The following is a 55,568-nucleotide window of genomic DNA, read 5'->3' on the forward strand; positions in this document are numbered from 1 at the left end:
GTGCGGGCGGCGGGGGTACGGAGGAACACGGGCGGACTCCGAACGACGCGGGGGGACGGGTGTCGGGGTGATCGTCGGGGAGGTGAACTCTACGTCTTGTTCGGTGCCGGGGACATGACCATGATGAACGAATGCAATCGAAGCTCGTCACTGTGGGTAAGGTCTCGGCTCGTGTCGCGCTGGCGCTGGTGGTGACCCTGGCGGTGTCGCTGCTGCTGCCGGTCGCCCCGGCGTCCGCGCACGGCCAGTTGGCGACGTCCACGCCGCTGAAGGGCACCGTCGTCCGCGAGCCGCTGGGCCAGTTGGCGTTGTACTTCACCGAGAAGCCGGCCTCCAACGCGCACTTCACCATCAGCGGGCCGGACGGGTCGCGGGTGGACAATGGCTGGTCCCACGGCGAGCCGAAGCGGCTGGACAAGCCGGTCACCGAGTACTTCATGGTCAACGGCGTGTTCGAGCCACGGCTCTACCACACCGGCTTCCCGGCCCTGGTCACCGTCGCGCACTGGCCGGCGAAGGGCCGCTACACCGCCAGCTACCTCTCGGTCGCCTCCGACGGTGAGGCGGTGCGGGGCGAGGTGACCTTCGACTACCAGGGTGCGGCAACGGCTGCCCCGGCCGGCTGGTCGGCACCCACGGCGGGGCCGGACCCGGCGCTCGTCGCCCAGGCCGAGAGCGAGGGAGCTGCCAGCCCTGGTGCCACCGGCAGCGCCATCTACCCTACCGACGCACCGGCGAGCCCACCGGCCGGCGCCACCGAGGAGCAACGCGGCGGCGGGTTCCCGGCCTGGCTGATCCCGGCCCTGATCGTCGTCGTGGTCTCGGCGATCGTGCTGGTGGCAGCCCGTCGTCGGCCCGACGGTCCGACGGGGCGTGGACGGAGGTAGACGCCCGCGCTATCCGGGCATTATCCGCGTACCGTCACGAACTTTCGCACGGACATAGGAAACTTTTGATGTATCGAGGCGAAGCCATGGACACTCCAATCGAAACGCCTTAATGTCTCGACCCATCAACCCGGTGTTTCCGCATTGTCACTCGTCGGCGTCGAGGACGTTACGGAGCCGGGCCCGACGGTCACCCTCACCGCTGATCCGCGCCGGCCGTCGGACACTCCACTGCCTCCTGGAGGAACGATGGGCACACGCCTGCTACGCCGGATCCACCATCCCGTCCTGGGTGCGCTGGCACTCGTCCTCGCCGCCGGCCTCTGGGCCGTCCCCGCCACCGCCGCCCCCGCGCAGGAGCCGGGCGTCACGCTGCGCGTCTTCGACGTGCAGGTGCCGCTCTCCGAGCTGTGCACCCTCAAGCCCGCCCAGACCCCCAACGTGGACAAGCTGATGTCCACAATCAACTGGACCTCGGCGGCCGACTTCGGCTTCGAGGACAACTTCGTCTCGCAGGTGCTCGGCAACATCACCACCACCCAGGCCGGCAGCTACACCTTCCGGCTCAGCAGTGACGACGGATCCAAGCTGACGATCGACAACGCCGTGGTGATCAACCATGACGGTCTGCACGGCGCGACCCCGCCCAAGGAGGGCACGGTCACCCTCACCGCCGGTCTGCACCCGCTGCGCATCGACCACTTCGAGCGCGGCGGCGGGCAGCAGATCACCCTGGAGTGGAGGACGCCCGGCTCGTCGACCTTCGCGGTCGTACCGAACTCGGCGCTGAGCACGGACGCCGGTGTGGTCCGGGTGACCGCGCCCGGGCGCAAGGAGTGCGAGGGGGTCTCCGACACCCCCGGTGACGGCCTGCCGCTGACCGGTGTGCACCCCGGCTACACGCTTACCAACCTGCGGCCCAGCGGCTTCCAGCCGAAGGTCACCGGCATGGACTGGCTTGCCGACGGCCGACTGGTCGTCAGCACCTGGGGTGGCAGCGACCAGTCCGGCACCTCGCAGGACGGTGAGGTCTGGATCCTCGGCAACACCGGCGGGTCGACCAGCCCGGGCACCGTGACCACCAAGAAGATCGCCGGCGGTTTGAAGGAGCCGATGGGGCTCAAGGTCGTCGACGGGGTCGTCTACGTGACCGAGAAGCAGCGGTTGACCCGGCTGGTCAACACCGGCGGCGACGAGGTGGCCGAGCGGCTGGAGACCGTGGCCACCTGGCCGTACGGCGGCAACTTCCACGAGTTCGCGTTCGGCCTGCTCTACGCCGACGGGTTCTTCTACCTGAACCTGTCGGTGTCGATCAACTCCGGCGGCGCCACCACCAACCCGCAGCCCGCCACCAACCGGGGCACCACCCTCAAGGTCAACAAGGACACCGGCGCGGTCAGCTACGTCGCCGGCGGACTGCGGACGCCGCACGGCATCGGCTGGGGCCCGGAGGGCGGCATCTTCGTCACCGACAACCAGGGCGGCTGGCTGCCCTCGTCCAAGCTGGTGCACGTCAAGCAGGGCCGGTTCTTCAACCACTACACGAACCCGGCCGGTCCGTTCGACACCGCCACGGTCACCCCGCCGGTGCTGTGGATGCCGCAGAACGAGATCGCCAACTCCCCCAGCACACCGATGTACCTGACCAGCGGGCGCTACGCCGGCCAGTTCGTCATCGGCGACGTGACGTACGGCGGTCTGCAACGGGCGAATGTGGAGAAGGTCAACGGCGAGTACCAGGGCGCCCTGTTCCGGCTCACCCAGGGCCTGGAGGCGGGCGTCTCCGAGGTAAACGTCGGCCCGGACGGCGCGATCTACGTCGGCGGGCTCGGCGCCGGCGGCAACTGGGGTCAGAGCGGCAAGCTGTCGTACGGCCTGCAGAAGCTCACCCCGAACACCGCCACCACCTTCGAGATGCTCGCGATGCGCGCCACCACGACGGGCTTCGAGGTGGAGTACACCCAGCCGGTGTCGACGGCGACCGCCGCCGAGCTGGCCGCGCGCTACAAGCTCAAGCAGTGGCGGTACGTGGCCACCTCGGCCTACGGCGGTCCGAAGATCGACGAGGAGACCCTGACCGTCACCTCGGCCACCCTCTCCGCGGACGGCAAGAAGGTCAGTCTCACGGTGCCCGGTCGCAAGGCCGGCCGGGTGGTGCACCTGCGCTCCCCGCGCCCGTTCACCTCGACCAGCGGCCAGTCACTGTGGAGCACCGAGGCGTGGTACACGCTGAACTCCATCCCGGGCAGCCCGCCACCGCCCGTCGGCGGCACCATCACCGGCGTCGGCGGCAAGTGCCTGGACGTCGACAACGCGGGCACCGCCGACGGCACGAAGATCCAGCTCTGGACCTGCAACAACACCGCGGCCCAGTCGTGGATGCGGGTCGGCGACACGTACCGGGTGTTGGGCAAGTGCCTGGACGTGGACAACGCCGGTACCGCGAACGGCACGAAGATCCAGCTCTGGACCTGCAACGGCACCGGCGCACAGGTCTGGCAACCACAGAGCGACGGGTCGATCCGCAACCCGCAGTCCGGCAAGATCATGGAGGCCGCCGGCGGTAACACCGGCGACGGCACCCAGATCCAGCTCGGCACGTACGCGGGCGGCGCCCACCAGAAGTGGGTGGTCAGTAGCGGGGTAACCGGCTGACCCAGGACGACGGGGCGTGGTCTGACCGGCGGGTCAGGCCGCGCCCCGACGCGTTCGCCGCGCGAGGAGCGACACTCAGCGGAACAGCACCGGCCGGTTCCCCCGGGCGCCGACGAGGTGGCCCCGGACGTTGATGTCCTCGATCGAGTCGGTCTCCCACACGCCCCGGGTGGTCAGGTCGGTCATCAACCCGTTGCGCCAGAGGAACGGGTGCCACGCGGCGGTGGTGGTGCTCCGGCCCACCACCTCACCCCGGTCGTTGATCGCGGTGGCGCGGCTCCAGTCGCCACCGAGCGTGCCGAGGTCGGTCAGTGTCCCGTTCTGCCAGCGGAACGCCCGGCCGTTCGCCGCGCCCACCACCTGGCCCCGGTTGTTGACCCCGAGGGCCTCGCTGCCGATCTGCGTGAACACCCCGTCGCGCAGCCGGCCACCGACGCAGGTGCACGGGTAGTCCTGTGGCGGCACGTTGAACCCGCCCACCACGTCGCCGGCGTTGTTGAAGTCGGTGGTGAACTCGTAGAAGTACTCCCGACCCAGGTCGGTGAAGACCCCGTCGCGCCACAGGAAGCGGTGCGGCATGTCTCCGGCCGGTTCGCTGGTGCCGAGCACCTGCCGCCGGTCGTTGACGCCGATTGCCACACTGTTCTCCCCGCCCAGGGTGCCCAGGTCGTGGAGCTGACCGTCGCGCCAGAGCACAGCGCGGGTCAGGTAGTCCGAACCGAACGAGGTGATCGCCACGTCACCGAACTCGTTGACGTCCACGGCGCTGGAATCCGTGTCACCCGGTAGCACGCCCAGGTCGGTGATGACACCGTGGCGCCACCGCACGGCGTGCCGGGCGCCGCTGGCGACCGTGCTCCAGCCGACGATGTCGCCGCGATCGTTCATCGCCGTCGCAGCGCCGTCACCTCCGCTCAGGGTGCCGAGGTCGACGACCCGATAGCTGTGCGGGGACGCGACGGCGGGAGCGGGAGCGAGGGTGATCATCGCGACGACGGTCGTCGCTGCGGTCAGCAGGGGACGCGGGGACACCATGGACGCCAAGGGGGACGCTCCTCTGATCGGAGCGGCGACGACCCGGCGGACGGGCGCGGGGAAACCGCCACTGCGCGTTCGATCGGTAACGCACAGTAGATCCGGTGTCGTGGCGGTGCGCCAGGGACCGAACGGTCACCGACGCAGGAGGCGCGCGTCGGTCAGGGACCGTGCGGCAGCGGCTGCGCCAGTGCCCGCAGGTCCGCCGGGAGCTGGGCCAGGGCGTCCTCGAACTCCCGGTGCCCGACCACCCGGTGCATCGTCTGGAGCACCGCCCGGGTGCCCCGCTCGGCGGCCGGACGGTCGATCCCGGCGCGGTCGGCCACCCGGCTCAGGAACTCGTCGTAGCCGAACGTCTCCGGCGGCTCGGCGGCCTTGACCAGCAGTGGGCTCAGCTCGTCGGCCAGGTGGGGGGCCAACGCGCCCGCCTCCCCGCCGCTGAGCCGCTCGGTGAGGGTCCGCAGGACCGCCTCGGTGAGCGGGCGCGCCTGCTCCGGCGAGAGACCCGCCCGTGCCGCAACCTTGTCGACGAACGCCAGTTCGGCCATGCCCCCGCCCTTCGCCTTCGGAAACGCGTGGCTACCCGGGCCCACCGGCAGCAAACCCGGCAGCGGGAGCGGGATGCGTTCTGCCGGTTGCTCCGCGCGGTGCGGTTCACGTCTCGTACGGTGAGGTCGGACCGGGAACCCGACGGCTGCCGACGGCGGCCCGTGCCGCAGGAGGAGCAGATGGCCCTCGACCTGCCCGAGGTGATCGACAGGTACTTCCGGGCCGTCAACGACCGGGACCTGGACACCTTCGTCGCCTGCTTCGCGGACACCGCGAGCGTCGCCGACGAGGACCGGCTGTACGACGGGCGGGCCTCGATCCGCGCCTGGCGACAGAAGACGATGGACGCCTACTCGTACACCGCCGAGCCGGTCCGGGTCGACGCCCAGGCGGGCGACTCGTACCTGGCTCTCACCCGGCTGACCGGCGACTTCCCCGGCAGCCCGGTCGAGTTGCGGTACCGATTCACGCTGCGCGACGGGCTGATCGGCGCTCTGGACATCCGTCCCTGACGGCGAACGGTCCACCGACACGAAGGGAACACCGTGCCGCGAGTCTGGCTCATCACCGGCTGTTCGCGTGGTCTCGGCCGCGCCCTCGCCGAGGCGGTCCTGGCCGACGGCGACCACCTGGTGGCCACCGCCCGCAACCCGGCACAGCTCGCCGACCTGGTCGACAGGCACGGTGACCAGATCCGCGCGGTGGCCCTCGACGTCAACGACCCCTCCGCCGCCCGCGCCGCCGTCCGCACCGCCGTGGACACGTTCGGCCGGCTGGACATCCTGGTCAACAACGCCGGGTACGCCGACGTCGCCGCGATCGAGGACATGTCGGAGGACGACTTCCGGGCGCAGATCGAGGCGAACTTCTTCGGCGTGGTCAACCTGTCCCGGGCCGCCCTGCCCGTGATGCGCGAGCAGGAGCGCGGGCACATCGTGCAGATCTCCAGTGTCGGCAGTCGGGTCGCGAGCACGGGTCTGGGCGCGTACCAGGCCGCCAAGTGGGCGGTCAGCGGCTTCTCCGCGGTGCTCGCCCGGGAGGTCGAGGCGTTCGGGATCCGGATCACCAACGTCGAGCCGGGCGGGCTGCGCACCGACTGGGCCGGCTCGTCGATGAGCGCCCTGCCGGTCAGCGAACCGTACCGGCTGGTCATCGACCCGGCCGTGCAGCGGCTGCGCCAGGCCAACGGCACCCAGCCGGGCGACCCGGTCCGCGCCGCCCAGGCGATCATCCGAATCACCCGGGTCGACGACCCGCCGCTGCGGTTGCTGCTCGGCGCCGACGCCGTGGCCGCCGCCCACGCGGCCGCCGAGGCCCTCGCCGCGTCCGACGCGCGGTGGCGGGAGTTGAGCGAGTCCATCGCCTTCGACGCGGCCCCCTGACGCGACTGCCCCACCGGACCGGCGAGGCCGGTCATACCGGCCCGCAGGTGATCAACCGCCGAACGGACGAGACGGTCAAGGGGTCAGTGGGTGACATGATGTGGCGACAACAGCTACGAGAAGGGTTCCCGCTGCCCGATGGCGCACTTCGAGGCTCGTCCGCCCACGACACCCGCGTGGATCGCGGTGCCGCTGGCCGGGCAGCCGCACCGGGTGGGCTGATGCCGGGCGAGCGACGGGAGGCCGTGGCCGAGCAGATCGTCCCCACCCACACCGCGGACACCATGTCGTATCAGGTCGCGACCGACGTACGAGCGCTGCGCGCGTTCGTCAACGCCGGGGCGCTGGCCCGCGGCCTGTCGCCCGAGCGGGTGGAGCTGTTGACGCTCGCGGTCAGCGAGCTGGCCAGCAACACGTTGCAGCACACCACCGGCGGCGGCTGGGTCCGGCTCTGGGCCGAGCCGGGCCAGCTTTTCTGCGACGTGGTCGACCACGGGCCGACGCGGACGCTCGGCCGGAGCATGCCGGCCACCGACTCGGTCCGGGGTCGCGGGCTGGCGATCGTGGAGCAGATCTGTGACGAGGTCGCCGTGCTCAGCCTCCCCGGCGAGACCGTCGTACGGATTCGTCTGAGTCTGTGAGGGTCGGCGGCGATCCCCGCTGGGCCCGGGTCGGGTGGGCTGCCACAATTCGGACGGCCCGGCTCGATCGAGACCGGGTAGGACCCGACCGGGAGGACGGCACGATGCCGGACAGCGCACGCGAGGCCGAGCTGCTCGACGCCGAGCGCACCCTGCAGGCCGCCCAACGGGCCGGCGACGTCGCCGCCCTCGACCAGTTGCTCGTCGACCAGCTGATCGCCGTCGGCCCGGACGGGCGTACGTACACCAAGCAGGATGACCTGGCCGCCTACCGGGACCGTCGCTCGGTCGTCGAGGAGCTGGTGGAGGAGGAGTTGGACCTGCTCGTCGTCGGCAAAACCGGGGTGACGTTCTTCGTGGGCCGGGTGTCCGGCGTCTTCGACGGTGCGGCGGCCACGGCCCGGCTGCGCTACACCAGGACGTGGGTCCACGACGACCCGCACGGCTGGCGGGTCCTGGCCGCGCACATCAGCGCGGTCTGACCGAGCTGGCGTCCTCAGGTCACGGTGGCGTCGAGCGGGCCGATGCGCAGGGTGCCGTCGGTGAGGGGCGTGCAGCGGATGCCGCCGGTGGTCCGCAGCGCCTTCCACGCCCCCGGGCCGACGGTGACGTCCATCCAGGCGCACGGCCGGGCCGCCCGGTTGACCCGCAGGCTGACCGGGCCGTCGCCGGAGTCCAGGACCAGGACTCTGCCGATCAGCTCGTCCACGGCGATCCCGGTGGTGAGGATGTTCCGCCGCACCTCGGTCAGGCCGATGCCGACCGGCAGCGACTCCTGGGCGATGACCGTGACGCTGGCGTCGCGGTGTGCCTGTTGACCGAAGTACCTGTCGCCGACGATGCCGAGGCCGGCCCGGATCCGGACGGCGCCGACCAGCTCGCCGGATGGGGCCGGTGCGGGGCCGTCGGCGGGCCGACCCAGGAAGCGGTGCACGGGCGAGGCCAGCAACTCGACGATCTCCGGCATGGCAGGAATTCTACGAAGCGTACCGGCTCCCCGAGGCCTGTCGGCGGACGACGCGGCGCGTCCCCTGTTGCCAGGGTAGACCGAACTGTTCTATAACAGTGGCATGAGTTCTATAACAGTGCGGTCGGCGGTCGTGTCCGGGCGGTACGGCAGCTACGGCGGGCGGTACGTGCCGGAGTCCCTCATCCCCGCCTGCGAGGCCGTCGCCGAGGCCTTCTCCGAGGCGTGGGCCGACCCCGGGTTCCGCGGCAGCCTCGCCGCGCTGCTGTCGGCGCACGTGGGACGGCCGACGCCCCTGACGCCGGCCCTGCGACTGTCGGCCGAACTCGGCGTGACGGTGCTGCTCAAACGGGAGGACCTGACGCACACCGGCTCGCACAAGATCAATAATGTGCTCGGGCAGGCGTTGCTGGCCCGGCGCATGGGGCGCACCCGCCTGATCGCCGAGACCGGGGCGGGAATGCACGGCGTCGCGACGGCGACGGCCGGTGCCCTGCTGGGTCTGCCGGTGACGGTGTTCATGGGCGAACGCGACGTGGAACGCCAGGCGCACAACGTCTTCCGCATGCGGCTGCTGGGCGCCGAGGTCGTTCCGGTGACAAGCGGGAGCCGAACGCTGAAGGACGCCACGAGCGAGGCCATGCGCCACTGGGTGACGGACGTCGACGAGGCGTACTACTGCGTGGGCTCGGTCATCGGACCGCACCCCTATCCCCTGATGGTCCGCGAGTTCCAGCGCGTCATCGGTGACGAGGCCCGGCGGCAGTGCGCGGCCGACCTGCCCACCGCCACCCCCGACTACGTGGTCGCCTGCGTCGGCGGCGGCAGCAACGCGGCGGGCACGTTCGCCGGGTTCGTCGAGACATCGGCGAAGCTCGTCGGGGTGGAGGCCGAGGGCGGCTCCGGCGCGTCGAACGGCGAGATCGGGGTGCTGCACGGCTTCCAGTCGCTGTTCCTCCAGGACGAGCACGGGCAGATCAAGGAGGCGCACTCGATCGCGGCCGGGCTGGACTACCCGGGCGTCGGGCCCGAGCACGCGTACCTGCGCGATCTGGGACGCGCCCGGTACGTCACCGTCTCCGACGGGGAGGCGGTGGCGGCCGCGATCCGGCTGGCGCGGGCGGAGGGCGTGCTGCCCGCCATCGAGTCGGCCCACGCGGTCGCCTGGGTCGTCCGCGCCGCCGGCACGCCGGAGCTGCCGAGCGGGTCGACGGTGCTCGTCACCCTGTCCGGGCGCGGCGACAAGGACGTGACCACGCTGATCGCGGAGGCGGATCTCGGATGAAGCTGCTGATGCCCTACATCACCGGCGGGATCGTGCCGGGCTGGACGGAGTACCTGAACGCCTTCGAGGACGCCGGAGCCGACCTGGTCGAGGTCGGACTTCCGTTCTCCGACCCCACGGTGGACGGTCGCACCATCCAGGCGGCCTCGGACGCGGCGCTCGCCCGGGGCACGACGCCCGCGTCGGTCCTGGACGACCTCGCCGCAGCGCGGGTCGGCATCCCCCTGGTCGCCAGCACGTACGCCAACATCGCGCTGCGGCCGGGTTTCGGCGACGCGTTGACGGCGGCCGGAGTGACCGGCCTGATCGTGCCCGACCTGCCCCTCGACGAGCTGGCCGGGCTGAACGTGCCGGGTGTCCAGGTGAGTCTGCTCGCCTCCCCCGCCACGCCGGACGACCGGCTCGCCGAGATCGGCCGGCGCAGCCGGAACTTCGTGTACGCCGTCTCGATCATGGGCACGACCGGCGAACGCGATCGGCTCGCACCGTCCGCCGTCACGCTCGCCGCTCGGCTCAAGCAGGTCACCGACCTCCCCGTACTGCTGGGCTTCGGCATCTCCACCCCGGAACAGGCGGCCGAGGCGGCGGAGGTCGCCGACGGAGTCATCGTCGGGGCGGCAGTCATGCGGCGCATCCTCGACGGGGCCAGCCCCGCCGAGGTCGGCGCGTTCGTGGCGTCGCTGCGGGCCGCGCTGCCCCTGGTGGCCCCCGTGCGATGATCGGCGGTGGCCGTCGATGACGGGAGCGGACAGTCGACGCGTCGGGAGGCGGACCAGTGGCACGCTATCGGGCCATCGCCGCCGACCTCGCCGCCAAGATCCGCGACGGTCACTACGCGCCAGGCGAGGCACTGCCCGCGCAACGCGAGCTGAGCACGGCGTACGGCGTCACCCTGATGACACTGCGCCAGGCCCTGCGCGAGCTGAGCGTCGAAGGGCTGATCGTCCAGCAGCCCGGCAAGGGCACCTTCGTCACACCGTCGCACGCGGCGTACCAGTTGGGGTCGTTGCGGAGCTTCGGCGACGACCTGCGCGAGCAGGGCCACGAGGTCCGCACGACGGTCATCTCCCGCGCGCAGCGCCGCCTGCCCTCGCGCGTCGCGGCCCGGCTGCGGGTCGCCGAGGCCGAGACGGGCCTGCGCCTCGAGCGGGTCCGCGCGTTCGCCGGCCGCCGCGCCATCCACCAGGTCTCCTGGGTACGCGAGCCGCACGCGAACCGCCTGCACGACGTGGACTTCACCAGCACCTCGTTGTACGCGGCCCTGGCCGACCTCGGGGTGGTGGTGGCCCGGGCGGCGGAGACGATCCGGCCGGAGGTGTTGAGCGCGGACGTGGCCCGGCACCTGGACGAGGCCGAGGGTGCCCCGGTGCTGGTCAGCGACCGGATCACCTACGCGCCGGACGGGACGGCCCTGGTGACCGACCGGGCGACGATGCTGGGCAGCATGATGCAGATCACCGCCGACCGGGCCGCCACCGGGCTGTCCCTCCAATACGGCGCGGTCTAGACCGCCAGGGCCGCCCGGACGTCCCGTTCCGCCGTGACACCCCCGTCCCCGTGCGAGGTGACCCGGCCGGACTCCAACACGTGGTAACGGTCTGCCACCCGCAGCGCGAAGCCCAGGTGCTGCTCGACGAGGAGCACACTGAACCCGGACTGCCGGGCCAGCTCGGCGATCCGCTCCTGGATCTCCGCGACCACCGACGGCTGGATGCCCTCGGTCGGTTCGTCGAGCATCAGCAGCCGCGGCCGGGTGATCAGGGCGCGGGCGATGGCGAGTTGCTGGCGCTGGCCGCCGGAGAGCAGCCCGGCCCGACGCCGCAGCAGCGGCCGCAACGCCGGGAACAGGTCCAGCACCTCGGCCGTGGCCACCGCCCCGTCGCGCCGGCCGTCGGCGACCAGCCGCAGATTCTCTGCGGCGGTCAGGTGCGGGAAGCACTGCTGGCCCTGCGGGACGTACGCCATCCCCCGCGCCACCCGCTCGTGCGGCCCGGCGCGGGTGACGTCCTCGCCGTCCAGCTCGACGGTGCCGGCGCTCGGGCGCAGCAGCCCGGCGGCGACCCGCAGCAGGGTGCTCTTGCCGGCACCGTTGTGCCCGAGGACGGCGGCCACCCCGTCGGGCGGGACGGCGAGGTCGACCCCGTGCAGCACCCGAGAACGCCCGTACCCGGCGTGCACCCCACGCAGCGTCAGCATCATGCCTCCCGGCCGGTACGGGCCGACCCGGCGTCGACCGGGTGGCCAAGGTAGACCTCCTGCACGCGTGGGTCCGCCTGGACCTGCGCCACAGTGCCCTCACTGAGCACCCGACCGGCGTGCAGCACGGTGACGCTGCGCGCGAACCGACGGAGGAAGTCCATGTCGTGCTCGATCACCACCACCGTGCGGTCCCGGCTGACCGCCTCCAACAGCTCGCCGGTGGCGTCGCGTTCCTCGTGGCTCATCCCGGCGACCGGCTCGTCCAGCAGCAGCAGCCGCGCGTCCTGCACCAGCAGCATGCCGATCTCCAGCCACTGTTTCTGACCGTGCGCGAGCGTCCCGGCGAGGTGTGCGGCGCGGTCGGCCAGCCCGATCGTCTCCAGGGCGGCGGCCACCTCGTCGGGGACGCCCCGGCGGCGGCGGGCCAGGGTCGCCAGGCTGCGCCGGGCACCCGCCGCGATGTCGAGGTTCTGCAACACCGACAGCTCCTCGAAGATCGTCGAGGTCTGGAACGTCCGTCCGATGCCGAGCCGGCTGATCTTGTGCACCGGCCGGCCGAGCAGCTCGTCGTCGCCGAAGCGGACCGAGCCGGCGGCCCGGACCAGCCCCGTGATCGCGTCGACGAGGGTGGTCTTGCCGGCCCCGTTCGGCCCGATCAGGAACCGGATGTCGCCGGCCGGCACCTCCAACGAAACGCCGTCGACGGCGGTGAAACCGTCGAAGCTGACCCGGACGTCCCGGACGGACAACCCGTCCAACCGCTCGCCACTCATCGCGCCGGCACCTCCGCCCGTTCGGCCCGTCGTCGGCCCAGCGGCGACCACTGCCGTCGGCGCACCACCGCGGCGCCGTCGCGGCGGCGGGCCAGCGCCCACAGCGACGCCAGGCCGCCGGGGAGGAACGCCACCACGACCACGAAGAGCAACCCCTGCAGGTACGTCCAGGTGCCCGGGAACCGCTCCGACAGGGCGGTACGCGCCCAGGCCACCGCCACCGCGCCGAGCACCGGCCCGAGCAGTGTCGCCCGACCACCCACCGCGACCCCGATGACGAACTCGATCGACGGGACGATCCCGATCAGCGCGGGCGAGATGATGCCCACCGCCGGCACGAACAGCGCCCCGGCCAGCCCGGCCATGCCCGCCGCGACCACGTACGCCACCAGCTTGACCGACGCCGGGTCGTAGCCCAGGAAGCGCACCCGTTCCTCACCGTCGCGGACCGCCACCAGCAACTCGCCGTAGCGGCTGTGGATGAGCTGACGGGTCAGCGCGAGCAACGCCAGCAGGGTGCCGGCGATGATGAAGTAGACCATCCGCTGGTTGACCGGGTCGTCCAGGTCGTAGCCGAAGAAGCCCTTGATGTCGGTCAGCCCGTTGGTGCCGCCGGTGGTGCCCTGCTGGCCGATCAGCAGGATCACCATCGCCGCGGCGAGCGCCTGACTGAGGATGGCGAAGTACGCGCCGCGCACCCGGCGGCGGAAGACAAGCGACCCGAGCCCGAAGGCGACAGCCATCGGCAGCAGCACCGTGGCCGGCAGCGCGAACCACGGGCTGGCGAACGGTCGCCACCACAGCGGCAGTTCGTCGAGTTGCCCGTACAGCTGCATGAAGTCCGGCATCCCGCCCGGGCCCGCGTCGGCGAGCTTGAGGTGCATGGCCATCGCGTAGCCGCCGAGGCCGAAGAAGACGCCCTGCCCGAGGGTGAGCATCCCGCCCCGGCCCCAGGCGATGCCGATGCCGATCGCGACCATGGCGACGCAGAGGTACTTGGCGAGCAACGCCAGCCGGAAGTCCGAGAGCACCAGCGGGGCGACGGCGAACAGCAGCGCCGCGCCGAAGGCGAAGCCGGCCAGGGCCCGCAGCCGTGAGCGGCCGTCCCGGCGGCCCGGTGGTACGACCCCGGCCGGGGCCGGTCGCACGGCGGTGCTGGGTGTTTCGGGGGTGTCGGGCGGGGCGGGGGTGACAGCGGTCATGCGAGGCTCCTGGTCCGCAGGGTGAACAGGCCCTGTGGCCGCCACTGGAGGAACGCGACGATCGCCACGAACACGATCACCTTGGCGACGCTGAGGGTGGTCAGGTACTCCCCGGTGGCCTGGAGCACGCCGAGGGCGAAGGCGACGATCACGCTGCCCTTGAGCTGGCCGATCCCGCCGACCACGACGACCAGGAAGGCGTCGATGATCAGGTTGGTGCCCATGGTCGGGCCGATCGGACCGAGCAGGGTGAGGGCCACCCCGGCGAGCCCGGCCAGGCCGGAGCCGAGGAAGAAGGTCGTCCGGTCGACCCGGGAGGTGGCGATGCCGGACACGGCGGCGAGGTCGCGGTTCTGCACCACCGCGCGGATCCGACGCCCGAGCGGGGTGAGCCGCAGCGCCAGGGTGAGCGCCGCGACGGCGGTCAACGCCAGCGCCAGGATGAACAGCCGGTTGTTGGCGATGGTCAGCCCGCCGGGCAACGCCACGTTGCCGGTGAGCAGCTCGGGCGCGCGGGTCTGCACGTTCGGGCTGCCGAAGATGTCCCGGGCCAGTTGCTGCAACATCAGTGACACCCCCCAGGTGACCAGCAGGGTGTCCAGTGGCCGGGCGTAGAGCCGGCGGATGAGCAGCACCTCCAGCAGGACGCCCATGGTGCCGGCGACCACGAACGCCACCGGCAGCGCGACCAGCAGCGACGCGCCGGCGCCGGTGATGCTCTGCTGGAGCACGTAGGTGGTGTACGCACCGGCCATGATGAACTCACCGTGCGCCATGTTGATCACGTTCATCTGGCCGAAGGTCAGCGCGAGGCCGAGCGCGATGAGCAGCAGCACCGCGCCGATGCTGATGCCGGTGAAGAGTTGACCGAAGAGAACTGTCACGGTGGGTACTCCGAACTGCTGGTCGGGTGGCCCGGACGGGGCGCGCGACGCGCCCCGCCCGGGCCGGCGTCGTCAGCTCAGGCCGCTCGCCCACGGGTAGGTCTTGAGGTACGGGTCCGGAGCGACCGGCTTGCCGGAGTTCCACACCTCGCTGATCAGGCCGTCCGCGCCGATCTTGCCGATCCGGGCGGTCTTGGCGATGTGCTGGGTCTTGCCGTCGACGGTGACCAGACCCTCCGGCGCGTCGAAGGTGATGCCGTCCGAGGCGGCGCGGACCTTCTCCACGTCGAAGGCGCCGGCCTTCTCGACCATCGCCTTCCACAGGTGCACGCTGACGTACGCGGCCTCCATCGGATCGCTCGTCGGCTTGTCCGCGCCGTACTTCGCCTTGTACGCGGCCACGAACTTCGAGTTCGCCGCGCCGGGGGTGGTCTGGTAGTAGTTCCAGGCCGTCAGTTGGCCCTCCAGGTACTGGGTGCCGATGCCCTTGACCTCCTCCTCGGCGATCGACACCGACACCACAGGCATCGTGGTGGCGGTCAGGCCCGCCGACTTGTATTCCTTGAAGAAGGCCACGTTGCTGTCGCCGTTGAGGGTGTTGAACACCGCCGCCGCGCCGGACGACTTGACCTTGTTGACGATGGTGCCGAACTCGGTGGAGCCCAACGGCGCGTAATCCTCACCGAGCACGGTCATCCCGTTCGCCGCCGCGTACGCCTTGATGATTTTGTTCGCGGTGCGGGGAAAGACGTAGTCGCTGCCGACCAGATAGACCGACTTCGCGCCCTGCGACTTGAGGTAGTCAAGCCCGGGAACGATCTGCTGGTTGGTCGTCGCTCCGGTGTAGAAGATGTAGGGCGACTGCTCGAGACCCTCGTACTGCACCGGGTAGAACAGCAACGCCTTGTTCTTCTCGAACACCGGCTTGACCGCCTTACGGCTGGCCGAGGTCCAGCATCCGAAGACGGCTGCCACCCGGTCCTCGGAGATGAGCTTCTCGGCCTTCTCCGCGAAGGTGGGCCAGTCCGAGGCGCCGTCCTCACCGACCGGCTGGATCTTCTTGCCGAGCACACCGCCGGCCGCGTTGATCTCGTCGACGGCGAGCATGATGGAGTCGCGGACGGTGACCTCGCTGATCGCCATGGTCCCGGAGAGCGAGTTGAGCAGGCCCACCTTGACGGTGTCGCCGGAGACGTCGGCGGTGACGCCGGTCGCGCCGCCCTCGTCGGTGGTCTTGCTGCCGCACGCGGTCATCGCGGCCGCGGCGACCAGGGTCATGGCACCCGCCAGGATGCGGCGGCCCCGGAATAGTGACATCTACTCTCCCTGCGGTGCACTCAAAGGGCGTAAGGGCGGTCGGTGCGGTCCGATGGAGCTGACGTGGGCGATGCCAGGGTCGACGGGTGGACGCCGCGCAGGGCACCGGCTCGGGTATGGGCACGGAAAGCGTCGACCGGCATGATTGCGCGGGTGTTTCCCAGTCCTTAATTGACTGTTTCCGATGATCCCGCCGAGAACCCACGAAAAATCGGCCGACACCGTTGGGAGGAAACGGTGTCGGCCGTTCGGAAAGACGCGGGATAAGTGTCACCACAATGGTCGACGGGCGAAACCGTCGACGGTGGACACGAATTGGTGTGCACTGACCCCTCGGCCAGATGCTTCACGCAGGAAGTATCTTAGGACGGGATCGGGTGGCGCTGTCAAGGGGCCGTTGAGCCGACCGCCAGTGCCCGCCTCAGAGCTCGGCGAGGACCGTGAAGTCGAGCCCGGCAGCCTCGGCCAGGTAGATGCGTTGGCGTACGTGCCGCTGCCGCAGCCGCAACCGCCCCCGCGGCCCGTGGTAGGCGACCGTGTCGGCGGCCGTCTCGATGGCCCGCACGTCGAGGGTGCGGGCCTGCCCGATCAGCGCGGCGAGCAGCATGACGCCCTCGTAGCAGGACTCCCCCAGGCTGCCCAGCGGCGGCGCCTCCACCCCGAAACGCCTGGCGAACTCGCCGTGGAAGTCGAGATTCTCCTGCGTCACCAGCCCGGCGAAGAAGCCCGCCGTGCTGTACAACCCCCGGGTCGCGCCGGCACCGCTGGCCAGCAGCATGTTCTCGTCCATCAGCGTGCTCAGCCGCAGGCAGCGCTGGTCCAACCCGGACCTGGCGAACGCGCGGTTGAACCGCACCGCGTCGGCGCCGACAAGCAGCATCAGCACCGCGTCCGCGTCACTGTGCTCGATGCGGCGCAACACCTCGGTGAAGTCGTGCGCGTCCAACGGCAGGAAGTGCCGGCCCACCACCTGCCCACCGCCGCGCAACGCGTACCGCTGGGCCGCCCGCGACGTGCGGCGCGGCCACACGTAGTCGTTGCCCACCACGAACCAGCGGCGTACCCCCTGCTCGGCCGCGAGCAGCCGCATCGCGGGCCACAGCTGGGCGTCCGGCGTCTCGCTGGTCAGGAAGACCCCTTCGGTGCGTTCACCACCCTCGTAGAGTGCGGTGTAGACGTACGGCACCCGGTGCGCGACGCGGGGCGCCAACGCCTGGCGCACCGACGAGATGTGCCACCCCGTCACCCCCTGCACGGCCCCCATCGACACCAACGCCTCGACCTCGGCGGCGACCTCGGCCGGCGGCGCGCCACCGTCGACCGGCACCAACCGCAGCTCCCGGCCGAGCACACCGCCGCACCGATTGACCTCCTCCACCGCGAGCTGCGCGCAGAGCTCGCAGGTGGGGCCGAACATGCCGGCCGGCCCGCGCATCGGGTAGACCAGCGCGATGCTGACCACGGCGCTGTCGACGGTCAGCCACGGCGGTGCCGGCGCGGACATGAGCACATGATTGTCCGGCCCACGACGGAAGACCAGCCCTCACCACTGGCCGGGACGACTCGCTACCATGACAGGGCCGCCGGCCCAGGGAGTCTCATGTCAAACGTGCCCGGGGCGTCAGCCGACCTGCTGCGCTCGCTCACCCGCGCCGAACGGCTGCTCTCCCGCCGGCTGGGCGCCGTCCTGGCCGACGACGAGCTGAGCATCGAGGCGTGGCGGGTGCTGTGCCTGCTCGCCGACGGCCAGGGTCACCCGATGAGCGAGGTGTCCGCCGAGGCGTCGCTGCCACCGGGCACCCTCACCAAGCTGGTCGACCACCTCGTCGACCGCAACCTCGTCTTCCGCCGGATCGACCCGATCGACAGACGACGGATCCGGGCCTACCTGACCACTCGCGGCCGCCGCGAGCACGCCCGCCTGGACGAGCGGGTCCGGGCCAGCCTCGCCGAGTTGGGCGTGGAGCAGGCGGCCGACCTGGTCAGCCAGCTCGGCGGCCTGATCGGCCGCCTCGACCCGGCCCGGCCACGGGAACACGCTCACTGACCACCTCCTGGGCAAGCCGCCGCCTCACCCTGCTCCCGACGCGACAAGGATCGCGAACCGGGCCGGCCCCGAGCGCAACCCAGCCACACGCGGCACCCGACCGCTTGCGCCGCCCAGCCACGTGTGCCCACCCGGCCGCCAACGCCACCCGGCCGCCAACGCCACCCGGCCGCGAACGACCTTCGCCCGAGAGCGTGATGTCTGTGAGTCATCGTGATGACTCACAGACATCACGCTCTCCGCGGTGTGCGCCTCCAGAACGGCCCCGGGGGCCGGGCGGACCAACAGGGCTTCCTAGCCGGTGAGGTAGGCGCGCAGGGTCTGCGCGTCGGGGGCGGTAGCGGTCCACAGGGTCGCCGGACCGCCGGCCAACGGCAGCCGGGCGACACTGCCCTCGACCGTCGGCGCTTCGGAGGGTTGCGACGGGTCGACCACCAGCAGCGACCCGGTGGCCGAAGCACCGCCGAGCACGGCCGGGCCGGCCCAGCCCGGTGCGTGCGGCCCCACCGCGAGGGACTGGCGCAGCAGTGGTCGACCCGCGTAGTCGACCTGGGTGTGCACCACGGCACCGCCGGGCGTCTCGCCGTACCGGCCGCAGATCAGCTCGTCGCGCCAGCGCAGGCTCGCACCGGCGGCCAACTCGATCCGGGACTCGGCGAGGTGCGCGCAGCCGGCCGCCGCGACCAACTGCTCCGGAAGCCAGTGCAGCGTGGCACCGGCGTGCACCACCGCCCGCACCGCCATCCGGGACACGGCACCCGCGCGACCCGGCAGGGCGATCGACGCGGCGACGCTCCGCACCCGGACCGCCGCGCCCGTACCCACCTCGATCTCCAGGCGCAGATCGTCGCCGGCGAGCGGCCCGGCGGCCCCGCCGACGAGGTGCACCGTGGCGACACCACCGTCGGTCGGGGTCTGGCGCAACAGCAACGGCGTCTCGCCATGCACCTCGACGAGGACGGTGCCACCCCGACCGTCGGCCCGGGCGACCAGCCGGGCGAGCGCACGCATCAGGCCGGTTCCGCCGCTACGGAGAGCGGATGCAGAGCGGCGTGGTGCGCCAACTCGTGCCGGATCCAGGCCGCGACAGGGGTTGCCGTCGGGTCTCCCACGATGGACAGGAAGAGGGTCGGAAGGTCGCCGCGCCGGGCCCGCGCGTCCCGGTCCATGACGGCGAGGTCGGCACCCACCATCGGTGCCAGGTCGGTTTTGTTGATCACGAGGAGGTCGGCGGCCGTGACCCCCGGACCGCCCTTGCGGGGCACCTTGTCCCCGCCCGCCACGTCGACCACGAAGATCTGCCGATCGACGAGCCCACGGCTGAAGGTCGCGGTCAGGTTGTCGCCGCCGCTCTCCACGAGGACCAGGTCCAACGGGCCGACCGTCTCGGCCAGTTCGTCGACGGCGTCCAGGTTGGCGCCGATGTCGTCGCGGATGGCGGTGTGCGGGCAGCAGCCGGTCTCCACCGCGCGGATCCGGGCCGGGTCCAGCACCCCGGCCCGGCGGAGGAAGTCGGCGTCCTCGGTCGTGTAGATGTCGTTCGTCACCACGCCGAGCCGCAACTCGTCGGCGAAGGCACGGCAGAGCGCAGCCACCAGGGCCGTCTTGCCGGACCCGACGGGGCCGCCGATGCCGACCCGCAGGGCACGGCCGGCACGGGGCAACGGCGGGTGCGGGTCCACCCCCGGCTCCGGGTGGGTGTGCGGGACGGTCTCGTCGTGGGGTGGGGTGGCCGGCGGCGGCGTGGTCGGTTCGACGGCGGGCACAGCGTTCGGCACAACGGTGTCAGGACGCAAAGAGACGCACCTCCCAGGTGGCATGGATTTCGGCATGGATGTCGGCGAGTGGAGCGGCGGCGGCCGGCATCCGCTCCGGTGGGTCGTCGGCGGCCCTCGCCGCGTCGGCGGCCGTGCCGTCGCAGGCGTCGGCCAGGCCGACCAGCAGGGCCTGGACCTGGTACGGGTCGAGACCGAGCAGACGTACGCCGGCGCTCGCCGCCCCGGTCAGCGTCCCGTACGCGGCGATCGTTGCGGTCTCGACGCGGGACAGCCCAGCCGCGGCGCAGAGCAGCCCGAGCACCAGCGGCTGGTGCGCCCCGACGGGTGTCGCCGGCAGGTCGGCGAACGGGGCATCCGGCCAGATGGCCCGGCCGGCCCGTAGCAGTGCCCGGCCCTGTCGGCGCGAGACCACCCGCAACGCCGGGGCGGCGGTACGGGCGTCCAGCTCCGCGTCGAGCCGAGCCAGCACCTCCGACCGCCCGGCGCACCGCGCCGGCACCTCCGCCGCCCGGTGTGCGGCCGCCGCGAACGCCGCCCCGACCAGGCCGGCGGTGGCCAGCCGTCCGGCCAGGAACGCCTCCAACGACGCCAGGTCGGTGACCCGGCCGGCGGCGACGGCCGCCTCCAGACCACCGGAGTGCGCGTGCGCCCCGGCCGGGAAGCGCCCATCGGCCAACAGCAACAGCAGGCTCGGCGTCGTCATCAGAACAGGAAGTACCGCTGGGTCATCGGCAGCCGGGTCACCGGGTCCGGCTCCACCACCTGCCCGTCGATCCGCACGGTGAAGGTGTCCGGGTCCACCTCGATGCGCGGCATGGCGTTGTTCTCCGGCAGGTCGGCCTTGCCCCGCGACCGCACGTCGCTCACCGGCACCACCCGGCGTCGCACGTCCAGGCGCAGCCCGGCGTCCAGGGCCGCCGGGGCCACGAAGGCCAGGCTGGTGGCGGCCGCCGCCGCACCGTACGCCCCGAACATCGGCCTCGGCAGCATCGGCTGCGGTGTCGGGATCGAGGCGTTGGCGTCACCCATCTGGGCGTACGCGATCATGCCGCCCTTGAGCACGAGGTGCGGTCGGACGCCGAAGAACGCCGGATCCCAGAGCACCAGGTCGGCGAGCTTGCCCGGCTCGACCGAGCCGATCTCCCGTTCCAGCCCGTTGGCCATCGCGGCGCAGATGGTGTACTTCGCCACGTACCGTCGGGCCCGGTGGTTGTCGGCGGCCCCGTCGCCCGGCAACGCGCCGACCCGGTCCTTCATCACGTGGGCGCTCTGCCAGGTCCGCAGGATGACCTCCCCGACACGGCCCATCGCCTGCGCGTCGGAGCCGATGATCGAGATCGCGCCGAGGTCGTGCAGCAGGTCCTCGGCGGCCATCGTGGACGGTCGGATCCGACTCTCGGCGAAGGCCAGGTCCTCCGGCACGGACGGGTTGAGGTGGTGGCAGACCATCAACATGTCCAGGTGCTCTGCCAGGGTGTTCGCGGTGTACGGCCGGGTCGGGTTGGTCGACGACGGCAGCACGTTCGGTTCGCTGGCCACGGTGATGATGTCCGGTGCGTGCCCGCCACCGGCGCCCTCGGTGTGGTACGAGTGGATCGCCCGACCGCCGATCGCCCGCAGGGTGTCGGCGACGAAACCGGCCTCGTTGAGCGTGTCGGTGTGGATCGACACCTGGACCCCGGACGCGTCGGCCACCCGCAGGCAGGCGTCGATCGCGGCAGGCGTGGTGCCCCAGTCCTCGTGCAGCTTGAAACCGCCCGCCCCGGCGCGCAGTTGTTCCCAGAGCGCCTCCTCCGAGACGGTGTTGCCCTTGCCGAGCAGCAGCACGTTCACCGGCATGGTGTCCAGTGCCTCGTGCATCCGGGCCAGGTGCCAGGCGTTCGGGGTGACCGTCGTGGCGCGGGTGCCCTCGGCCGGGCCGGTGCCGCCGCCGACGAGTGTGGTGATCCCGCTGGACAGGGCCTCGGTGACGATCTGCGGGCAGATGAAGTGCACGTGGGTGTCGACCGCGCCGGCGGTGAGGATCCGCCCGTTTCCAGCGATCACCTCGGTCCCCGGGCCGATGACCAGGTCGGGGTGGACCCCGGGCATGGTGTCCGGGTTGCCGGCCCGACCGAGCGCCACGATCCGCCCGTCGCGCAGGCCCACGTCGGCCTTGACCACCCCCCAGTGGTCGAGCACCACCGCGCCGGTGATGACGGTGTCCAGTGCCCCCTCGGCGCGGGTGGCCCGGGACTGCCCCATCGACTCACGGATCACCTTCCCGCCGCCGAAGACCGCCTCGTCGCCGCCCACGCAGTGGTCGGTCTCCACCTCGATCAGCAGGTTGGTGTCGGCCAGCCGGATCCGGTCGCCGGTCGTCGGCCCGTACAGGTCGATGTAGCGGTCCCGCCGCACGGCGCTCACCGCGGCGACCCGTCGGCCGTGGGTGCGTGCGGCGACGGGTCCAACGGCCCGGCGCACTCGCCGCGCAGACCGGGCACGACGCGGGCGCCGCCGAGCGGGACGAGGTCGACGCTGCGGTTGACGCCCGGTTCGAACCGGACGGAGGTGCCCGCCGGGACGGCGAGCCGCTGCCCCCAGGCGGCGGCGCGGTCGAACGACAGGGCGGGGTTGGCTTCGGCGAAGTGGTAGTGCGAGCCGACCTGCACCGGACGGTCGGCGGTGTTGACCACGAGCAGGGTGGTCACCGGACGACCCACGTTGATCTCGACCGGGTCGGCCGCCGGCAGGATCTCCCCGGGGATCACGGGATCGGGTGGTGCACCGTCACCAGCTTGGTGCCGTCCGGGAACGTCGCCTCCACCTGCACCTCCCTCAGCAGCTCGGGGATGCCGTCCTGGACGTCGTCGCGGCCGAGCACGGTCCGGCCGGCCGACATCAGGTCGACCACCGACCGCCCGTCGCGCGCGCCTTCGAGGAGGAACGCGGTGATGATCGCGACGGCTTCGGGGTAGTTGAGGCGCAGGCCGCGTTCGCGGCGGGCGCGGGCGACATCGGCCGCGACGTGGACGAGCAGGCGGTCCTGTTCGTGCGGGCTGAGGAACACGGGGCTCTCCCGGTGGGTCGGCGTGCCCCGGCTCGCCGTCGGCCCCGCGGGGAGCCGCGCCGGGCAGCAACACCCGGGGTACGAGCTGGGATCACACGACCGCCGGGTCACCGCCGAAGGGTCGACCCGGGACTCCACCATCCCGGCCCGCACGACGGGCAACCGGCGGTGTCGGGTCGGATGCGGACCGCACCGCCCACCGCTGAGCAGACCGTAGAGGATCGCCACCGACCGAGGCAACAGTCCATTGGGGATCGAGCCGGGTGCCAACGTGTGTTCCGGTGTGGCGGCGGGCGAGGGATGATCACTGGATGACGGCGACGAGGGATACCCGCGCACTGCTCGGTGTTCTGTTCCTGGCGGCGGCCACGGTCGGGACGTGGATCCTCTGGCTGGGCTGGGACACCGAGTACACGGTCGACGCGCAGACCGGCGCGAGCAGCGGCCCGTACGAGCTGTGGCAGGTGATCGGGTGTGTGTTGACGCTCGTGGTGCTGGCCGCGCTCGCCGGAGCGCGGCTCAGCCCGTGGCTGGTGGCGTCGGTGATGACGGTGGCGTTCACGGCGGCCTGGTCGTGGCGGGCCGCGTCGACCGACGACAGCGGGCTGTGGGTGGTCGGGGGGATTCTGGTGCTGGTCGGGATGGCGGCCGGCAGCACCGTGGTGAGCCTCGCCGGGCGGCGGGTCGGCCGACGGGTGGCCGGCCGACGCGCCTGACCGCACCCGCTCGGGCGGGGCGGCCGGTCAGCGGGCCCCGACGGGCTCCGGTGCGGGCGACCCGGCGAACGGGACGTCGACGTGCGCCGCGCTGGCCTGCCGGCCGTCGGGGTGCCGCCACAGCCCACGCTCGCGAAGGATCGGCAGTACGCCCTCCCCGAACCAGTACGCCTCCTCCAGGTGCGGATAGCCGGAGAGGATGAACTCGTCGATGCCGAGCGCGTGGTATTCGGCGATCCGGTCGGCGATCTCGGCGTGGCTGCCCACCAGCGCGGTGCCGGCCCCGCCACGGACCAGCCCGACCCCGGCCCACAGGTTGGGGGCGACCTCCAGGCCGTCGCGGGAGCCACCGTTCAGGTCGAGCATGCGGCGCTGCCCCTCGGACTCGCTGCGGCGCAGCCCCTCCTGCACGGCCCGGATGTCGGCCTCGGACACCCCGTCGAGCAGGCGCTGGGCCTGCGCCCAGGCCTGCTCGGCGGTGTCCCGCGCGATGACGTGCAGTCGGATGCCGAAGCGCAGTTCCCGGCCGGCCTCGGCGGCCAGCGCGCGAACCCGGTTCAGTTTGTCGGCGACCAGGGCCGGCGGCTCGCCCCAGGTGAGGTAGACGTCGCTGTGTCGTACGGCGACCGGGAGGGCGGCGGCGGAGGACCCGCCGAAGTAGACCGGCGGGACCGGGTCGGGCGGTCGGTGCAGTCGTGCCTGTTCGACGCGGACGTGGGTGCCGTCGTGGTCGACGGTCTCGCCGCGCCACAGCGCCCGCACCACGTGCAGGAACTCGTCGGCGCGCGCGTACCGGGCGTCCTTGTCCAGGAAGTCGCCGTAGGCTCGCTGTTCCGATGACTCGCCGCCGGTGACGACGTTGAGCAGCAGCCGGCCCTTCGACAGCCGCTGGAAGGTCGCGGCCATCTGGGCGGCGAGGGTGGGGGAAAGCAGCCCGGGTCGGAAGGCGACCAGGAACCTGAGTCGCTCGGTCACCTCGGTGAGCATCGCGGTGCTGAGCCAGGCGTCCTCGCACCAGGCGCCGGTCGGGGTGAGCGCGCCGACGAAGCCGAGCTGCTCGGCGCTGCGGGCGATCTGCCCGAGGTACGCGACGCTGGCCGGCCGGGCGCCTCCGGCGGCACCTGTCGCTACGCCGTGTCCGCCGCCGACGATGTCCCGGCTGTCGCCGTTCGTGGGCAGGAACCAGTGGAAGGTGAGGGTCATCGCGGCTCTTTCCTTCAGCGGGGTGGTCGGCGCACGCGGGGCGGCACCTCCTGAGGGGTGGGACGATCCCGCCGACAGCCTACCCATAAAACCTATCGGGTTAGTAGGCTACTGCCGGCGCCGACAGTTGTCGATGCGTCGACACCCCCGCCTGCCCGACCCGAGGAGCCGCCATGCCCACCCCGTCGACGAGTCGCCACCCGCGGCGCCGCCTCCTGACGGCCGCGCTCACCACCGTGGCACTGCTCGCCACGGCAGCGGTGAGCGCGTGCGGCGGGTCCGCCGATGCGGACGGCGGCAGCGCGCAGAAGCTCCGGATCGGCTACCAGCGCTTCGGCGGGCTGAGCCTGGTCAAGGCGCGCAACGCCGCACCGGAGGTGGAGTGGTCGCTGTTCGAGAGCGGGCCCGCGCTCACCGAGGCGCTCAAGGCCGGCTCCATCGACATCGGGCAGGTCGGCGAGGCACCGCCCGTCTTCGCCGCCGCCGGCAAGATCCCGTTCTCCGTCATCGGCACCTCGGCGCCGATCCCGCAGGGTGAGGCCGTCCTGGTCAAGGCCGACCGGGGCTACCGCAGCTTCGCCGACCTCAAGGGCAGGACGGTCGCCCTCAACAAGGGCTCCAATGTGCACTGGCTGCTGGTTCGGCTGCTGGAGGCGAACAACATGACGCTGAAGGACATCCAGGTCAAGTACCTCAAGCCCGCCGAGGGACGGCCCGCGTTCGACGGCGGGCAGATCGACGCGTGGGTGATCTGGGACCCGTACTTCGCCCTGGCCGAGCAGCCGGGGGTCCAGGTGCTCGCCGACGCGACCGGCCTGGCCAGCAACCGCGAGTACGTCCTGGCCTCGCCGAAGGCGGTCGACAGGCGGTCGGACGAGATCCGCGCCTTCCTCCAGCGCTACCGCGAGGTGACCGACTGGGGCATCGCCCACCCCGAGGAGCGCGCCAGCACCCTCGCACCGGAGCTGAAGATCCCACAGGACGTCACGAGCCGCGCCCTGGCCCGCAGCGCCAAGCCCCTCGCCCCGGTCACCCCGGCGATCGGCGACGAACTCCAGGCGATCACCGACACCTTCATCGCCCTGGACCTGATCCCGGGGCCGGTCGACCTCCGCTCCCGGATCGACGACCGGTTCAGCGCGGTGTTCAAGTGAGTCGGACGACGCTCGTCGAGGCACCCGACGAGGTCACGGCGACGGCGCCTGTCGTACCCCGTCGTCAGCGGCCGGCCCGGCGCTGGCGGCGGGTGGTGAGCCCGGTGGTGCTGGTCCTGGGCTGGGAGTTGGCCGCGCGGACCGGGCTGCTGGCGGCCGAGAAGCTGCCCGCACCGAGCGACGTCCTGGCCACCGGGTGGCGGCTGAGCCGGGACGGCACCCTCGGCGTCCACCTGCTGGACTCCCTCACCCGGGCCGGAGCGGGTCTGCTGATCGGCGGCCTTCTGGCCCTGGCCCTGGGCACCGTGGCCGGGCTGCTGCGGCTCGGCGACGACCTGGTCGACCCGCCGGTGCAGATGGCCCGGATGCTGCCGCACCTCGGGCTGGTCCCGTTGCTGATCATCTGGGTCGGCATCGGCGAGTCACTCAAGATCAGCCTGGTCGCGCTCGGCGCGTTCTTCCCCATCTACTTCAACACCTACGCCGGCATCCGGGACATCGACGAACGACTGGTGGAGGCGGCACGCACCTGCGGCCTGGGGCAGGCCGCCCGACTACGGCACGTGGTGCTGCCCGGCGCGCTACCGTCGCTCTTCCTCGGCCTGCGGCTGGCGATCGGGGCGGCCTGGCTCAGCCTGGTCGTCGGCGAACAGGTGAACGCCCAGACCGGAATCGGCTTCCTGATGATGGAGGCGCGGGAGTTCAGCCAGACCGACGTGGTGGTGCTCGGCCTGCTCGTCTACGCCCTGCTCGGACTGATATCCGACCTTGCGTTGCGCGTTGCGGAGAGGAGGATGTTGACATGGCGTCGCGGACTGCGGGCCACCTGAAGGGCACCGAGCCGGTGCTGACCGCCCACGCGGTGCGCCGGGCGTTCGGGCCGACGGTCGTGCTGGCCGGGGTCGACCTGACCATCGACCGCGGTGAGGTGGTCGCCCTGCTCGGCGGCAGCGGTTCCGGCAAGAGCACGCTCCTGCGGATTCTCGCCGGGCTGGACGGCGAGGCCGACGGAACGAGCGTCGTGCACGGCACCGCCGCCGTGGTCTTCCAGGAGCACCGGCTGCTGCCGTGGAAACGCGTGGCCGACAACGTCGGGCTCGGGCTGTCCGGCGCGGACCGCCCGGGGCGGATCCGGCGGGCGCTGGCCGAGGTCGGTCTCGCCGAGCGAGATCGCGCCTGGCCGGCCGAGCTGTCCGGCGGGCAGGCGCAGCGGGTGGCAGTGGCGCGGGCCCTGGTCCGTGAACCGGACCTGCTGCTGCTCGACGAGCCGTTCGGCGCCCTGGACGCGCTGACCCGACTGCGGATGCAGATCCTGCTGCGCCGGCTGCGCGCCGAGCACGGCTTCGCCGCCCTGCTGGTCACCCACGACGTCGAGGAGGCGCTGCTGCTCGCCGACCGGATCCTGCTCCTCGACGACTGCCGCATCGCCGCCGAGCTGCCCGTCGACCTCGGCCCCACCCGTACGCCGGACGACCCGGCCTTCGGCGCGCTGCGCCGCCACCTGCTCGACCGACTCGGCGTTCCCACCACCTGACGAGCGGAGCTGTGATGACCCGCTGGACCCCCGACCCCACGTTCTACCCCTCGCCCCGCGAGGCGGTGACCGCAGCGGCGGAGAAGCTCGCCTACGTGGCGGCCTTCGACCGTACGGCCACCCGTCCGGACGCCATCGTGGTGCTGGACACCGACCCCGACTCCCCCGACTACGGCCGGGTCGTCGGCTGGACCGACCTGCCGTACGTCGGTGACGAGCTGCACCACTTCGGCTGGAACGCGTGCAGCAGCGCGCTCTGCCCGACCGCCCCGCACCCGCACGTCGAGCGGCGCTACCTGATCGTGCCCGGCCTGCGGTCGTCGCGCATCCACGTGCTCGACACCCAGCCCGATCCGCGCCAGCCGCAGGTCGTCAAGGTGATCGGGGCGGAGGAACTGGCGAAGCGGGCCGGCTACTCGCGGCCGCACACCGTCCACTGTGGCCCGGACGGCATCTACCTCTCCGCGCTCGGCGGCGCCGACGGCGAGGAGGGCCCGGGTGGCATCGCCATCCTCGACCACACCACCTTCGAGGTACGCGGGGCGTGGGAGGCCGACCGGGGGCCACAGTTCCTGGCGTACGACGTGTGGTGGCACCTGACCCAGGACGTGCTCGTCACCAGCGAGTGGGGCACCCCGGCGATGATCGAGGACGGCATCATCGGCGAGTTGTTGCTGGGCCGGCGCTACGGGCACGCCATCCACTTCTGGGACCTGGCGAAACGCCGGCACGTCCAACGGGTCGACCTCGGCGACCAGTACCAGATGCCGCTGGAGTTGCGGCCGGCGCACGACCCGACGAAGTCGTACGGGTTCGTCGGGGTGGTGATCAGCGTCGAGGACCTGTCCGCGTCGATCTGGTTGTGGCACCGCGACGGGGACGCCTGGGCGGTCACCAAGGTCATCGACATCCCGGCCGAGCCAGCCGACCCGAAGGACCTGCCCGACCTGCTCAAGCCGTTCGGGGCGGTGCCGCCGCTGGTGACCGACATCGACCTGTCCGTGGACGACAGGTTCCTCTACGTCTCCTGCTGGGGCACCGGGGAGCTGCGCCAGTACGACGTCAGCGACCCGCTGCACCCGGTGCAGACCGGTTCGGTGCACCTCGGCGGGATCGTCCGCCGCACCGCGCACCCGTCCGCACCCGACGAGGCCCTCGCGGGTGGCCCGCAGATGGTGGAGGTCAGCCGGGACGGCCGGCGGGTCTACGTCAGCAACTCGCTCTACGGCGCGTGGGACGACCAGTTCTACCCCGACGGGGTGGGCGCCTGGCTGGCCAAGCTCGACGTCGACGTGGACGGCGGCGGGCTCACCCCCGATCAGCGGTTCTTTCCGCACGGGGAGGAGTTCCGGGGCCTGCGGGTGCACCAGACCCGGTTGCAGGGCGGGGACGCGTCCTCCGACTCGTACTGCTTCCCGTGACCGTCACCACCCTGGCGACGCTCGCCGCGCTCGGCGCGTTCCACGGTCTGAACCCGGCGATGGGGTGGCTCTTCGCCGTGGCGCGGGGCCTTCAGGAGCGCGACCGGCTGGCGCTGCTGCGCGCCCTGCCGCCGATCGCGGCGGGGCATCTCGCCTCGGTGGCCATCGTCGCCGCGTTTGTCGCCGCGACCCGCTCGGTGACGGCGAGCAGCACCCTCGCGGTGGTCGGCGGGGTGCTGCTCGTGGCCTTCGGGCTCTGGCGACTGCTCTCCGAGCGGCACTTCCGCTGGGCGGGGATGCGACTGTCGGCAGCGCAGCTCGCGGCCTGGTCGTTCCTCATGTCGTCGGCGCACGGGGCAGGGCTCATGCTGGTGCCGGTGCTGGTGGCCGAGCCGGTGCCCGGGGGTCACGCCGGGCACCTGGCCGCCGCGCCGGTGGGCGCGCTGTCCGGCCTCGCGGCGGCCGGCGTGCACACCGTGGCCATGCTCGGCACCGCCCTGGCCGTGGCGCTGCTGGTCTACCAGGTGCTCGGGGTCGGTGTGCTGCGCCGGGCCTGGTTCAACGTGGACCGACTCTGGGCCGGGGTGCTGGTGGCCGCGGGGTTGGTGACGCTGATCCGGGCGTGACCATCCATCGTGGAAACGTCTGATGTGTGATCTCATGGCCTGGTGATCACTCCCACTCCCCTCATGCGCCTGGTGGCCGGTGTGTGGGGCTTCAAGACACTCGCGGCCGGCGTCGAGCTGGGTCTGTTCACCCGGCTGGCCGGCGGGCGGACGATGACAGTCGAGCAGGCCGCCGCCGAGTTCGGGCTGCCCGACCGACCCGCGGACCTGCTGCTGGCGGCAAGTGCCTCGCTCGGGCTGCTGGAGAAGGCCGGCGACGGTTACCGCAACTCGGAGTTGGCCGAGCAGTTCCTGGTCGAGGGGCGCCCGTACTACTTCGGCGCGCAGGTGCGCTACTCGGACCTGCGCACCTACCTGCCCTGGCACCGCATCGGTGACGCGCTGCGCACGGACCGGCCGTTGACCTGGGACCCGGAGGCCCAGCAGTCGATGTTCGACACCGAAGACCCGGAGATGCTGGCGCAGTTCTGGGACGCGATGTTCTCCACGTCCAGCTTCACCGCAAGCGCGTTGGCCGACGCGTACGACTTCTCCGCACACCGCCGGCTGCTCGACGTGGGCGGCGGTGCCGGCGCGTTCCCGATCGAGTTCTGTCGCCGCCTGCCCGACCTGCGGGCCACGGTCCTGGATCTGCCGCACGTCTGCGTGCGGGCCCGGGAACGGATCGCGGAGGCCGGCCTGACCGGGCGGATCGACGCGGTGGCCGGTGACTTCCTCGCCGACCCGGAGCTGCCGGACGGGCACGACGTCATCCTGCTCAGCATGATCCTGCACGACTGGGACGAGCCGACCAACCGGGCGTTGCTGGCCCGGTGCCACGCGGCGTTGCCGCCCGGTGGGGCGATCGTCGTCTGCGAACTGCTGCTCAACGACGAGCGCACCGGGCCACCGGAGGCGGCCCTGATGGGGATGAACATGCTCGTCGAGACCGAGGGCGGCCGGAACTACTCGGGCGCCGAGTACGCGGCCTGGCTCACCGACGCCGGCTTCGTCGACGTGCGAACGGTGCCGTTCGACGCGCCCGGCGCCAACGGCGCGGTGGTGGCCCGCCGGCCCTGAACGCGGACGACACCCGGCCCCGGGTGCGAAACCGTGGGCCGGGTGTCGCAGCGCCGTGCTGGCGCTGGCGTCCGAGCGGCTACCGGTACGGGTCAGGCGCGAGCCTTGGCCGGCTGCTTCATGAAGTCCATGATCGCCTTGTTGACCTCGTCCGCGTGGGTCCACGGGATGCCGTGCGGCGCACCCTTGAGCGTGACGAGCTGCCCGGTCGGCATCATCGGCCCGAGCCGTTGACCGGTCACCGGGTAGGGCAGCACCCGGTCCTGGTCACCCTGGACGATCAACACCGGAATGTTGATCTTCGGCAGGTCCTGACGGAAGTCTTCCTGCCAGGCGTCCACGCTGTCGTGGGTGGCCTTGCCGGAGGCCATCGCGCCGATCTGCCAGTGCGCCCGGTACGCCTCCTCGCTGACCCGCTTACCCATGTTCTGGTCCGGGTTGAAGAACGCGTCGCAGAAGGACGTCAGGTAGGCGAAGCGATCCTTGAGGATGGCGTCCTGGAAGCCCTTGAAGAGGCTCCGTTCGACGCCCTCCGGGTTGTCGCTCGCCTTGGCCAGCATCGGTTGCAGCGGGCTGAGCAGCACGGCCCGGCTCACCCGTTGCGAGCCGTAGTTACCCAGGTAGCGGACCACCTCGCCGGTGCCCATCGAGTGACCGATCAGGGTCGCGTCGTTCAGGTCCAGCTCGGTCATCAACACGTCCAGGTCCGCCGCGAACGTGTTGTAGTCGTACCCGAACGCCGGCTGCGCGGAATTACCGTAACCGCGCCGGTCGATGGTGATCGTCCGGTATCCGGCGTTGAGCAGCGCGGTGGTCTCCTTCTCCCAGGTCGCACCGTTGAACGGGAAGCCGTGGATCAACACCACCGGCTTACCGGAACCGTGATCCTCGTAGTACAGGTCGATGGGTGCGGAGTTTTCCGTCCCCACGGTGATGAAAGGCATGTCTACTCCTGCTCCGGTCTGGGCTGTCGGACGCCCCGCGCTTTCCCGCCCGGCCCACGGATATGCGGGCGGTCAGATCGGCCCGAACGACAGGAACAGGGGTTTCCCGACCCTCCCGCGTCGTCCTAACCTCGGAGGGTGAAACTTCCGCCCCGGCTGCGGGCTGTCAGCGACCTGCACGTCGGGCACCCGCAGAACCGCGCGTTCGTCCAGGAACTGCACCCGGACAACCCCGGCGACTGGCTGCTCGTCGCCGGAGACGTCGCCGACCGGTTCGCCGACATCGAGTGGGCGCTCGGGCTGCTGAGCAGCCGCTTCGAGCGGGTCGTCTGGGCACCGGGCAACCACGAGCTGTGGACGCCACCGCGGGACCCGGTCACGGTGCGCGGCGAGGAGCGCTACCGCGAGTTGGTGCGGATGTGCCGACGGCTGGGCGTGCTCACCCCGGAGGACCCGTACCCGGTGTGGGACGGCGACGGCGGCCCGGCCACCATCGCCCCGCTCTTCGTGCTCTACGACTACACGTTCCGGGTGCCCGAGGCGCGCACGCAGGAGGAGTCGCTGGCCCTGGCGTACCAGGCCGGGGTGGTGTGCACCGACGAGGCGCTGCTGCACCCCGACCCGTACCCGAGCCGGGCGGCCTGGTGCGACGCCCGGGTCACCGAGACCGAACGCCGGCTGGCCGAACGCGACCCGGCGCTGCCGACGGTGCTGGTCAACCACTACCCGCTGGTGCGGGAACCCACAGACATCCTGCGGTACCCGCTGTTCGCCCAGTGGTGCGGAACCGTCCGCACCAGCGACTGGCACCTGCGCTTCGACGCGTCCACCGTCGTCTACGGTCACCTGCACATCCCCCGCACCACGTTCCACGACGGGGTGCGTTTCCAGGAGGTCTCCCTCGGCTACCCCCGCGAGTGGCAACCCCGAGGGCCGGTGCCCGACCCGGTCCGCACCATCAACCCGGCAGACGACGTACGCCGACGCACGTCCGTCAACGGGTGAGCCACAGGCCGCCACTTCCTGGGTTCGCCTCGGCCACACAACGCGAGATCTTGGACAATTTCCGTTCAGACAGGACGGAAAGTGTCCAAGATCTATGGATCGCCGCGAGCGATCGAGCATCGCTGCCTCGGCGGGTCAGCGAAGGTCGTGGGGATCCCGAGCAGCCAGCGCCTCAGCCTCCGGCAGTCCGAGGCGGCTGGTGACCCGCCGCCGCATCCGGACCCGCGCGCTCGTTCGTGGCGGAACGTGGGCTCGCGCGAACACCCGCACATCTCGAAACCCTCGTAGCACAGCCCTGCCCCCAGAACTGCCGCAACCGCCGCCCACCCGGAGTCGTTGTGCCGACGGGTGCGGCGAAGTCGTGCCCGGCAAGGACCATCGGCCGTCGACACGACGTACAGGTGTGCGTTCTGCCGTCCCACGCGTCAGTCGCGCCATGAGCCATCTCGGCGCCGATGTTGCACTTTCGGATGCCGATTCAGGCACTATGCCCCTTGTGCTGAAACAGAAGGTGCAAGATCGCGCGTTGGTTCGTCGATCATGGAGTTGTGGTGCCTGATTTGGGGCTGTATGGGTGTTTTGTCACCCACCACAACTCCATGATCGACGGTGCGGTGCGGGGCGGGGCGGGGCGGGGCGGCGGGGCGGGGCGGGGCGGCGAGCTAGTCGGTCAGCTGGGGTACACCTCCAGGGCCGACAACTGCCCCGCTGGCCAGCCCGTGTTGCCCGTCACGGTGATTCGCACGTAACGGGTCTGCGCGGCGGTGAAGGTCAGCGCTACCTGGTTTCCCGTGGCGGGGTTGAAGGTCCGCCCCGCCGTTCCGACGAGCGTGCCGAAGCTGCCCCCGTCGGCGCTGCCCTGCACGGAGAGGGTCTGCGTCCGACTCGCCCACGCCGACGACGGCGGCAGCTTCAGCACCACCCGCCCGACCGTGCGCGTCGCGCCGAGGTCGACCTGCACCCACTGCGGGAACGCGTTGTTGTTGCTCTCCCAGTAGCTGCTCGCGTCACCGTCGACCACGTTGCCCGACCCGTAGCTCTGGACGTGGCTGCTCTCGCTTGTGGACCGGCCCCGGGCCAGGTCCGCGTTGGCCGCGGCGTCCGTGGTGACGGTGACCGCCGAGGACGCGCTTGAGGTGTTGCCGGCGGCGTCGCGGGCGACGACAGTGGAGGTGTACGCGGTGGACGGGGTGAGCCCGCTCACCGTCGCCGTGGTGCCGGTGACGGTGGCGACGACGGTGCCACCCTGGCGTACCTGGTATCCGGTCACTCCGGTGTCGTCGGTGGAGGCGGTCCAGGACAGGGACACACTCGTCGAGGTCTTGCCGGTCACGGTGAGGCCACTCGGGGCGGTCGGTGGGTTGTCCGGGGTGGTGCTGCCCGCGTACACCTCGACCTTGGCGAGCTGGCCCGCCGGCCAGCCGGTGTTGCCGGCGATGCTCAGCCGGACGTAGCGGGTCGTGGTGGTCGTCAGGGTGCGGGTGACGGTGTTGCCGGTGGCCGGGTCGAAGGTGTACGCGGAGGCCCCGGCGATGGTGGCGAAGGAGTTGCCGTCGACGCTGCCCTGCACGGTGATGGTCTGGGTGCGCGCACCCCAGCCGGCGGGCAGTCGCACCACGAGTTTGTTGACCTGGTGGCTGGCGCCGAGGTCGACCTGCCACCAGTGTGGGAAGGAGCCGCCGCCGCTCTCCCAGTAGCTGCCGGCGTCGGAGTCCACCGCGTTCGACGGCGGGAAGGGGCCGTTCTGGCTGCTGGCCGAGGTGGACCGGCCGGCGGCGAGGTCGCCGCCGGTCGGGGGTGGGGTGCCGATCATCGGTGGGGTGGGGCGGACCGGGGTGAGGGCGAGTTGTCCCTTGAGCATTCGGCCGCCGTCGGCGGTGATGCGCAGGTAGTAGTCGGAGGAGCAGGCGACGCCGTCCTCGTCGAGGGCGCGGATGTTCGCGCCCGCCGGGGTGGTGGCCTGGGTCTCGGAGGTCTTGGCGATCTGGTTGCCCTCGTTGTACTCGTCGTACATGGAGACGTACAGGCCCTGGGAGCCGAGCCGGACCATGTTGTAGATGTGCCGCCAGTAGAAGTCGCCGTGCTTGCGGTGGCCGCCGGCGAGGTCACCGGGCATCACGCAGGGCAGGTAGTCGATGCCCCGCGCCGCGCAGTCGGCCATGTCGCCGACGTTGACGTTGTTGTAGTACGAGTCCAGCTCCTCCACGGTCCTGGCCCGGTAGACCATCCAGGGTGAGATCGCGTGGAACGCGTGGTAGACGTCGAGGAAGCCGGGGCGGGAGTCCTCGATGCCCTGCCGCCACCAAGTGGGCACGCCACCGATGACGTAGCAGCCCTGGGCCTTGAACCAGTTGACGACCTCCAGGCAGGGGCCGGGGGTGAAGGGTCGGCTGGCCTCGCTGAAGCCGAAACCCCAGATGCAGACGACGGGTTTGCCGTTCTGCCGGGCGTACGCCGACGACGCGGTGTGCGCGGCCATCTTCGTCGTCCAGTCGGTCTTGATCTCCGACTGGAACGTCAGCCAGTCGGTGACGTCGTACATGATGTAGAACTTGCGGTTGTAACGCTCGGCGGCGGAGCGCACCTTCTGGGTCATCGCGTCGCGGGTCGGGCCCTCGTCGCCCATCGGGTTGAACCGTTGCAGCGCCGCGGTGTCGCAGCCATACTCCTGCATCCAGCGGAAGTGGGTGTCCACGGTCTGCTGGTCGTACGAGGAGAAGAGGGTGGCCGGTTGGCCGTTGCCCAGGTTGGGGTACGCGGTGGGGTAGGTGCGCGTGTACTCACGCATGTCCGGCCAGGACACGATCGTGGTGTTGGCGGGCGACGGCGGCTGGAAGCGGTCGCGGCTCCAGTGCCACCACCCGCCGATCGGCGCGGAGTCGCCGGGGGCACTGAACCAGCCCTGGTAGCCGACGGTCACCTTGCCGACCACGTCCCCGGGGGGACTTGCGGCGTGCGCGGGGCTGGCCAGGCTGGTGAGCAGCTCGGAGGTGGAGGCGGTGGCGAGGGCGGACCCGGCCAGAACCGATGTGACGAACCTGCGGCGGGACACCGCCATGGGGACCACTCCTTCGGGACGGAAGGCATTGACGGCCATCGTGGCAGCAATGGATGCCGACCCGCAAGAGTTAGACTGTTCGATGAAATTCCCGGTCAGATGACGGGAATTACGTGCTGGCAGGTCAGCGGCTGATGGCTTGCTCCAGCGCCCGCACCGGGGACAGGATCTGGCCACCGGCCTGGCGGCGGCGGGCGTCGCGCACCGTCATCCGTACACCCTCGGTGAAGCCGATCTTGGGATACCACCCGAGCAGCTCCCGCGCCTTCCTGATGTCCAGCGCCATGTTGCGCACCTCCCCCGGCCAGGGCAGCGGCTCGTAGCGGGCCGCGTTGCCGACGCCGGACGCCTCCCGGACGGTGTCGTACACCTCGTTGACGCTCGTCTGCCGACCCGAGGCAATGTTCACCATTCCCACCCCGGGGTGGTGACAGGCGGCGGCGATCGCCTCGGCGACATCGCTGACGTGGATGAAGTCCCGGGTCTGCGTGCCGTCGTCGTAGATCACCACCTGCCGGCCGCCGAGCAGCGCATCCGCCATCAGGGACACCACGCCGCAGTCGCTGCCCTCCTGCCGTGGCCCGTAGACGTTGCCGAACACCATGGAGGTGGACGACAGGCCGTGCTGACGGGCGTACCAGTCGAGGTAGTGCACACCGGCGGCCTTGCTCACGCCGTACGGGCTCACCGGGGCGATCGGGTGGTCCTCGCGGACCGGCAGGTCGTGGGGGGCGACGCTGCCGAAGACGGCGCTGCTGGCCGCGTTGATGACCAGCCGTACGCCGCCCCGGGCGCAGGCGTCCAGCACGTTGACGGTGCCGAACACGTTCACGTCGGCGTCGTACAGGGGCGACCGACGGGCCGCCGGGACGCTCGGCTGTGCGGCGAGGTGCACCACCACGTCCGGCTGCCACTGGTGGATGACCTCGACACCCTCGGGCGTACGGATGTCACCCGAGACGACGTCCGCCTCGGTCAGCCCCCCGTACGCGGCGTCGGCCAGGTTCTCGACCCGGCCGGTGGAGAAGTTGTCGAGCACTCGGACCTGGCTGCCCATCAGCATCAGCCGGGCGACCACGTGGCTGCCGATGAAGCCGGCGCCTCCGGTCACCAGCACGCGCCGGGGCATCAGGTCCGTCGGCGGGTCGACAGCGACGGCGGGAACGGGCAGGTCCATGGGGAACTCCTCGGAACGACGGGGCTGTCGGCCACTGCGGCACCAGACGACCGGGCACGACCGTAACCCACCAAACGCCCATCAAACGGATGTTTCACCCAATGGTCTGGGTTGATATAGGCGGTTCAGTACTTAGGGTCCCGTTTTTACCGATCCGGGACTAATGGGGCATTTGTGACTAGTAGCTTACTCCCGGGGTGCTCGCCAGCATGCCCTCGAAGGACCTGACGGAGAAGGAGGTCGGCGCGTTGAGGAAGACCCCCGGTCCCGTCACCGCGGACTCGGCTCCGATGCCAGGCAACGACAACGCGACCCGGCACGACCTCACCACCGCACCGGAATCCGAGGTGTCCCAGCGCCCGGAGTTTCCGGTGCAGCTCCAGGAGCTGTTCGCCCACTACGAGCGGACCACCCGGGCCGACCAGCACAGGCGGCGGGCCCGCGTGGTGGTGCTCGAGGCGAACGACCCGGCCACGACGCCCGACCGCCTCGACGAGGAGTTCGATGTCGCCGTCCGACTTCCGGTGCCGACCTGCGCCGAGGAGTTCGCCCGGGTGCTGGCGAGCGTCCGCCCTCGACTCCTGCTCCTCAAGCACTCCCTGGAGAGCATCGACGACCGCATCGTCACCAGCTGCCTGAGTGCCGGTGTCGAGATCATGGTGCTGGCCCGACCCGTCTACGGCCTGCTGCGGGCCCCGGCCATGGCCCGCTTCGGTGGGCTGCCCTGGATCCGGCTGGGATCGGGCGCCGCCCGACCGCGCGGCGAGCGGCTGAAGCGGTTCTTCGACGTCGGCGTGACCCTGCTCAGCGCCGTCGTGGTGGTCCCGCTGATCGTGGTGATCGCCGCCGTGGTGTCGTTCACCGGCCCACCGTTCTACCTCCAGCAACGCGTCGGCGCGGGCGGCCGGCTGTTCCGGGTCGTCAAGTTCCGGACCATGCGGGTCGGCGCCGAGCAGACCACCGGCCCGGTCCTGGCCCGGCCGGACGACGTCCGGATCACCCGACTGGGCCGCTGGCTACGACGGTCCCGGCTGGACGAGTTGCCCCAACTCTGGAACGTGCTGCGCGGCGAGATGAGCCTCGTCGGGCCCCGCCCGGAGCGACCTGAGTTCATCGCCGGCTTCACCCGGCTGCCCGACTACGACCTGCGGCATCTGATCCGACCGGGGCTGACCGGCATCGCGCAGCTCACCGGCGGGTACGCGGCCACCGTCGAGGACAAGCTCCGGTGTGACCTGCTCTACCTCAACTGCCGCTCCATGCGGGTCGACCTGGCCCTGCTCCTGCTGACCGTCGTCGAGCTGTTCCGGGGGTTTCCCCGTGGCTAGTACGGTCCGCGCGGACGGAGCCCGGGTCACCCGCAACACGGCGAGCATGCTTGCCGCGCGGGTGGTCATGGCGGTGTCCGGGCTGGTCTCGGTGCCCGTCGTCTACGAACGGCTCGGGCCCCGGGAGTTCGGGATCTGGGTCGTGCTCGCCGGCCTGCTGGCGATGGCCGCCCTGATCGACCTCGGCCTCGGTTCCGCACTGGTCCGCGAGGTGGCTCGGGCCGAGAGCGCTGCGGATCGGGACCTGGTGCGCCGGCTGCTCGGGCTGGGGCTCGGCTGGGCCGTGCTGCTGGGCCTGCTCACCCTGGGGGCGCTCGGTGCGTGCTGGCCGTGGCTCGCCGGGCTGTTGCGCCTCGGCGACCTGGCCGACGAGGCGTGGCAGGCCACCCTCTGGTTGGTGGTCGGCCTGGTGGCCGGTGCGGTGGAGCTGCCGTGGCGGGCCGTGCTCGAAGGCGGCCAACGGTACGGCTCACTCGCCGCGATCAGCGCCGGCACCGCGATCCTCGGGGCAGCCCTCGCCATCCTGGTGGTCCGCCTCGGCGGCGGCCTGGCGGCGTTGGCCGCCTCGGCCGCCGCGACCGGCGTGCTCCGTACCCTCCTGCTCGCCGCGACGACCCGACGGCAGTGCCCGGACCTGTCCCCCCGGTGGGGGCGCACGGACCTGGCCGACATCCGCCGGATCGGCGGCTACGGCCTGCGGGTGCAGGTCTCCAGTGGCGCGGGCATGGTCAACGTGGAGGTCGACCGTCTCGTCCTCGGTGGCGCCTTCGGTCCCGCCGTGGCCGGCGGCTTCGACCTGGGCAGCCGGCTGCTCAACCTGCTTCGACTGCCCCCGGGTTTCGCCCTGATCGTGCTCTTCCCCGCGGCGGTCGCCCGCACCGCGACCCGGGGTTCCGGCTGGCTGGACTCGTTCTACCTGGCCGCCACCCGGTACCTCGCGCTGTTCCTCGCCCCGGCCACGGCGGCCCTGATGGTCAGCGCCGACCCACTGGTCCGACTGTGGCTGGGCCATCCGGTCCAATGGGCGGCGGCGAACATCATGATCCTCGCCCCCGCGTACGCCCTGAACCTGATCACCGGCGCCGCGACGATCGCCGCCCGCGCCGAGGGCCGGCCCGGCCTGGAGACCCGGTACGTGGTGCTCTCCGTCGTGCTCAACCTGGCCCTGACCGTGCCGATGCTGCTGCTGTGCGGACCGCTCGGCGTACCGCTGTCGACCGCGCTCGCGGTGGTGCTCAGCACCGGGTACTTCCTGGTCTACTTCCACACCGCCACGGCCCGGCCGCTGGCCCCGCTGGTGCGGGCGGTCTGGCCGCCCCTCGCCGCGGCCGTCGCGGCCGGGTTGGTCACCGCGGCGGCCAGCCGGTACCTGCCGGACGGCCCGGGACGACTCGACGCCGCCCTCGCCGTCTCCACCCGCGCGGCGCTGACCCTGCTCGTCGCCGGCACGCTGCTCGCCGTCGGCGGGCACGTGGGTGCGAGCGACCGGATGCGGCTGCACCGGTTGCTGCGCGCGCCGGCCGCCGTGCTGTCACCGAGTACGGGAGGTCCGCGATGAGCGTCGACCGTCGCACCGCCAGGTGCGTGGTGTGCGGGCCCCGGCAGGCCCACCGGCCCGAACTCGGTGGGCTGCTGCGCCGCTGCGAGGGCTGCGGCTTCGGCTGGACGGCGCAGGAGCAGGCCGAGAAGGACGGTCGCTACGACGAGGACTACTTCGCCGAGGGCGGTTACGACGACTACTTCCGGGCCGCGCCGCGCCGGTTCGAGGCGCGGCGGCGACTGCGGTGGCTGCTCTCCACCGTCCGTCCCACCGTGCTGCTGGAAGCCGGTCCCGCCGGGGGCTACTTCCTCGAAGCCGCCCACCAGGCCGGCATCACCGCAAGCGGCATCGAGGTCAGCGACACCGCCGCCCAGTTCGCCCGCGACCACCTGCACATGCCCGTACGCCAGGGCTACTTCGAAACCATCGCACCCACCCTCACCGCCGACGTCGTCTGCGCCTTCCACGTCCTCGAACACGTCGAAGACCCCCGCGCCTTCCTGCACGCCGCCCACACCGCCCTCACCCCCGGCGGCTGGCTCGCCCTCGAAGTACCAAACATCGCCTCCGCCGCCGCCCACCGGCTCGGCACCGACTGGCCGGGCCTACAGCCGCGCTACCACCGGTGGCACTTCACCCCGGACACCCTGGTCCGGCTGGTGACCGACCTCGGCTTCGAGGTCGTCCGGCAGGACACCACTGTCTTCCGCTACTACATGCCGCTCGCCTACCGACTGCGGCACGCACGACACCTACTCCCCGCCGACGTGCTCGGGCTCCGCTCACCGCGGCTGACCCACCCACGCCTCGGCGACCTGCTCCGGGTGATCGCCCGGGCACCACGAACCGGACGGAGCACCTGATGAAACTGGATGGGATCGAGCTGGTCCGCTGCCAGCTCTGCGGCCGCGCCGGTGGGCACTCGCCGACGCTCGGCGAGCTGCTGTGGAGCTGCCCGGACTGCGGCTTCGTCTGGACCGCCGGCAGCGCCCCGGCACCGGAGGACCTGTACGACGAGGCCTACTACACGACGGACGGGTACCAGGACTACTTCGCCTCCGCCGGTCAACGCCGGTTCGAGGCGAGCCGACGGTTGCGCTGGCTGCTGTCCGCTGTTCGGCCCACCGTGCTGCTGGAAGCCGGCTGCGCCGGGGGGTACTTCCTCGAAGCCGCCCACCAGGCCGGCATCACCGCAAGCGGCATCGAGGTCAGCCACGCCGCCGCCCAGTTCGCCCGCGACCACCTGCACATGCCCGTACGCCAGGGCTACTTCGAAACCATCGCACCCACCCTCACCGCCGACGTCGTCTGCGCCTTCCACGTCCTCGAACACGTCGAAGACCCCCGCGCCTTCCTGCACGCCGCCCACACCGCCCTCACCCCCGGCGGCTGGCTCGCCCTCGAAGTACCAAACATCGCCTCCGCCGCCGCCCACCGACTCGGCACCGACTGGCCCGCCATCGCTCCCGCGTACCACCGGTGGCACTTCACCCCGGACACGCTGAGCCGGATGCTTGTGGAGTCCGGGTTCCGGGTGATCTCCCACGACACGGTCTTCTCCCGCTTCTACTGGCAACCGGCGGCCCGGCTGCGCAACGCCCGGGACCTGCTGGTCGCCGACGTCGCGGCCAGCCGCTCACCCCGGGTGACACACCCGCGACTCGGCGACCTGCTGCGCATCTTCGCCCGCCGCGACGACCGGGCGGTGTCGTGATGGGCGCCCCGCTGCTGTCGGTGCTGCTGGTCAGCTGGAACACCCGCGACCAGACCCGGCAGTGCCTGGAGTCGCTGGCGTCCACCGCCGACCCCGACCTGGACTACGAGGTGGTGGCCGTCGACAACGGTTCGTCCGACGGCTCCGCCGAGATGCTCGCCGACCAACCCCGGGTCCGGCTGATCCGCAACAAGCACAACACCGGGTTCGCCGCCGCGGTGAACCAGGCGTACCGCCGGGCGAACGGGCAGCTCATCCTGCTACTCAACAGCGACATCCGGTTCCACCCGGGCGCGCTGTCCCGGATGGTCGACCACCTGCGGGAACGGCCGGACGTGGCCGGGGTCAGCCCGCTGTACCTCAACCCGGACGGCACCTTCCAGCAGCACTACGTCCAACAGCCAAGCTTCGTCGCCACCATCGCGCTGGTGACCGCGCTGCGTCGACTGCCCGGGTTCCGGCAGGCGCTGCACCGGTTCCAGATGCGCGGCGAGGACTTCAGCCAGCCCCGGCAACTCGCCTCGGGCAGTTGCATGCTGCTGCGCCGCAGGGTGCTGGGACAGCAGACCATCTTCGACGAGACGTTCCCCGTCTACTGGAACGACGCCGTCCTCGCCCGACAGCTCGACCAGGCCGGGCACCACCTGTGGATGCTCCCGGACGCGGTGGTGACGCACAGCCGCGGCGCGTCCTGCCGGCTGCTCGGGCCGACCATCCGCTTCCGACACCTGCTGGGCAGCCTGGTCGGGTACCTGCGGCTCACCCAGCCCCGCTACCGGTTGCCGCTGTTCCGGGCCGCGCTGCTCGCCGACCACCTGGTCAAGCGACTCTTCGGTCGATCCGTACAGCTCGGTCTGGGTGACCTGCTCGCCGCGCTGCGCGGCGACGTCGGCCCGCTGCCCGACGGTGACACCCGCGACTGGGTGGTGCTGTTCAGCCGGACCCGATGGTCCGTCGACGGGCACGCGGCGGTGCTGGGGCAGTTGGCGCCCGGGCAACGGTTGCTCTTCGTCGACCCGCCGGGACGCCGGCCGCGCTGGCGGTGCGAGGTGACGCCGATCGGCTCGGCCGCCTGGCACGCCGTCACGCCGACCGTGCTGCCGCTCGGTAACTCGGTGCCGTTCGTCAACTGGGTCAACCGACGGGTCGCGGCCGGCGCGCTGCGCGGCTGGCTGGACCGGCACGCCGGTGCCCGCCTGCTGCGACTCGACGACGAGCGGGCCCGCCCGGTGCTCGGTCGCCTCGGCGAGGACGAGGTGCTGCCCGCCGCAGCGCCGCGACCGATGGAGCGGACCGGCCGTGGCTGAGCACACCACCACGCTGCGGCCGGCTGCCGAGACGATCGAGCCGTCCGCCGACGACCGCGACTGGGTGGTCATCTTCAGCGGCACACCCTGGGCGAACGGCGCTCACCGGCAGCACGCGCTGGCCCGCGAACTGACCGTGGACCACCGGGTGCTCTTCGTCGACCCGGCCGGGCACCGTCCACGTTGGCGGCCGGAGATCCGGCAGGTGAGCGACAGTCTGTGGCAGTGCGCCGGACCGGCTCTGCTGCCGTTCGGTCGGCACCTGCCCCCGGTCAACCGGGTCAACCGCTGGCTCGCCGCGCGCCTGCTGCGCCGGTGGTTCCGGCGGCGGGCAGCGGCCGTACGACTGCTGTGGCTGGACGAGGACCTGGCCGCGCCGGTCGCCGCCCGGCTGGACGCGGCGGCCGTCGTCTACGACGCCACCGACCTGGACTGGACGTTCACCCGGCCCTGGAACCGCTGGCACCTGCGGCGCGCGCTGCGCTCGGCCGTCGGCGCCGCCGACCTCGTCCTCGCCTCCTCCACCGCCCTACCGGACCGGATGCCCGCCTGCGGCCCGGCGCCGGTGGTGCTGGCCAACGGGTGCGACCCGGACCGCTTCGCGCCGGACGGCCCGGTCGCGCCCTGGCTGCTCGGTCTGCGGCGACCACTGATCGGCTACAGCGGGGCGGTCGACACCCGGGCCTTCGACGCGGACCTGGTCGCCGCGGTGGCGCGGGCCCACCCCGAGTGGACGTTCGTCCTGATCGGCCCCTCCACCCGGGCCGGCCGTGCCCCGCTGGCCGGCCTGTCCAACGTGGTGCTCGTCGACGCCGTCCGCTTCGCGGACGTCCCGGGCATCCTGCGGGCCTGCGACGTCACCATCATCCCGTACCGGGTGGGCGGGCTGATCGACTACGTGCACCCGAAGAAGTGCTACGAGTACCTGGCCCTGGGCAAGCCCGTCGTCGCGACACCGCTGCCGGCGCTGTCGGCGCTCGCCGACACCATCACCCTCGCCGCCGACCCGGCGAGTTTCGCGGCGGCGCTCGCCGACGCACTCGACCGCGCCGGTGCGCCGGAGGACGCCGCCAGACGCCGGGAGGTCGCCACCCGCAACAGCTGGTCGGCACGGGGCGTCCAGCTGCGGTCGCTCTTGGCGGGGCTGCCCCGATGAGGGCGCCGATCGTCGCCCCCGGCGTGGTGCTCGCCGGTGCCGGGCTGGGCGCGGTGGTCTCCGGAGTCACCCTGCTACCCGGGCCGGTCGGCCTGGCCGCCGCCATCGGAGTGCTGTGCGCCGGCGCGTTCCTGCTCTGGCCCTGGGCCGTGCTGCCGGTCGGCATCATCGGCGGCGCGGTGGTCGGCGCGGTACTCAGCGGCGGCGACGTGCGCGGCTACATCGCGGTGAAGGTGCTGCTGCTGGCCGCCGGCGGCGTCGCACTCGTGGTGCGGCACTGGCTGGGGGTGGAGAAGCGCGGCCAGCGCACCGTCGCCGACCTGGGAATGCTTGTGCTCGTCGGTCTGACCGTCGTGGCGGCCGCCTACGGACTGGCCGTCGGCAACCTTCCGGCGGAGGTGCTTGTCGCCGCGTACCAGGTGGCCACGATCCCGGTGTACTTCTTCGTGGCCACCCACACCCTCACCACTCCCCGTCGGATCCTGGCCGCCGGCATCCTGTACGTGGTGCTGGCGGGGGTCTTCACCGCCATCTCGGTGACGGCACCGGGGCGGCACGGCGGGCTGATCACCCTCATGGCGATCCCGGCGCTGATCTGGGTCGCCGGCCGGGTCCGGGGTTGGCGTCGGGCCGGTGCCGTCCTGCTCGGTGGGTTCTTCGCCGTCGACGTGCTCCTCGCGTCGTACCGGGGTATCTGGCTCGCCGCGGCGCTGACCGGGCTGCTCATGCTGGTCCGCGGCGGTCGCACGGTCCGCACCGGCCTGGCCGCCACCGTCGCCGCCGCGATCGCGGTGGCCGGGGTCCTCGCCCTGCAACCGGGGGTACGGGAGCGGGCCCAGGAGATCACCAGGGGGTTCGAGCAGTCCGCCGGTTACCGGGGTGTCGAGTCCGAGGTGGGCCTGGGTGTGTTCGCCGACCAGCCGCTGGTGGGAGCCGGCCTCGGGCAGACCACCCAGGACATCTACCTGTCCGGTTTCACCTTCACCGACGTCGGGCCGGTCTACCACGCCTTCTACGTGACGGTGCTCGCCAACCTCGGGCTGGTCGGCCTCCTGCTGGTCCTCTGGCCGATCCTGCGCAGCATCCGCGTCGGCCTGCGGGCTCGTGACGGCGTGGCGCTGCCGTTCGCGGCACTCTCCTGCGGGTTCCTGGCCGCCGCTCTCTTCGCGGCGCCGACCGACGGGCACTGGGAGCTGGGCCTGCTGCCGGCGCTGACCCTCCTCACCGCGCACCACGAGGGCGTGCGGCGGCGACGGCTGGCCCGGCCGCCGCTGCTGCGCGGCGCCCTGGCCAGAACGGGAGTGGCGGCATGAGCGCAGCCGACGCCACCGCGGTGGTGGTCACCCACAACTCGGCGCGGCAGATCGTCGCCGCGCTGACCGCGCTGCGGCAGGCGGGGGTGCCGGTGCGGTTGGTGGACAACGCCTCCACCGACGGCACCGTCGCCCTCGTCCGGCAGCGCTTCCCGGAGGTGACGGTCCTCGCCAGCGCCACGAACACCGGGTTCGCCACCGCCGTGAACCGGGCCGCCGCCGGGGTCGACACCGACGTCGTGCTCCTGGTCAACCCGGACTGCGTGGTCGCCCCCGGCACGGTGGCGGAGCTGGTCCGGATTCTGCGCGACCGACCGTCGGTGGGCATCGCGGGCCCACGGCTCGTCGACGCGCACGGCCGGGTGGCGATCAGCGCCCACCGCTTCGAATCCCTCCGCACCGTGCTGGCCAGCCGGTTCGGTGGGACGTTGGTGCCGGTCCCGCTGCGGCGGCTGCTCAGCGGCCGGCGGCGTCGGGCCGCGTACGACGCCTGTGTGCGTGGGGCGCGACCGGTGGCCGTGGACTGGCTCTCCGGCGCCTGCCTGGCCGTGCGTCGGGAGCTGTTCGAGGCCGTCGGCGGCCTCGACGAGGGCTACTTCCTGTACTACGAGGACGAGGAGCTGTGCCTGCAGGCGGCCCGACGCGACGCCGAGGTGCTCTACGTGCCCTCGGTGAGCGCCGTGCACACCGGCGGGGCGAGCAGCTCCGACCCGGCCTGGATCTGGCCCCACCTGTACCGCAGCATGCTGCGGTTCTTCGCCCGCCACCGGGCCGGCACCCTTCGTGCCGTACGCGGCGCGGTGCTGCTGCGCGCGCTGATCGGTATCGGACTGGCCGGGGCGCGGATGCCGCTGCAACCACGAGCCGGGACGGCCCGGCTGCGGGCCTGGACCCGCGTCGGCCGCATCGCGGTCAGCCGACCTGAGACGAGAGGAGGAGCGTGATGCACGTCCTGACAACTGTCGTCGGCAAGCGCACCGAACACTGGACGGACCTGTTCGACGTCCTGTGCGAACAGCCGGACGTCACCCTCACCGTGCTCGCCGCGGACGTGTCCCCGGTGACCCGACGCGAGCTGGCCCGGCTGGCCCGCCGGCACCACCGGCTGCGGTACCACATCGTTCCGCACCTGCTCGGCGAGTCGGTGACCGGGCACATGGCCTCGGTGCTGTTCCGCCTCCCCGGGCAGCACGACGTGACCACCGCACGCCCGGACGTCCTGCACGTCATCGGCGAGGCCGCGTACCTCACCACCTGGCAGGCCCTGCGGTTGCGGCAACGCTGCTGGGCCGGGGTGCCCACCACGTTGTACGCCGCGCAGAACGTGGTCACCCGCTTTCCGGTGCCGTTCCCCCGGATCGAGCGGCAGTCCTACCTGTCCGTCGACCACGCCTTTCCGATCACGCCAGCGGCGTTGAACGTGCTGCGGATCAAGGGTTACCGGGGCCCGGCAACGATCGTGCCGCTCGGCGTGGACACCCGGACCTTCCGTCCACAGCCCACCGAGCCGGCCGCGCACCCGTTCACCGTCGGGTTCGTCGGGCGGTTCGAGCCGCACAAGGGCGTTGTCGACCTGCTGCGCGCCGCCGAGCTGATCGACTGCGACGTGTCGCTTGTCGGCGACGGCAGCCTCAGCGGCGAGATCGAGCGGGCCGCGGCGCGCCGGCCGGGCCGGGTGCACCGGCACGGCTGGGCCGGGCACGCCGAGCTGCCCACGCTGCTCAACGGCATGGACGTGCTGGCGATGCCGTCGGTCGAGGTGGTGCAGCGCAACACTCTCCCGTGGATCGGCATCCCGCTGCGCGAGCAGTTCGGCCGGGTGCTCGTCGAGGCGATGGCGTGTGGCGTACCCGTCGTCGGCAGCGACGTCGGCGAGATCCCCCACGTGGTGGGCGACTCCGGTCTCGTCTTCCCGGCCGGCGACGTCGCCGCACTCGCCGGCCGCCTCGCGCGACTGCGCGACGACCCCGCACTCGCCGGCCAACTCGCCAACCGAGGGTTGTCCCGTGCTGGCACCGAGTTCGGCTGGGACCGCATCGCCGAGACCCTCTGCACGACCTGGCGCGGACTGCGGTCCCCGACCCGGTCCCTTCGCACACCGCCCGCCGAGGCCGGGCACCCAACCAGAGAGGCGATCGCCTGATGAGCGCGTCGATAGATGTCAAAGGTCTGCTCGGTGCCTCCTGGCGCCGGGTGGGCGTGCCCCTGCTCGGCCTGTGCGCGGGCCTGGCCGCCGCCCAGGGAGTCACCCAGCTCCTTCCGGCCCGCTACGAGGCGGAGGCCAGCGTGCTGGTCAGCGCCGAACAGACCGACGAGGACCGGCCGGCGGACCTGGCCCTGGCGCAGAACCTCACGCCCACCATCGCCCGGCTGGTCGGGTCCCGCGAGGTCGCGCTCGAAGCGGCGCGGTCGCTGCAACTGCCCGAGCGGGCGGTGGTCGGCCACGTCAGCGGCGAGTACGAACTCGGGCTCCAGATCATCACCGTGCACGCGAGCGCCGCCACCGGTACGCAGGCCGCCGCGATCGCGAACGCCGCCTCCCGGGCCGTCAGCCAACAGCTGGGCCGGCTGGAGATGGGCGGCTCCACGAGCATCAACGCCCGGGTGCTCGACACCGCCAGCCCGCCGGCTCGGCCGGCGTTCCCCAAGCCGCTGCTCAACGGCGTACTCGGGGCCCTGGCCGGGCTGCTCGCCGGCTGGGGGGCGACGATCCTGCGCGACCGCTTCGACAGTCGGCTGCGCAACATCGGTCAGATCGAGGCGCGCCTGGGCCTGCCGGTGGTCGGGGTGCTGCCGAAGCTGCCGCGCCGCTTCGCCCGCCATCACGCCGCCGCGCTGTACGCCCGCACCGACGTCGCCGACGCGGTACGCGCCACGATCTCCACACTGAGCGTGCTCACCGCTCCCCTGCCCCGTCGACGGTTGCTGGTCACCAGCGCCCACGACGACGACGGCAAGGCGCTGGTGACCGCACTGCTCGGTCTCGGCATGGCCGACGAGCACTGCCGGGCCACCCTTGTGGACGGGGCGGTGCGGGACCCGGTGCTGTCGGGCCACTTCCCGGACGCGCCGCACACCTGGCAACAGGTGCTGGCACAGAAGTCTCCGCCGGTGCGCCTGGTCGACTTCCCCACCCTGACCGTGCTGCCGGCCGAGCCCCGCGAGGGCGCCGACACCGAGGCCCTGCACGAGTTGGGTGGGCTGCTCAACGCGCTTGGCGAGGACGAGGACTGCGTGATCGTCCACGCGCCGCCGATCCTGGCCGGTCGGGAGATCTCGGCGTTCGCCCAGCACGCGGACGGCGTACTGCTCGTCGTCCGCGCCGGGCGCACGGACCTGGACGTCAGCACCCGGGCGGCCCGGCTGGTCCAACAGCTCGGGCTGCCACTGGCCGGTGTCGTGGTGATCGGTGCGGTGTCCCGGACGGACCACCGGCCGAGCAGCGAACAGCCGGCCCTGGTGCCGGGCGCGAGCCCGGACGCCGTGGCGCTGCCGGCGACGAAGGCGGGCGCCCAGGGCGCGGTCATCCGTGAGCTGGTCAGCGCCCTGGTCGAGGAGAAGTCCGGGCCTCCCGGACGACACCGCCGGCAGAGCCAGAGCCCGGCCGAGTCGGCCGCGGCCGGCAGGACCGTGGAGGGCACGACGGTGGAGCGTAAGCCCGTCGAACGCACGCCCGTCCAGAGTACGACGGCCGAGCGGGAACCGAGCGCGGGTTCGACGACCGCGCGTACCCCGGTCGGCAGTGTGCCGGCGCCCGCGGAGGCGCCGGCCGGGCCGACCCGGATCGAGGACGCCGTAACCCAGCCGAACCCACGGGTGACGGACCTCCCGGACCGGCCCGAGCAGGTGCCGACACCAAGCGCACCGTCCGAGCCGGCGGCGCCGGCCTGGGGCGGCGCTCCCGCCGTGTCGGGCGTGCTCGGCCGACCGTTGGCCCGGCCCGAGACGCCCTGGCGGCCGGTGGCGGAGGCGACGCCACGGGAGCCGTCCCGAGACGCCCCGACGGGCAACCTGGCGAACCACTGGCCGGTCTTCGGGCAGGAACTGCTGGCCGCCGGGCGACCGGGCGCGGAGCAGCCCTCCACCGGACCCATCGTCCTGCGCCGGGCCGTGGCCGTCGGCGACACCGAACGCTGGGGCTGACGACGGCTGGAGAACGCCCGCCCACCCGCCGAGCTGACCGCACACGACACTGACAAGGAGATCAACCGATGAGTGAGATGTTGGTACCGACACAGGCGACCGAGCCGTCGCTCGACGACCCCCGCGCCCTCTACTGCGACCTGCTGAAGAAGGCGTTGACCCGGTACGTCTTCCGCGAGACGTGGATGCCCTACCAGCCCCGCCAGGGGTCCCTGCACGGCAAGATCCTGCAGCGCGGTCGGCACCTGCTGCGACGTAAGGGCCTGGAGCTGGTGCTCCAGTTCCCCTTCGACGCGGAGGCGAGGGCCACCGGTCGGGACTGGCCGCCGGAGGCGGAGACCATGATCGGTCTGCGTCGGTTGGACAACCTGGAGCGGTGCGTCAAGGACGTGCTGGAGCGGGGAGTGCCAGGTGACCTGATCGAGACCGGCGTGTGGCGGGGCGGCGCGGTCATCTTCATGCGCGGGATGCTGCGCGCCTACGGCGACCGGGACCGCACGGTGTGGGTCGCCGACTCCTTCCGCGGCCTGCCGAAGCCGGCTCCGCACCGGGTCGAGGACGTCGAGGACGCGCTCTGGCAGGTGCCCTTCCTGGCCGTGTCGTTGGAGCAGGTGAAGGCGAACTTCGAGCGGTACGGGCTGCTCGACGACCAGGTCCGGTTCCTCAAGGGGTGGTTCGCGGACACCCTGCCGACCGCGCCGGTGGAGCGGATCTCGGTGATGCGTCTGGACGGGGATCTCTACGACTCGACGATGGTGGCGCTGCGCTCGCTCTACCCGAAGCTCTCCGTCGGGGGCTATGTGATCATCGACGACTACCACGCGGTACGCGGCTGCAAGCAGGCCGTCGACGACTTCCGCGCCGAGCACGGCATCGTGGACGAGCTGCACCAGGTGGACTGGACGTGCCGCTACTGGCGGCGGTCGCGCTAGACCCACGTCGACGCAGACGGCGGGTGGGAGGTCCGAGGACCTTCCACCCGCCGTCTGCGTCTGTGTCGTCGGGTTCAGTTGGCCGGCGGTGTCTGCGGATTCGCGGCGAGCCACTGTGCCACCCGGTCCTCGCGCAGAGCGCTGAAGAGCGCCGGGGCCCGGACCTCGTCCAGCCGCACCGCCGACCCGGCCGGGGTCTGCAGGTTCGCGTCGCTGAACGGGACGGTGACGAACTGGACCGTCTCCGGCCTGACCTTGCGCAGCGCGAGAGTGAGGTCGGTGAGGTTCAGGTCGCGGTCGACGACGAGCGACTCGGCCGCGGTGGTGAGCACCCGGTCGAGCCGGGTCGGGCTGGTGAGCAGACTCGTCGCGGTGACCCGCTCGGCCAGCGCGCGCACCACGAGCTGCTGGTCGTGGATGCGGCCGAAATCGCCGCCGGGCACGCCGTGGCGCTGCCGCATCAGGTCGTCGGCCGCCTTGCCGTCCAGGTCGTGGCAGCCGGCAGGCCAGGTGACGCCGGTGTCCGAGGACCTGACGGTGTACGGCAGGCAGACGGTGATGCCCTCCACCGCGTCCACGAGCTTGCGGACGGCGGCGAAGTTGGCCACCAGCACGCCGTCGAGCGGCAGCCCGGTGAGTTTGGCGACCGTCTCGGCGGCCAGGGCGGCCCCGCCGAAGGCGAACGCGGCATTGATCTTGTTGGGTCCGCCGGCCCAGTTCTGCCCGGCCGCGGGCACGTCGACGTAACTGTCCCGTGGGATGGAGATGACGCTTGCCGATTCCCGGGCGGCGTCGACGTGCACGAGCATGATGGTGTCCGACCGCTGCCCCGGGTAGAGGTTCTGGTCCGGCTCACCGTCGCGGGAGTCCGACCCGAGCAGCAGCAGGTTGAGCGGTCCCGCCTCCCACCGGCGCTCGTCGTGGGTTCCCGAGCCGAGGATGTCCTCACGCTGCACCCGGCCCTCGTAGCGGTGCTTGAGGCCGAAGCCGGCGGTGACCAGGCCCGCGCAGAGCAGCCCGAACATCAGCAGCAGGGCGAGGCCCGCCTTCTTCCAGCCCGCCATCGCCCGCCACCGCGACGGCGCCGGCATCGCTGTGCGGCCGGGGATATCGGTCACCATCTTGACCACCTCTGCACGAACTCTCGGGGTGCTGAACCTGTTGCGGGGCAAGGGATGCAGCCGCCTCGACCCACTTGTGAAGCATTTAATCACTCTTTAGGGTCTCTATGCCGCTTTATCCTGTTTGACCGATTCTCCGGTGCCATTCTGGCCTTCGAGTTGACGAGGGAGTTGGCATGTACGGAGTACCCACCAAGGGGCCACACATCGGCGGTGGCCTTGCCGCCACCGGGGTCGCCATTCAGTCCTGGCTGCTTGTCGGCGTCGGGCTGGTCGTACTGGGTCTGGCACTGTGGCTCGTCGCCATGCTGGGCCGCGAGCGATGACAGGTTCCCGACGCGGACCCTGGCTGCGCGCCACCACGGGCGGCCTGATCGGAGTCGCCATCGCGCTCGCCACGCTGTGGCGGTGGCACGACATCGCCAGCGCCGAGGCCTGGCTGAACGCACACCTCGTCAACGCCGTCGGGTTGGCGGACAGCAGGTCCATCGGCGCAGCCGTGATCTTCCCGCTCGACGAGCGCTGGGTCGGCTTCATGGTCTCCAGCGGCTGCTCGGTCGCCATGTTGCTGATCCCGCCGATCGTGCTCGCGTCAACGTTGATCGGGTTCCGCCGCATCTCGCTGACGCGTGGGCTCAACGCCCTGGCGCTTGCCGTCGTGCTGCTGGTCACGGTGAACCAGATCCGACTCGGCGCGGTGGTGGTCTCGATGCAGACCTGGGGCTTCAAGCTGGGCTACGAACGCAGCCACGTGCTGATCGGCTCGGTGATCACGACCGCCGGCCTGATCGCCGTCACCATCCTCTTCGTGGTCCTGGTCAGCCGGACCAAGCGAATCTCCGGGGCGGCCGCACGTGTCCACTGAGACCCAGTCGCTCGCCCTGCTCAACACGGCGGCGTTCCTGCTGTGCGTCAGTTTCTGCGCGTACGTGCTGAGCATCCTGGTGTTCCACCTGAAGAGCGGGCGTAGTCGGGGTGGCAGCCCGGACGGCTTCGACTGGCACATCATCGTCCCGTGCCGCAACGAGGCATCGGTCATCGGCGACACCGTGCGGCGACTGCTGTGCGACTTCCCGCAGGCGACCGTCTGGTGCGTCGACGACGCGTCCGACGACGGCACGCTCGCGGAGCTGGCGGCGTTCACCGACCAGCCGCGGGTGCACGTGGTCCAACGGCAGATGCCCGACGCCCGGCAGGGCAAGGGCGCCGCACTCAACGCCGCCTGGCGCCGCATCGAGCAGTCGTTGCCCGCCAACGCGGACCGGACCCGGGTGATCGTCGGCGTGCTGGACGCGGACAGCCGACTCGACCCGCAGGGTCCGGTGGCCCTCGCCGGCCGGCAGTACTTCGGCGCGACCGAGGTCGGCGCGGTACAGGTGGAGGTGCGGATGCTCCAGTGCGCGCCCCGCCGATACGCCCAGCCGGCCGAGGTGAGCCGATGGGGACGGCTGCTGATCCGGCTCCAGGACATGGAGTTCCGCGCCCCGATCGCCGCCATGCAGTCGCTGCGACGACGCACCGGCAGCGTGGCGATGGGCGGCAACGGGCAGTTCACCCGACTGTCGCTGCTCAACGAGATCGCCGACCAGCACGGCACCCCGTGGCACGGCGCCCTCCTCGAGGACTTCGAGCTGGGCCTGCACATCCTGCTTGCCGGCGGGCGCACCGAGTACTGCCCGGAGAGCTGGGTGGCCCAGGAGGCGTTGACCCGCGTCCGGCCGCTGGTACGGCAGCGCACCCGCTGGGCCCAGGGCTCGATGCAGTGTGGCCGCTACCTCGGCAGAGTGCTGCGCTCACCGCGAATCCGCAACTCGGCCACCCTGGAGATCGCGCACTTCCTGGCCGCACCGTGGACCCAACTGCTCGGCACACCGATCTACGTCGCCTGCCTGGTGGTGATGTCCTACTACATCGACAACACCGCCGGAGGACTACGCGGCTGGTGGAGCAGCGGCGGCTGGGGCGTACCCCCGCTGGTGCTCGTCTTCGGCATCGGACCCTTCGCCCTGTGGGGCATCGTCTACCGGATCCGCTGCGAGCCGCAGCTGTCGGTGCCCAAGGCCCTGCTGCTCGGCGTCTGCCACTGGCTGTACAGCTACGCCCAGTCGCTTGCGGTCTGGCTGGCCTTCGCCCGCATGGTGACGGCCCGCACGGACTGGCAGAAGACCGCCCGTGCCGCCGATCCGCAGCCCGCTCCCGCCCGCGCGGTGGGCCGCGTGTCCGTCGGCCTGACGGCCGTGGGTCGCGCCACCGTGCCGCCCCAACCGCGCCGAGCCCAACCGGTACGCCGGTCCGGGCGCGGCGACGGGCCGCGGTCGATCCGACCGCCCCGGCACCTCAGCCACCTCACGCACCTCACCACCCCCACCACAGACCGCCCCGCAATCGCCCACATCAGAAAGTAGACATCTATGCCACGAGTTAGATCCGGTCTCGCCCGCACCGCCGCGGTGCTGGCCGGTGGTCTCGCCATGGTCGTCCTGGCGGCCTCTCCGGCGATGGCCGACACCTCCCAGTCCTCCGCCTCGGCGCTTCAGATCAGCCTGCTCGGTGGTGGCATCGCCAGCTCCGGCACGGCGTCGGCCACCAACGACGGCACCACCGAGTCGATCTCCGGTAACCAGAATCCCCCGCTGGCCGTGCTCGGCGGGCAGACCGTCATCACCGCGGGCGTGCTGGGCCAGAGCGTCCGGGCGTTCAACGACGGCACCTCGGCGGCCTGCGCCGGTGTGCTCGGCACCGGCGGCTCGATCACCATCGGTGCGGGCGGGTCGTGCCTCGTCACGCCGGGCGCCGGGGTGACGCTGACCCTCGGCACCAGCGGCCTCGCCACGATTGCACTCGTCGCGGACGCCATCTACTCGTCGTGCACGGCCACCAGCAGCCCGTCGGCGACGGGCACCGCGAGCCTGGTCAACGCCCGGATCGTCTCGACGGTTCTGGGCATCGAGACGACGTTGCTCAGTCTGCCGGTCAACCCGGCGCCGAACACCGGACTGAGCATCCCGGGGCTGGTCGACCTGACCCTCAACGGCCAGAGCAGCTCCGGCGTGGGTCAGCTCACCGTCACGGCGCTGAACCTGACGGCGCTCGGTGGAGCGCTGGCCGGGGTCACCATCGGCACGTCGAGCTGCGGGGCCAACGCGGTCGCACCCCCCATTCCGGTGATCCCGCTCGCCGGGGCACCGCTCGCGCTCGGCCTCGGCGCTCTCGTGGCCGGCACCACCGGCGGGTTCTCGCTCTACCGGCGTCGCCGCGCGGCTGCCCGGAGCTGACCCCGACATGTGTGCGAGCAGGTCGACACCGCGAGAGGTCCTGATCCTGGCCGGCACCAGGCCGGAAGGAGTGAAGACCGCGCCTCTGATCCGCCGTCTCCTCGACGATCCGAGGTTCACGGTACGGGTGGCGGATACCGGTCAACAGCCGGGACGCGTCGCCGAGGCACTCGCCCCGTTCGGTCTCCGCCCGGAGGTGAGCATGCGCCCGCAACGGCGTACCGGCTCACTTGCCGAACTGGCGGCGGCACTGATCACGGGAATCGACGGGCTGCTCACACACCACCGTCCAGCGGCGGTCGTGGTGCAGGGGGACACCACGACCGCCCTGGCCGGCGGGACGGCCGCGTTCTGGCGGCACGTCCCGGTCGTCCACCTCGAGGCCGGCCTGCGGACCAACGACCTGGACCGGCCGTTCCCGGAGGAGGCGAACCGGGCCATGCTCGCCCGGATCGCCGCGCTGCACCTGGCGCCGACCCGGGCGGCCAGGGCGAACCTCATCGGTGAGGGCATTCGCTCCGAGGCGATCGTGGTGACCGGCAACACCGTCGTGGACGCCCTCCAGGATCTCGTCGCGCGTGGCGCGGCGCAGGCACCGGACTGGGTCGACCCGGCGCGCAAGCTGGTGGTGGCCACGGTGCACCGCCGGGAGAACTGGGGTCACGGGGTGGCCGCCACACTGGACGGACTACGCCGCCTGGCGCGGCAGTGCCCGGACGTCCAGATCGTGCTGGTCTCCCATCCCAATCCGCAGCTCAGCGCGGAGGTCACCGCGGGCCTGTCGGGCATCACCAATGCCCGGGTCACGCCACCGCTGCCCTATCCGCAGATGGTCGGGCTGCTGCGGGCGGCGGATCTGGTGGTGACCGACTCGGGCGGGCTCCAGGAGGAGGCCGCCACCCTGGGGGTGCCGTTGTTGGTCACCAGGGACACCACCGAACGTCCGGAGGCGTTGACGCCGGGCCGTGGCGAGTTGGTGGGCACCGACCCCGACCGGATGCTGGCGGCCGGTCTCCGCCACCTCGCCGCGGGGCGGGCCACAGTCGTCGGCTCGCCATTCGGGGACGGGCGGGCGAGTGACCGCGGCGTGGTCGCCATGGCAGGGCTTCTGAACGTACCGGCCCGTCGGGTCGCGCAACGTCGCCGGACTGCCGCTGCGATCAACTGACACCGGCTTATCTGGACAATCATC

Annotated in this window: 55 protein-coding genes (1 of these 55 only partly in view); 34 read left to right on the forward strand and 21 right to left on the reverse strand. The window is 71.8% G+C overall.

From position 1 onward, the window contains the following. Positions 1-29 carry the 5' portion of a hypothetical protein gene (locus AB0C15_RS17795; protein WP_357353121.1) on the reverse strand. 436 nt of this gene lie to the left of the window's left edge, so only the first 29 of its 465 coding nucleotides appear in the window; it begins with the start codon at positions 27-29; its stop codon lies beyond the left edge, outside the window. A 102-nt stretch (positions 30-131) separates the two neighbouring features. Here AB0C15_RS17795 and AB0C15_RS17800 point away from each other — a divergent pair, with 102 nt between their 5' ends. Next, the gene (locus tag AB0C15_RS17800) at positions 132-887 is read left to right on the forward strand and encodes a copper resistance protein CopC (RefSeq protein ID WP_357353123.1); all 756 of its coding nucleotides are present in this window, start codon (positions 132-134) and stop codon (positions 885-887) included. A 249-nt stretch (positions 888-1,136) separates the two neighbouring features. Further along, complete coding sequence (locus tag AB0C15_RS17805) at positions 1,137-3,542, forward strand: ricin-type beta-trefoil lectin domain protein (RefSeq protein ID WP_357353125.1); 2,406 nt, start codon at positions 1,137-1,139, stop codon at positions 3,540-3,542. Between the two features lie 75 nt (positions 3,543-3,617). Here AB0C15_RS17805 and AB0C15_RS17810 read toward each other — a convergent pair whose 3' ends face one another. Next, a complete protein-coding gene (locus AB0C15_RS17810; RefSeq protein ID WP_357353310.1) occupies positions 3,618-4,577 on the reverse strand; it encodes a hypothetical protein in 960 nt (319 codons plus the stop codon). A 161-nt stretch (positions 4,578-4,738) separates the two neighbouring features. Further along, positions 4,739-5,125 carry a DUF2267 domain-containing protein gene (locus AB0C15_RS17815; RefSeq protein WP_357353127.1) on the reverse strand — a complete coding sequence of 129 codons (387 nt, stop codon included), beginning with the start codon at positions 5,123-5,125 and terminating at the stop codon, positions 4,739-4,741. A gap of 180 nt (positions 5,126-5,305) precedes the next feature. Here AB0C15_RS17815 and AB0C15_RS17820 point away from each other — a divergent pair, with 180 nt between their 5' ends. The 4 genes from AB0C15_RS17820 (at position 5,306) to AB0C15_RS17835 (ending at position 7,631) form a co-directional block, all read left to right on the forward strand. Continuing rightward, positions 5,306-5,638 carry a nuclear transport factor 2 family protein gene (locus tag AB0C15_RS17820; RefSeq protein ID WP_357353129.1) on the forward strand — a complete coding sequence of 111 codons (333 nt, stop codon included), beginning with the start codon at positions 5,306-5,308 and terminating at the stop codon, positions 5,636-5,638. A gap of 33 nt (positions 5,639-5,671) precedes the next feature. Then, positions 5,672-6,508, forward strand: coding sequence for an oxidoreductase (locus AB0C15_RS17825; protein WP_357353131.1), 837 nt, complete (start codon positions 5,672-5,674; stop codon positions 6,506-6,508). Between the two features lie 221 nt (positions 6,509-6,729). Continuing rightward, a complete protein-coding gene (locus tag AB0C15_RS17830) occupies positions 6,730-7,149 on the forward strand; it encodes an ATP-binding protein (RefSeq protein ID WP_357353133.1) in 420 nt (139 codons plus the stop codon). Between the two features lie 104 nt (positions 7,150-7,253). Then, a complete protein-coding gene (locus tag AB0C15_RS17835) occupies positions 7,254-7,631 on the forward strand; it encodes a nuclear transport factor 2 family protein (RefSeq protein ID WP_357353135.1) in 378 nt (125 codons plus the stop codon). A 14-nt stretch (positions 7,632-7,645) separates the two neighbouring features. On the opposite strand, the gene AB0C15_RS17840 is transcribed toward AB0C15_RS17835, so the two are convergent. Continuing rightward, positions 7,646-8,116, reverse strand: a complete 471-nt coding sequence (locus AB0C15_RS17840; protein ID WP_357353138.1) for a molybdenum cofactor biosysynthesis protein — start codon at positions 8,114-8,116, stop codon at positions 7,646-7,648. 103 nt (positions 8,117-8,219) lie between these two features. Between AB0C15_RS17840 and trpB the strand changes: the two genes are divergently transcribed. From trpB to AB0C15_RS17855, 3 genes are read left to right on the forward strand one after another with little or no spacing between them, the layout of a single operon-like run. Continuing rightward, positions 8,220-9,401: a tryptophan synthase subunit beta gene (trpB, locus tag AB0C15_RS17845; RefSeq protein WP_357353140.1), complete on the forward strand. Its 1,182-nt coding sequence runs from the start codon at positions 8,220-8,222 to the stop codon at positions 9,399-9,401. Further along, positions 9,398-10,120: a tryptophan synthase subunit alpha gene (trpA, locus tag AB0C15_RS17850; RefSeq protein ID WP_357353142.1), complete on the forward strand. Its 723-nt coding sequence runs from the start codon at positions 9,398-9,400 to the stop codon at positions 10,118-10,120. Before trpB ends, trpA begins: the two co-directional genes overlap by 4 nt. Before the next feature lie 56 nt (positions 10,121-10,176). Beyond that, positions 10,177-10,908 carry a GntR family transcriptional regulator gene (locus AB0C15_RS17855; protein ID WP_357353144.1) on the forward strand — a complete coding sequence of 244 codons (732 nt, stop codon included), beginning with the start codon at positions 10,177-10,179 and terminating at the stop codon, positions 10,906-10,908. Here AB0C15_RS17855 and urtE read toward each other — a convergent pair. From urtE to AB0C15_RS17885, 6 genes are all read right to left on the reverse strand, one after another. Further along, positions 10,905-11,597: an urea ABC transporter ATP-binding subunit UrtE gene (gene urtE / locus AB0C15_RS17860; protein WP_357353146.1), complete on the reverse strand. Its 693-nt coding sequence runs from the start codon at positions 11,595-11,597 to the stop codon at positions 10,905-10,907. The genes AB0C15_RS17855 and urtE overlap by 4 nt on opposite strands. Next, a complete protein-coding gene (urtD, locus tag AB0C15_RS17865; RefSeq protein ID WP_357353148.1) occupies positions 11,597-12,373 on the reverse strand; it encodes an urea ABC transporter ATP-binding protein UrtD in 777 nt (258 codons plus the stop codon). The genes urtE and urtD overlap by 1 nt, the downstream gene beginning before the upstream one ends. Continuing rightward, complete coding sequence (gene urtC, locus AB0C15_RS17870; RefSeq protein WP_357353150.1) at positions 12,370-13,575, reverse strand: urea ABC transporter permease subunit UrtC; 1,206 nt, start codon at positions 13,573-13,575, stop codon at positions 12,370-12,372. Before urtC ends, urtD begins: the two co-directional genes overlap by 4 nt. Then, positions 13,572-14,459 (reverse strand): urea ABC transporter permease subunit UrtB, encoded by an 888-nt coding sequence (gene urtB, locus AB0C15_RS17875; RefSeq protein WP_357353152.1) that lies wholly within the window; start codon positions 14,457-14,459, stop codon positions 13,572-13,574. The genes urtC and urtB overlap by 4 nt, the downstream gene beginning before the upstream one ends. 72 nt (positions 14,460-14,531) lie before the next feature. Then, positions 14,532-15,776, reverse strand: a complete 1,245-nt coding sequence (gene urtA / locus AB0C15_RS17880) for an urea ABC transporter substrate-binding protein (RefSeq protein WP_357353154.1) — start codon at positions 15,774-15,776, stop codon at positions 14,532-14,534. A 421-nt stretch (positions 15,777-16,197) separates the two neighbouring features. Beyond that, positions 16,198-17,280, reverse strand: coding sequence for a substrate-binding domain-containing protein (locus AB0C15_RS17885; protein WP_357353156.1), 1,083 nt, complete (start codon positions 17,278-17,280; stop codon positions 16,198-16,200). Between the two features lie 96 nt (positions 17,281-17,376). On the opposite strand from AB0C15_RS17885, the gene AB0C15_RS17890 reads away from it, so the two are divergent. Next, entirely contained in the window at positions 17,377-17,823 is a 447-nt protein-coding gene (locus AB0C15_RS17890) for a MarR family winged helix-turn-helix transcriptional regulator (protein ID WP_357353158.1), read from the forward strand. 294 nt (positions 17,824-18,117) lie between these two features. On the opposite strand, the gene AB0C15_RS17895 is transcribed toward AB0C15_RS17890, so the two are convergent. The 6 genes from AB0C15_RS17895 to AB0C15_RS17920 are packed head-to-tail and all read right to left on the reverse strand — an operon-like array spanning position 18,118 to position 22,650. Next, entirely contained in the window at positions 18,118-18,834 is a 717-nt protein-coding gene (locus tag AB0C15_RS17895; protein ID WP_357353160.1) for an urease accessory protein UreD, read from the reverse strand. Continuing rightward, complete coding sequence (gene ureG, locus AB0C15_RS17900) at positions 18,834-19,619, reverse strand: urease accessory protein UreG (RefSeq protein WP_357353162.1); 786 nt, start codon at positions 19,617-19,619, stop codon at positions 18,834-18,836. Before ureG ends, AB0C15_RS17895 begins: the two co-directional genes overlap by 1 nt. Then, positions 19,609-20,304, reverse strand: a complete 696-nt coding sequence (locus tag AB0C15_RS17905; protein ID WP_357353164.1) for an urease accessory UreF family protein — start codon at positions 20,302-20,304, stop codon at positions 19,609-19,611. Before AB0C15_RS17905 ends, ureG begins: the two co-directional genes overlap by 11 nt. Further along, positions 20,304-22,007, reverse strand: a complete 1,704-nt coding sequence (locus AB0C15_RS17910) for an urease subunit alpha (protein ID WP_357353166.1) — start codon at positions 22,005-22,007, stop codon at positions 20,304-20,306. The genes AB0C15_RS17905 and AB0C15_RS17910 overlap by 1 nt, the downstream gene beginning before the upstream one ends. Continuing rightward, entirely contained in the window at positions 22,004-22,351 is a 348-nt protein-coding gene (locus tag AB0C15_RS17915) for an urease subunit beta (protein ID WP_357353168.1), read from the reverse strand. The genes AB0C15_RS17910 and AB0C15_RS17915 overlap by 4 nt, the downstream gene beginning before the upstream one ends. Next, entirely contained in the window at positions 22,348-22,650 is a 303-nt protein-coding gene (locus AB0C15_RS17920; protein WP_278139873.1) for an urease subunit gamma, read from the reverse strand. The genes AB0C15_RS17915 and AB0C15_RS17920 overlap by 4 nt, the downstream gene beginning before the upstream one ends. Before the next feature lie 311 nt (positions 22,651-22,961). On the opposite strand from AB0C15_RS17920, the gene AB0C15_RS17925 reads away from it, so the two are divergent. Then, entirely contained in the window at positions 22,962-23,366 is a 405-nt protein-coding gene (locus tag AB0C15_RS17925) for a hypothetical protein (RefSeq protein ID WP_357353170.1), read from the forward strand. Between the two features lie 27 nt (positions 23,367-23,393). On the opposite strand, the gene AB0C15_RS17930 is transcribed toward AB0C15_RS17925, so the two are convergent. After that, complete coding sequence (locus AB0C15_RS17930; protein WP_357353172.1) at positions 23,394-24,569, reverse strand: LLM class flavin-dependent oxidoreductase; 1,176 nt, start codon at positions 24,567-24,569, stop codon at positions 23,394-23,396. Positions 24,570-24,742: 173 nt separating this feature from the next. On the opposite strand from AB0C15_RS17930, the gene AB0C15_RS17935 reads away from it, so the two are divergent. The 6 genes from AB0C15_RS17935 to AB0C15_RS17960 are packed head-to-tail and all read left to right on the forward strand — an operon-like array spanning position 24,743 to position 30,363. Then, positions 24,743-25,723 (forward strand): aliphatic sulfonate ABC transporter substrate-binding protein, encoded by a 981-nt coding sequence (locus AB0C15_RS17935; RefSeq protein ID WP_357353174.1) that lies wholly within the window; start codon positions 24,743-24,745, stop codon positions 25,721-25,723. Then, the gene (locus AB0C15_RS17940) at positions 25,720-26,553 is read left to right on the forward strand and encodes an ABC transporter permease subunit (protein WP_357353176.1); all 834 of its coding nucleotides are present in this window, start codon (positions 25,720-25,722) and stop codon (positions 26,551-26,553) included. The genes AB0C15_RS17935 and AB0C15_RS17940 overlap by 4 nt, the downstream gene beginning before the upstream one ends. Beyond that, positions 26,526-27,257, forward strand: coding sequence for an ABC transporter ATP-binding protein (locus tag AB0C15_RS17945; RefSeq protein WP_357353178.1), 732 nt, complete (start codon positions 26,526-26,528; stop codon positions 27,255-27,257). The genes AB0C15_RS17940 and AB0C15_RS17945 overlap by 28 nt, the downstream gene beginning before the upstream one ends. A gap of 14 nt (positions 27,258-27,271) precedes the next feature. Then, positions 27,272-28,678: a selenium-binding family protein gene (locus AB0C15_RS17950; RefSeq protein WP_357353180.1), complete on the forward strand. Its 1,407-nt coding sequence runs from the start codon at positions 27,272-27,274 to the stop codon at positions 28,676-28,678. Further along, positions 28,675-29,304 carry a hypothetical protein gene (locus AB0C15_RS17955; RefSeq protein ID WP_357353182.1) on the forward strand — a complete coding sequence of 210 codons (630 nt, stop codon included), beginning with the start codon at positions 28,675-28,677 and terminating at the stop codon, positions 29,302-29,304. Before AB0C15_RS17950 ends, AB0C15_RS17955 begins: the two co-directional genes overlap by 4 nt. Positions 29,305-29,346: 42 nt before the next feature. Next, the gene (locus AB0C15_RS17960; protein WP_357353184.1) at positions 29,347-30,363 is read left to right on the forward strand and encodes a methyltransferase; all 1,017 of its coding nucleotides are present in this window, start codon (positions 29,347-29,349) and stop codon (positions 30,361-30,363) included. Between the two features lie 92 nt (positions 30,364-30,455). Here AB0C15_RS17960 and AB0C15_RS17965 read toward each other — a convergent pair whose 3' ends face one another. Beyond that, positions 30,456-31,307: an alpha/beta hydrolase gene (locus AB0C15_RS17965; protein WP_357353186.1), complete on the reverse strand. Its 852-nt coding sequence runs from the start codon at positions 31,305-31,307 to the stop codon at positions 30,456-30,458. 138 nt (positions 31,308-31,445) lie between these two features. Here AB0C15_RS17965 and AB0C15_RS17970 point away from each other — a divergent pair, with 138 nt between their 5' ends. Then, positions 31,446-32,312: a metallophosphoesterase gene (locus tag AB0C15_RS17970; RefSeq protein ID WP_357353188.1), complete on the forward strand. Its 867-nt coding sequence runs from the start codon at positions 31,446-31,448 to the stop codon at positions 32,310-32,312. Between the two features lie 670 nt (positions 32,313-32,982). Here the strand turns inward: AB0C15_RS17970 and AB0C15_RS17975 are convergent. Both AB0C15_RS17975 and AB0C15_RS17980 read right to left on the reverse strand, forming a co-directional pair. Continuing rightward, positions 32,983-35,370: a discoidin domain-containing protein gene (locus AB0C15_RS17975; protein WP_357353190.1), complete on the reverse strand. Its 2,388-nt coding sequence runs from the start codon at positions 35,368-35,370 to the stop codon at positions 32,983-32,985. A gap of 124 nt (positions 35,371-35,494) precedes the next feature. Next, positions 35,495-36,547: a GDP-mannose 4,6-dehydratase gene (locus AB0C15_RS17980; RefSeq protein ID WP_357353192.1), complete on the reverse strand. Its 1,053-nt coding sequence runs from the start codon at positions 36,545-36,547 to the stop codon at positions 35,495-35,497. Positions 36,548-36,756: 209 nt separating this feature from the next. Between AB0C15_RS17980 and AB0C15_RS17985 the strand changes: the two genes are divergently transcribed. From AB0C15_RS17985 to AB0C15_RS18035, 11 genes are all read left to right on the forward strand, one after another. Then, a complete protein-coding gene (locus AB0C15_RS17985) occupies positions 36,757-37,875 on the forward strand; it encodes a sugar transferase (RefSeq protein ID WP_357353194.1) in 1,119 nt (372 codons plus the stop codon). Continuing rightward, positions 37,868-39,433 (forward strand): lipopolysaccharide biosynthesis protein, encoded by a 1,566-nt coding sequence (locus AB0C15_RS17990; RefSeq protein ID WP_357353196.1) that lies wholly within the window; start codon positions 37,868-37,870, stop codon positions 39,431-39,433. Before AB0C15_RS17985 ends, AB0C15_RS17990 begins: the two co-directional genes overlap by 8 nt. After that, positions 39,430-40,278, forward strand: a complete 849-nt coding sequence (locus AB0C15_RS17995) for a class I SAM-dependent methyltransferase (protein WP_357353198.1) — start codon at positions 39,430-39,432, stop codon at positions 40,276-40,278. Before AB0C15_RS17990 ends, AB0C15_RS17995 begins: the two co-directional genes overlap by 4 nt. After that, positions 40,278-41,129, forward strand: coding sequence for a class I SAM-dependent methyltransferase (locus AB0C15_RS18000; RefSeq protein ID WP_357353200.1), 852 nt, complete (start codon positions 40,278-40,280; stop codon positions 41,127-41,129). Before AB0C15_RS17995 ends, AB0C15_RS18000 begins: the two co-directional genes overlap by 1 nt. Continuing rightward, the gene (locus tag AB0C15_RS18005; protein ID WP_357353202.1) at positions 41,129-42,436 is read left to right on the forward strand and encodes a glycosyltransferase family 2 protein; all 1,308 of its coding nucleotides are present in this window, start codon (positions 41,129-41,131) and stop codon (positions 42,434-42,436) included. Before AB0C15_RS18000 ends, AB0C15_RS18005 begins: the two co-directional genes overlap by 1 nt. Next, complete coding sequence (locus AB0C15_RS18010) at positions 42,429-43,592, forward strand: glycosyltransferase (protein WP_357353204.1); 1,164 nt, start codon at positions 42,429-42,431, stop codon at positions 43,590-43,592. Before AB0C15_RS18005 ends, AB0C15_RS18010 begins: the two co-directional genes overlap by 8 nt. Beyond that, a complete protein-coding gene (locus AB0C15_RS18015; RefSeq protein ID WP_357353207.1) occupies positions 43,589-44,905 on the forward strand; it encodes an O-antigen ligase family protein in 1,317 nt (438 codons plus the stop codon). Before AB0C15_RS18010 ends, AB0C15_RS18015 begins: the two co-directional genes overlap by 4 nt. Then, positions 44,902-45,849: a glycosyltransferase family 2 protein gene (locus AB0C15_RS18020; protein ID WP_357353209.1), complete on the forward strand. Its 948-nt coding sequence runs from the start codon at positions 44,902-44,904 to the stop codon at positions 45,847-45,849. Before AB0C15_RS18015 ends, AB0C15_RS18020 begins: the two co-directional genes overlap by 4 nt. Next, entirely contained in the window at positions 45,849-47,048 is a 1,200-nt protein-coding gene (locus AB0C15_RS18025; protein ID WP_357353211.1) for a glycosyltransferase, read from the forward strand. Before AB0C15_RS18020 ends, AB0C15_RS18025 begins: the two co-directional genes overlap by 1 nt. Then, a complete protein-coding gene (locus AB0C15_RS18030; protein WP_357353213.1) occupies positions 47,048-49,048 on the forward strand; it encodes a hypothetical protein in 2,001 nt (666 codons plus the stop codon). The genes AB0C15_RS18025 and AB0C15_RS18030 overlap by 1 nt, the downstream gene beginning before the upstream one ends. Positions 49,049-49,116: 68 nt before the next feature. Continuing rightward, on the forward strand, positions 49,117-49,980 hold the full coding sequence (locus tag AB0C15_RS18035; protein ID WP_357353215.1) for a TylF/MycF family methyltransferase: 864 nt from the start codon (positions 49,117-49,119) through the stop codon (positions 49,978-49,980). A 74-nt stretch (positions 49,981-50,054) separates the two neighbouring features. On the opposite strand, the gene AB0C15_RS18040 is transcribed toward AB0C15_RS18035, so the two are convergent. Beyond that, the gene (locus AB0C15_RS18040) at positions 50,055-51,101 is read right to left on the reverse strand and encodes an LCP family protein (RefSeq protein WP_357353217.1); all 1,047 of its coding nucleotides are present in this window, start codon (positions 51,099-51,101) and stop codon (positions 50,055-50,057) included. A gap of 176 nt (positions 51,102-51,277) precedes the next feature. Here AB0C15_RS18040 and AB0C15_RS18045 point away from each other — a divergent pair, with 176 nt between their 5' ends. Genes AB0C15_RS18045 through wecB form a run of 5 tightly spaced genes read left to right on the forward strand, consistent with a single transcriptional unit; the run spans position 51,278 to position 55,544 of the window. Then, positions 51,278-51,427, forward strand: coding sequence for a hypothetical protein (locus AB0C15_RS18045; RefSeq protein WP_278146409.1), 150 nt, complete (start codon positions 51,278-51,280; stop codon positions 51,425-51,427). Further along, positions 51,424-51,966, forward strand: coding sequence for a hypothetical protein (locus AB0C15_RS18050; protein ID WP_357353219.1), 543 nt, complete (start codon positions 51,424-51,426; stop codon positions 51,964-51,966). The genes AB0C15_RS18045 and AB0C15_RS18050 overlap by 4 nt, the downstream gene beginning before the upstream one ends. Further along, the gene (locus tag AB0C15_RS18055; protein ID WP_357353221.1) at positions 51,956-53,506 is read left to right on the forward strand and encodes a glycosyltransferase family 2 protein; all 1,551 of its coding nucleotides are present in this window, start codon (positions 51,956-51,958) and stop codon (positions 53,504-53,506) included. Before AB0C15_RS18050 ends, AB0C15_RS18055 begins: the two co-directional genes overlap by 11 nt. Positions 53,507-53,512: 6 nt before the next feature. Next, on the forward strand, positions 53,513-54,376 hold the full coding sequence (locus tag AB0C15_RS18060) for a choice-of-anchor P family protein (protein WP_357353223.1): 864 nt from the start codon (positions 53,513-53,515) through the stop codon (positions 54,374-54,376). Positions 54,377-54,383: 7 nt separating this feature from the next. Further along, the gene (gene wecB, locus AB0C15_RS18065) at positions 54,384-55,544 is read left to right on the forward strand and encodes a UDP-N-acetylglucosamine 2-epimerase (non-hydrolyzing) (protein WP_357353225.1); all 1,161 of its coding nucleotides are present in this window, start codon (positions 54,384-54,386) and stop codon (positions 55,542-55,544) included. Positions 55,545-55,568: the final 24 nt, after the last annotated feature.

The organism is Micromonospora sp. NPDC048835 (genome assembly GCF_040649995.1).
GTDB lineage: Bacteria > Actinomycetota > Actinomycetes > Mycobacteriales > Micromonosporaceae > Micromonospora.

Coding starts and splice junctions, on each gene's coding strand:
- AB0C15_RS17950 (WP_357353180.1), top strand. CDS start 27,272: ATGACCCGCTGGACCCCCGACCCCACGTTCTACCCCTCGCCCCGCGAG.
- urtD (WP_357353148.1), bottom strand. CDS start 12,373: ATGAGTGGCGAGCGGTTGGACGGGTTGTCCGTCCGGGACGTCCGGGTC.
- AB0C15_RS17830 (WP_357353133.1), top strand. CDS start 6,730: ATGCCGGGCGAGCGACGGGAGGCCGTGGCCGAGCAGATCGTCCCCACC.
- AB0C15_RS17925 (WP_357353170.1), top strand. CDS start 22,962: ATGACGGCGACGAGGGATACCCGCGCACTGCTCGGTGTTCTGTTCCTG.
- AB0C15_RS17975 (WP_357353190.1), bottom strand. CDS start 35,370: ATGGCGGTGTCCCGCCGCAGGTTCGTCACATCGGTTCTGGCCGGGTCC.
- urtC (WP_357353150.1), bottom strand. CDS start 13,575: ATGACCGCTGTCACCCCCGCCCCGCCCGACACCCCCGAAACACCCAGC.
- AB0C15_RS17890 (WP_357353158.1), top strand. CDS start 17,377: ATGTCAAACGTGCCCGGGGCGTCAGCCGACCTGCTGCGCTCGCTCACC.
- AB0C15_RS17840 (WP_357353138.1), bottom strand. CDS start 8,116: ATGCCGGAGATCGTCGAGTTGCTGGCCTCGCCCGTGCACCGCTTCCTG.
- AB0C15_RS18000 (WP_357353200.1), top strand. CDS start 40,278: ATGAAACTGGATGGGATCGAGCTGGTCCGCTGCCAGCTCTGCGGCCGC.
- AB0C15_RS17895 (WP_357353160.1), bottom strand. CDS start 18,834: ATGCGTGCGCTCGCCCGGCTGGTCGCCCGGGCCGACGGTCGGGGTGGC.
- AB0C15_RS18050 (WP_357353219.1), top strand. CDS start 51,424: ATGACAGGTTCCCGACGCGGACCCTGGCTGCGCGCCACCACGGGCGGC.
- AB0C15_RS18020 (WP_357353209.1), top strand. CDS start 44,902: ATGAGCGCAGCCGACGCCACCGCGGTGGTGGTCACCCACAACTCGGCG.
- AB0C15_RS17965 (WP_357353186.1), bottom strand. CDS start 31,307: ATGCCTTTCATCACCGTGGGGACGGAAAACTCCGCACCCATCGACCTG.
- urtA (WP_357353154.1), bottom strand. CDS start 15,776: ATGTCACTATTCCGGGGCCGCCGCATCCTGGCGGGTGCCATGACCCTG.
- AB0C15_RS17800 (WP_357353123.1), top strand. CDS start 132: ATGCAATCGAAGCTCGTCACTGTGGGTAAGGTCTCGGCTCGTGTCGCG.
- AB0C15_RS18040 (WP_357353217.1), bottom strand. CDS start 51,101: ATGGTGACCGATATCCCCGGCCGCACAGCGATGCCGGCGCCGTCGCGG.
- AB0C15_RS17980 (WP_357353192.1), bottom strand. CDS start 36,547: ATGGACCTGCCCGTTCCCGCCGTCGCTGTCGACCCGCCGACGGACCTG.
- AB0C15_RS17810 (WP_357353310.1), bottom strand. CDS start 4,577: ATGGTGTCCCCGCGTCCCCTGCTGACCGCAGCGACGACCGTCGTCGCG.
- AB0C15_RS17820 (WP_357353129.1), top strand. CDS start 5,306: ATGGCCCTCGACCTGCCCGAGGTGATCGACAGGTACTTCCGGGCCGTC.
- trpB (WP_357353140.1), top strand. CDS start 8,220: ATGAGTTCTATAACAGTGCGGTCGGCGGTCGTGTCCGGGCGGTACGGC.
- wecB (WP_357353225.1), top strand. CDS start 54,384: ATGTGTGCGAGCAGGTCGACACCGCGAGAGGTCCTGATCCTGGCCGGC.
- AB0C15_RS17985 (WP_357353194.1), top strand. CDS start 36,757: ATGCCCTCGAAGGACCTGACGGAGAAGGAGGTCGGCGCGTTGAGGAAG.
- AB0C15_RS17995 (WP_357353198.1), top strand. CDS start 39,430: ATGAGCGTCGACCGTCGCACCGCCAGGTGCGTGGTGTGCGGGCCCCGG.
- trpA (WP_357353142.1), top strand. CDS start 9,398: ATGAAGCTGCTGATGCCCTACATCACCGGCGGGATCGTGCCGGGCTGG.
- AB0C15_RS18015 (WP_357353207.1), top strand. CDS start 43,589: ATGAGGGCGCCGATCGTCGCCCCCGGCGTGGTGCTCGCCGGTGCCGGG.
- AB0C15_RS17835 (WP_357353135.1), top strand. CDS start 7,254: ATGCCGGACAGCGCACGCGAGGCCGAGCTGCTCGACGCCGAGCGCACC.
- AB0C15_RS18005 (WP_357353202.1), top strand. CDS start 41,129: ATGGGCGCCCCGCTGCTGTCGGTGCTGCTGGTCAGCTGGAACACCCGC.
- AB0C15_RS17935 (WP_357353174.1), top strand. CDS start 24,743: ATGCCCACCCCGTCGACGAGTCGCCACCCGCGGCGCCGCCTCCTGACG.
- AB0C15_RS17885 (WP_357353156.1), bottom strand. CDS start 17,280: ATGTCCGCGCCGGCACCGCCGTGGCTGACCGTCGACAGCGCCGTGGTC.
- AB0C15_RS17945 (WP_357353178.1), top strand. CDS start 26,526: ATGGCGTCGCGGACTGCGGGCCACCTGAAGGGCACCGAGCCGGTGCTG.
- AB0C15_RS18025 (WP_357353211.1), top strand. CDS start 45,849: ATGCACGTCCTGACAACTGTCGTCGGCAAGCGCACCGAACACTGGACG.
- AB0C15_RS18030 (WP_357353213.1), top strand. CDS start 47,048: ATGAGCGCGTCGATAGATGTCAAAGGTCTGCTCGGTGCCTCCTGGCGC.
- AB0C15_RS17805 (WP_357353125.1), top strand. CDS start 1,137: ATGGGCACACGCCTGCTACGCCGGATCCACCATCCCGTCCTGGGTGCG.
- AB0C15_RS18060 (WP_357353223.1), top strand. CDS start 53,513: ATGCCACGAGTTAGATCCGGTCTCGCCCGCACCGCCGCGGTGCTGGCC.
- AB0C15_RS17905 (WP_357353164.1), bottom strand. CDS start 20,304: ATGACGACGCCGAGCCTGCTGTTGCTGTTGGCCGATGGGCGCTTCCCG.
- AB0C15_RS18035 (WP_357353215.1), top strand. CDS start 49,117: ATGAGTGAGATGTTGGTACCGACACAGGCGACCGAGCCGTCGCTCGAC.
- urtE (WP_357353146.1), bottom strand. CDS start 11,597: ATGCTGACGCTGCGTGGGGTGCACGCCGGGTACGGGCGTTCTCGGGTG.
- AB0C15_RS17815 (WP_357353127.1), bottom strand. CDS start 5,125: ATGGCCGAACTGGCGTTCGTCGACAAGGTTGCGGCACGGGCGGGTCTC.
- AB0C15_RS17930 (WP_357353172.1), bottom strand. CDS start 24,569: ATGACCCTCACCTTCCACTGGTTCCTGCCCACGAACGGCGACAGCCGG.
- AB0C15_RS18045 (WP_278146409.1), top strand. CDS start 51,278: ATGTACGGAGTACCCACCAAGGGGCCACACATCGGCGGTGGCCTTGCC.